General features: G+C 39.5%; 57 protein-coding genes, 1 other RNA gene and 1 pseudogene (1 of these 59 running past the window's edge). 45 read left to right on the forward strand and 14 right to left on the reverse strand.

Features of this window, described 5'->3' with window-relative positions; all coding sequences use genetic code 11:
- Nucleotides 1-177 precede the first annotated feature (177 nt).
- Nucleotides 178-1,542 (reverse strand): flagellar protein export ATPase FliI, encoded by a 1,365-nt coding sequence (gene fliI, locus EBF12_RS04915; RefSeq protein ID WP_121726673.1) that lies wholly within the window; start codon nt 1,540-1,542, stop codon nt 178-180.
- Between the two features lie 72 nt (nt 1,543-1,614).
- Between fliI and tig the strand changes: the two genes are divergently transcribed.
- The 6 genes from tig to EBF12_RS04945 are packed head-to-tail and all read left to right on the forward strand — an operon-like array spanning nt 1,615 to nt 7,044.
- On the forward strand, nt 1,615-2,985 hold the full coding sequence (gene tig, locus EBF12_RS04920) for a trigger factor (RefSeq protein ID WP_121726674.1): 1,371 nt from the start codon (nt 1,615-1,617) through the stop codon (nt 2,983-2,985).
- An 11-nt stretch (nt 2,986-2,996) separates the two neighbouring features.
- Nucleotides 2,997-3,587, forward strand: a complete 591-nt coding sequence (clpP, locus tag EBF12_RS04925; RefSeq protein WP_121726675.1) for an ATP-dependent Clp endopeptidase proteolytic subunit ClpP — start codon at nt 2,997-2,999, stop codon at nt 3,585-3,587.
- 16 nt (nt 3,588-3,603) lie between these two features.
- Nucleotides 3,604-4,761: a GGDEF domain-containing protein gene (locus EBF12_RS04930; RefSeq protein WP_121726676.1), complete on the forward strand. Its 1,158-nt coding sequence runs from the start codon at nt 3,604-3,606 to the stop codon at nt 4,759-4,761.
- A complete protein-coding gene (gene def, locus EBF12_RS04935) occupies nt 4,730-5,248 on the forward strand; it encodes a peptide deformylase (RefSeq protein ID WP_121726771.1) in 519 nt (172 codons plus the stop codon). The genes EBF12_RS04930 and def overlap by 32 nt, the downstream gene beginning before the upstream one ends.
- The gene (locus EBF12_RS04940; protein WP_121726677.1) at nt 5,248-6,762 is read left to right on the forward strand and encodes a YifB family Mg chelatase-like AAA ATPase; all 1,515 of its coding nucleotides are present in this window, start codon (nt 5,248-5,250) and stop codon (nt 6,760-6,762) included. The genes def and EBF12_RS04940 overlap by 1 nt, the downstream gene beginning before the upstream one ends.
- A 9-nt stretch (nt 6,763-6,771) precedes the next feature.
- Nucleotides 6,772-7,044 (forward strand): metal-sensing transcriptional repressor, encoded by a 273-nt coding sequence (locus EBF12_RS04945; protein ID WP_121726678.1) that lies wholly within the window; start codon nt 6,772-6,774, stop codon nt 7,042-7,044.
- A 53-nt stretch (nt 7,045-7,097) separates the two neighbouring features.
- On the opposite strand, the gene EBF12_RS04950 is transcribed toward EBF12_RS04945, so the two are convergent.
- Nucleotides 7,098-7,538, reverse strand: a complete 441-nt coding sequence (locus tag EBF12_RS04950) for a MarR family winged helix-turn-helix transcriptional regulator (protein ID WP_121726679.1) — start codon at nt 7,536-7,538, stop codon at nt 7,098-7,100.
- A 62-nt stretch (nt 7,539-7,600) separates the two neighbouring features.
- Here EBF12_RS04950 and rnpB point away from each other — a divergent pair.
- The 31 genes from rnpB (at nt 7,601) to EBF12_RS05105 (ending at nt 37,952) form a co-directional block, all read left to right on the forward strand.
- Nucleotides 7,601-7,929, forward strand: an RNA gene (rnpB, locus tag EBF12_RS04955) — RNase P RNA component class A.
- 89 nt (nt 7,930-8,018) lie between these two features.
- Nucleotides 8,019-8,603, forward strand: a complete 585-nt coding sequence (locus EBF12_RS04960; RefSeq protein ID WP_244196371.1) for a flagellar FLiS export co-chaperone — start codon at nt 8,019-8,021, stop codon at nt 8,601-8,603.
- A 2-nt stretch (nt 8,604-8,605) separates the two neighbouring features.
- Nucleotides 8,606-9,967 carry a glutamate--tRNA ligase gene (gltX, locus tag EBF12_RS04965; protein WP_121726681.1) on the forward strand — a complete coding sequence of 454 codons (1,362 nt, stop codon included), beginning with the start codon at nt 8,606-8,608 and terminating at the stop codon, nt 9,965-9,967.
- Between the two features lie 9 nt (nt 9,968-9,976).
- The gene (locus tag EBF12_RS04970; RefSeq protein WP_121726682.1) at nt 9,977-10,276 is read left to right on the forward strand and encodes a YggT family protein; all 300 of its coding nucleotides are present in this window, start codon (nt 9,977-9,979) and stop codon (nt 10,274-10,276) included.
- Nucleotides 10,277-10,284: 8 nt separating this feature from the next.
- The gene (locus EBF12_RS04975) at nt 10,285-11,913 is read left to right on the forward strand and encodes a lytic transglycosylase domain-containing protein (protein ID WP_121726683.1); all 1,629 of its coding nucleotides are present in this window, start codon (nt 10,285-10,287) and stop codon (nt 11,911-11,913) included.
- A 9-nt stretch (nt 11,914-11,922) separates the two neighbouring features.
- A complete protein-coding gene (gene galU, locus EBF12_RS04980) occupies nt 11,923-12,747 on the forward strand; it encodes a UTP--glucose-1-phosphate uridylyltransferase GalU (RefSeq protein WP_121726684.1) in 825 nt (274 codons plus the stop codon).
- A 9-nt stretch (nt 12,748-12,756) separates the two neighbouring features.
- Entirely contained in the window at nt 12,757-13,164 is a 408-nt protein-coding gene (locus EBF12_RS04985) for a hypothetical protein (RefSeq protein WP_121726685.1), read from the forward strand.
- Between the two features lie 12 nt (nt 13,165-13,176).
- Complete coding sequence (gene murA, locus EBF12_RS04990) at nt 13,177-14,442, forward strand: UDP-N-acetylglucosamine 1-carboxyvinyltransferase (RefSeq protein WP_121726686.1); 1,266 nt, start codon at nt 13,177-13,179, stop codon at nt 14,440-14,442.
- A 35-nt stretch (nt 14,443-14,477) separates the two neighbouring features.
- Nucleotides 14,478-15,086 (forward strand): toxin-antitoxin system YwqK family antitoxin, encoded by a 609-nt coding sequence (locus tag EBF12_RS04995; RefSeq protein WP_121726687.1) that lies wholly within the window; start codon nt 14,478-14,480, stop codon nt 15,084-15,086.
- An 11-nt stretch (nt 15,087-15,097) separates the two neighbouring features.
- On the forward strand, nt 15,098-15,940 hold the full coding sequence (locus EBF12_RS05000) for a hypothetical protein (protein WP_121726688.1): 843 nt from the start codon (nt 15,098-15,100) through the stop codon (nt 15,938-15,940).
- A gap of 92 nt (nt 15,941-16,032) precedes the next feature.
- Complete coding sequence (gene thrC / locus EBF12_RS05005; RefSeq protein ID WP_121726689.1) at nt 16,033-17,532, forward strand: threonine synthase; 1,500 nt, start codon at nt 16,033-16,035, stop codon at nt 17,530-17,532.
- Nucleotides 17,533-17,600: 68 nt separating this feature from the next.
- Nucleotides 17,601-18,095 (forward strand): 5-(carboxyamino)imidazole ribonucleotide mutase, encoded by a 495-nt coding sequence (gene purE / locus EBF12_RS05010; RefSeq protein ID WP_110581751.1) that lies wholly within the window; start codon nt 17,601-17,603, stop codon nt 18,093-18,095.
- 9 nt (nt 18,096-18,104) lie between these two features.
- Complete coding sequence (locus tag EBF12_RS05015) at nt 18,105-18,590, forward strand: DUF3972 domain-containing protein (protein WP_121726690.1); 486 nt, start codon at nt 18,105-18,107, stop codon at nt 18,588-18,590.
- Nucleotides 18,587-19,540, forward strand: a complete 954-nt coding sequence (locus tag EBF12_RS05020) for a damage-control phosphatase ARMT1 family protein (protein ID WP_121726691.1) — start codon at nt 18,587-18,589, stop codon at nt 19,538-19,540. The genes EBF12_RS05015 and EBF12_RS05020 overlap by 4 nt, the downstream gene beginning before the upstream one ends.
- Nucleotide 19,541: 1 nt before the next feature.
- Nucleotides 19,542-20,429 (forward strand): glycine--tRNA ligase subunit alpha, encoded by an 888-nt coding sequence (glyQ, locus tag EBF12_RS05025; protein ID WP_121726692.1) that lies wholly within the window; start codon nt 19,542-19,544, stop codon nt 20,427-20,429.
- Nucleotides 20,429-22,612, forward strand: coding sequence for a M99 family carboxypeptidase catalytic domain-containing protein (locus EBF12_RS05030; RefSeq protein ID WP_121726693.1), 2,184 nt, complete (start codon nt 20,429-20,431; stop codon nt 22,610-22,612). The genes glyQ and EBF12_RS05030 overlap by 1 nt, the downstream gene beginning before the upstream one ends.
- Before the next feature lie 10 nt (nt 22,613-22,622).
- On the forward strand, nt 22,623-23,309 hold the full coding sequence (locus EBF12_RS05035) for a metallophosphoesterase (protein WP_121726694.1): 687 nt from the start codon (nt 22,623-22,625) through the stop codon (nt 23,307-23,309).
- 24 nt (nt 23,310-23,333) lie between these two features.
- Nucleotides 23,334-25,361 (forward strand): RNB domain-containing ribonuclease, encoded by a 2,028-nt coding sequence (locus tag EBF12_RS05040; RefSeq protein WP_121726695.1) that lies wholly within the window; start codon nt 23,334-23,336, stop codon nt 25,359-25,361.
- Nucleotides 25,358-26,359 carry a DNA polymerase III subunit delta gene (gene holA / locus EBF12_RS05045; protein WP_121726696.1) on the forward strand — a complete coding sequence of 334 codons (1,002 nt, stop codon included), beginning with the start codon at nt 25,358-25,360 and terminating at the stop codon, nt 26,357-26,359. The genes EBF12_RS05040 and holA overlap by 4 nt, the downstream gene beginning before the upstream one ends.
- 66 nt (nt 26,360-26,425) lie before the next feature.
- Complete coding sequence (rpsF, locus tag EBF12_RS05050; RefSeq protein ID WP_121726697.1) at nt 26,426-26,848, forward strand: 30S ribosomal protein S6; 423 nt, start codon at nt 26,426-26,428, stop codon at nt 26,846-26,848.
- 17 nt (nt 26,849-26,865) lie between these two features.
- Nucleotides 26,866-27,399: a single-stranded DNA-binding protein gene (locus EBF12_RS05055; protein WP_121726698.1), complete on the forward strand. Its 534-nt coding sequence runs from the start codon at nt 26,866-26,868 to the stop codon at nt 27,397-27,399.
- Nucleotides 27,400-27,425: 26 nt separating this feature from the next.
- Nucleotides 27,426-27,680: a 30S ribosomal protein S18 gene (gene rpsR, locus EBF12_RS05060; RefSeq protein ID WP_121726699.1), complete on the forward strand. Its 255-nt coding sequence runs from the start codon at nt 27,426-27,428 to the stop codon at nt 27,678-27,680.
- A gap of 205 nt (nt 27,681-27,885) precedes the next feature.
- Complete coding sequence (locus tag EBF12_RS05065) at nt 27,886-28,698, forward strand: hypothetical protein (protein WP_208630947.1); 813 nt, start codon at nt 27,886-27,888, stop codon at nt 28,696-28,698.
- A 1-nt stretch (nt 28,699) separates the two neighbouring features.
- Nucleotides 28,700-29,341 (forward strand): N-6 DNA methylase, encoded by a 642-nt coding sequence (locus EBF12_RS05070; RefSeq protein ID WP_244196372.1) that lies wholly within the window; start codon nt 28,700-28,702, stop codon nt 29,339-29,341.
- Nucleotides 29,334-30,020, forward strand: a complete 687-nt coding sequence (locus EBF12_RS05075) for a restriction endonuclease subunit S (protein ID WP_121726700.1) — start codon at nt 29,334-29,336, stop codon at nt 30,018-30,020. The genes EBF12_RS05070 and EBF12_RS05075 overlap by 8 nt, the downstream gene beginning before the upstream one ends.
- Nucleotides 30,002-31,009 carry a restriction endonuclease subunit S gene (locus EBF12_RS05080; RefSeq protein WP_157979054.1) on the forward strand — a complete coding sequence of 336 codons (1,008 nt, stop codon included), beginning with the start codon at nt 30,002-30,004 and terminating at the stop codon, nt 31,007-31,009. Before EBF12_RS05075 ends, EBF12_RS05080 begins: the two co-directional genes overlap by 19 nt.
- Before the next feature lie 237 nt (nt 31,010-31,246).
- Nucleotides 31,247-33,301 carry a dihydroxy-acid dehydratase gene (gene ilvD, locus EBF12_RS05085; protein ID WP_121726702.1) on the forward strand — a complete coding sequence of 685 codons (2,055 nt, stop codon included), beginning with the start codon at nt 31,247-31,249 and terminating at the stop codon, nt 33,299-33,301.
- Between the two features lie 17 nt (nt 33,302-33,318).
- Nucleotides 33,319-34,371: a DNA cytosine methyltransferase gene (locus EBF12_RS05090; protein WP_121726703.1), complete on the forward strand. Its 1,053-nt coding sequence runs from the start codon at nt 33,319-33,321 to the stop codon at nt 34,369-34,371.
- Nucleotides 34,372-35,115 (forward strand): restriction endonuclease, encoded by a 744-nt coding sequence (locus EBF12_RS05095; protein WP_121726704.1) that lies wholly within the window; start codon nt 34,372-34,374, stop codon nt 35,113-35,115.
- Between the two features lie 37 nt (nt 35,116-35,152).
- Nucleotides 35,153-35,401, forward strand: a complete 249-nt coding sequence (locus EBF12_RS11740; protein ID WP_244196373.1) for a hypothetical protein — start codon at nt 35,153-35,155, stop codon at nt 35,399-35,401.
- Nucleotides 35,402-35,708: 307 nt separating this feature from the next.
- Nucleotides 35,709-37,952 carry a heavy metal translocating P-type ATPase gene (locus tag EBF12_RS05105; RefSeq protein ID WP_121726705.1) on the forward strand — a complete coding sequence of 748 codons (2,244 nt, stop codon included), beginning with the start codon at nt 35,709-35,711 and terminating at the stop codon, nt 37,950-37,952.
- Between the two features lie 225 nt (nt 37,953-38,177).
- Here EBF12_RS05105 and EBF12_RS05115 read toward each other — a convergent pair whose 3' ends face one another.
- From EBF12_RS05115 to EBF12_RS11750, 4 genes are all read right to left on the reverse strand, one after another.
- On the reverse strand, nt 38,178-38,804 hold the full coding sequence (locus tag EBF12_RS05115) for a class I SAM-dependent methyltransferase (protein ID WP_014666388.1): 627 nt from the start codon (nt 38,802-38,804) through the stop codon (nt 38,178-38,180).
- A 92-nt stretch (nt 38,805-38,896) separates the two neighbouring features.
- Complete coding sequence (glnA, locus tag EBF12_RS05120; RefSeq protein ID WP_121726706.1) at nt 38,897-40,336, reverse strand: type I glutamate--ammonia ligase; 1,440 nt, start codon at nt 40,334-40,336, stop codon at nt 38,897-38,899.
- Nucleotides 40,337-40,448: 112 nt separating this feature from the next.
- Nucleotides 40,449-40,901, reverse strand: coding sequence for a PEP-utilizing enzyme (locus tag EBF12_RS11745; protein WP_244196374.1), 453 nt, complete (start codon nt 40,899-40,901; stop codon nt 40,449-40,451).
- On the reverse strand, nt 40,837-41,211 hold the full coding sequence (locus EBF12_RS11750) for a hypothetical protein (RefSeq protein ID WP_244196375.1): 375 nt from the start codon (nt 41,209-41,211) through the stop codon (nt 40,837-40,839). The genes EBF12_RS11745 and EBF12_RS11750 overlap by 65 nt, the downstream gene beginning before the upstream one ends.
- Before the next feature lie 63 nt (nt 41,212-41,274).
- Here EBF12_RS11750 and EBF12_RS12175 point away from each other — a divergent pair, with 63 nt between their 5' ends.
- Nucleotides 41,275-41,397, forward strand: a complete 123-nt coding sequence (locus tag EBF12_RS12175) for a hypothetical protein (protein WP_279629418.1) — start codon at nt 41,275-41,277, stop codon at nt 41,395-41,397.
- Nucleotides 41,398-41,409: 12 nt separating this feature from the next.
- Here EBF12_RS12175 and EBF12_RS11755 read toward each other — a convergent pair whose 3' ends face one another.
- From EBF12_RS11755 to trpS, 3 genes are all read right to left on the reverse strand, one after another.
- Entirely contained in the window at nt 41,410-41,682 is a 273-nt protein-coding gene (locus tag EBF12_RS11755) for a PEP/pyruvate-binding domain-containing protein (protein ID WP_244196376.1), read from the reverse strand.
- A 10-nt stretch (nt 41,683-41,692) separates the two neighbouring features.
- A complete protein-coding gene (locus tag EBF12_RS05130) occupies nt 41,693-41,968 on the reverse strand; it encodes a hypothetical protein (RefSeq protein ID WP_244196377.1) in 276 nt (91 codons plus the stop codon).
- Nucleotides 41,969-42,084: 116 nt separating this feature from the next.
- Nucleotides 42,085-43,086, reverse strand: a complete 1,002-nt coding sequence (trpS, locus tag EBF12_RS05135; RefSeq protein ID WP_121726707.1) for a tryptophan--tRNA ligase — start codon at nt 43,084-43,086, stop codon at nt 42,085-42,087.
- Nucleotides 43,087-43,331: 245 nt separating this feature from the next.
- Between trpS and EBF12_RS05140 the strand changes: the two genes are divergently transcribed.
- The 6 genes from EBF12_RS05140 (at nt 43,332) to rpsO (ending at nt 48,866) form a co-directional block, all read left to right on the forward strand.
- Complete coding sequence (locus EBF12_RS05140) at nt 43,332-43,892, forward strand: pyruvate flavodoxin oxidoreductase subunit gamma (protein WP_121726708.1); 561 nt, start codon at nt 43,332-43,334, stop codon at nt 43,890-43,892.
- Between the two features lie 14 nt (nt 43,893-43,906).
- A complete protein-coding gene (locus tag EBF12_RS05145) occupies nt 43,907-44,311 on the forward strand; it encodes a 4Fe-4S dicluster domain-containing protein (protein WP_002957114.1) in 405 nt (134 codons plus the stop codon).
- A 9-nt stretch (nt 44,312-44,320) separates the two neighbouring features.
- Nucleotides 44,321-45,541, forward strand: coding sequence for a 2-oxoacid:ferredoxin oxidoreductase subunit alpha (locus EBF12_RS05150; protein ID WP_121726709.1), 1,221 nt, complete (start codon nt 44,321-44,323; stop codon nt 45,539-45,541).
- 12 nt (nt 45,542-45,553) lie between these two features.
- The gene (locus tag EBF12_RS05155; RefSeq protein ID WP_121726710.1) at nt 45,554-46,501 is read left to right on the forward strand and encodes a thiamine pyrophosphate-dependent enzyme; all 948 of its coding nucleotides are present in this window, start codon (nt 45,554-45,556) and stop codon (nt 46,499-46,501) included.
- A 117-nt stretch (nt 46,502-46,618) separates the two neighbouring features.
- The gene (gene rpoD / locus EBF12_RS05160; RefSeq protein WP_121726711.1) at nt 46,619-48,490 is read left to right on the forward strand and encodes an RNA polymerase sigma factor RpoD; all 1,872 of its coding nucleotides are present in this window, start codon (nt 46,619-46,621) and stop codon (nt 48,488-48,490) included.
- A 103-nt stretch (nt 48,491-48,593) separates the two neighbouring features.
- Nucleotides 48,594-48,866 (forward strand): 30S ribosomal protein S15, encoded by a 273-nt coding sequence (gene rpsO, locus EBF12_RS05165; RefSeq protein ID WP_034587966.1) that lies wholly within the window; start codon nt 48,594-48,596, stop codon nt 48,864-48,866.
- Nucleotides 48,867-48,900: 34 nt separating this feature from the next.
- On the opposite strand, the gene EBF12_RS05170 is transcribed toward rpsO, so the two are convergent.
- Nucleotides 48,901-49,965, reverse strand: coding sequence for an MMPL family transporter (locus tag EBF12_RS05170; RefSeq protein WP_244196378.1), 1,065 nt, complete (start codon nt 49,963-49,965; stop codon nt 48,901-48,903).
- A 362-nt stretch (nt 49,966-50,327) separates the two neighbouring features.
- Between EBF12_RS05170 and EBF12_RS12385 the strand changes: the two are divergent.
- A pseudogene (locus tag EBF12_RS12385) lies at nt 50,328-51,188 on the forward strand (Eco57I restriction-modification methylase domain-containing protein); the annotation flags it as partial.
- 561 nt (nt 51,189-51,749) lie between these two features.
- On the opposite strand, the gene EBF12_RS12390 reads toward EBF12_RS12385, so the two are convergent.
- The 4 genes in view from EBF12_RS12390 to gatB are tightly spaced (at most 44 nt apart) and all read right to left on the reverse strand, a layout consistent with a single transcriptional unit that may run on beyond the window.
- The gene (locus EBF12_RS12390) at nt 51,750-52,943 is read right to left on the reverse strand and encodes a type IIG restriction enzyme/methyltransferase (protein WP_462923184.1); all 1,194 of its coding nucleotides are present in this window, start codon (nt 52,941-52,943) and stop codon (nt 51,750-51,752) included.
- A gap of 2 nt (nt 52,944-52,945) precedes the next feature.
- On the reverse strand, nt 52,946-53,155 hold the full coding sequence (locus EBF12_RS05180) for a hypothetical protein (RefSeq protein WP_121726713.1): 210 nt from the start codon (nt 53,153-53,155) through the stop codon (nt 52,946-52,948).
- A 44-nt stretch (nt 53,156-53,199) separates the two neighbouring features.
- Complete coding sequence (locus EBF12_RS05185) at nt 53,200-56,418, reverse strand: helicase-related protein (RefSeq protein ID WP_121726714.1); 3,219 nt, start codon at nt 56,416-56,418, stop codon at nt 53,200-53,202.
- A 28-nt stretch (nt 56,419-56,446) separates the two neighbouring features.
- Nucleotides 56,447-57,671 carry the 3' portion of an Asp-tRNA(Asn)/Glu-tRNA(Gln) amidotransferase subunit GatB gene (gene gatB, locus EBF12_RS05190; protein WP_121726715.1) on the reverse strand. Its footprint extends 203 nt past the window's final position, so the window shows 1,225 of its 1,428 coding nt (coding positions 204-1,428); the start codon falls outside the window, past its right edge — the gene reads right to left on this strand; its stop codon occupies nt 56,447-56,449.

Genomic DNA, 57,671 nt, shown 5'->3' on the forward strand with positions numbered 1-57,671 from the left:
TCTAGTGCTGAAATAAGTCAAAGAGTAGATAGAGTAGCTAAAGATATATTAGATGATGTGAATAAGAAGAGGTTTTAGGGGAGAGATTATTAGCAAGAAGCGTTAAAAGTTTATCTTTTTAACGCACACAATATAAAGCTTGTGTATCACTTTAAATCTCATCTGCTATGCTTAAAACTACTCCTGCATAATTCTACAAAGTTCATCAAGGGAGCGTTGAAAGTCCCACTTTTCATCAATCTCTTGTTTTAAAAATGCTTCCATTGCTGTGCGTTTATTTATCGCCTCATCAAGTTCTATATCTGCCCCCCTTTGATACGCTCCAATGCGGATAAGCACTTCATTTTCTTTAATCAATGAATACAACCGCCGAAACTTCCGCACATAGCCTAAATGCTCCGGGCTAATAATATCATTAATAATCCTTGAAGCAGAGTTTAGAATATTTATCGGCGGATAGATTCCCATATCTGTCAAATCACGATTAAGCACAATATGCCCATCTAAGATACTTCTGCTTTGATCAGCAATAGGATCACTCAAATCATCACCTTCAACTAGCACGGTAAAAAATGCCGTGATAGAACCCACGCCATCTTCTTTTCCTGCTCTCTCCATAAGTTGAGGCAAAAGTGTGAGAACTGAAGGCGGATAGCCCTTGCTTGTAGGTGGCTCTCCAAGGGCTAGTCCAATCTCTCGCTGTGCCATTGCAAAACGCGTAACAGAATCCATAATAAACAACACATCATTACCCAAAGATTTAAAATATTCAGCAATAGCCATTGCACTAAAAGCCCCATATTTACGCATAAGCGGAGAATCATCACTTGTAGCCACCACAAGAATGGTATTTGTCAAATCATTATTAAGATTCTTATAGATAAACTCCGGCACTTCCCTGCCCCGCTCCCCAATGAGTGCGATAACCTTAATGTGTGCTTTTGCCCCACGCACTATCATACCCATAAGCGTGGATTTGCCTACGCCACTTCCAGCAAAGATTCCCATTTTTTGCCCTTTGCCACAAGTAAGAATACTATCAATGGATTTTACCCCTACTTCAAAGACTTCATCTATAAGTCCCCGCTTCAATGCACTCAGTGGCGAACGCATAAGCGGTGTGCTAGTATAAGTCTGCAAACTCCCCTTATCATCAATAGGCTCTCCCAAAGGATTAATCACGCGTCCAAGCATAGCCTCGCTCACAGGAATATTTAACCCGTGATTGAGAATCTCCACCCTATCGCCACATTTATGTCCCTCCACAAATGAAAATGGACTAATAAAAAATTTCTCCCCCTCAATGGCAATCACCATACCCAAGCTTTTAGCATCACATAAAGAGCCAAGATTCTGCACTTCATCATCATCGTTTAGATTCTGCCCACTTTGCCCACTTGGTATAATTTTCACAATATCACCAACAGAGGGCTTCACACCATCAGCTACAAACATATTTTGCATAACTTTTATGAGTTGTCCATAGCTTGGAGAGAGATTCATATTGTGTTTTAATTTTTCTTTAATATGAGATAATGGCATTACAAAACCTACTTTTAAGATTTTTTTTTATAGAATACCAAATTATACTTTTTTATTTCATTAAGGAACACTATGAATTTCACAACAAAACGCACAAACAACGCTAATGCTATCGTTAATGGTAGTATCGCTATCTCCAAGCTTGAGGAGAAATTTGACAAAGTCATCAAAAAAATCGCTCAAAGCGTAAAAATTGATGGTTTTAGAAAGGGTAAAGTCCCCGCACAAGTGATTAAGACAAGATACAAAGAACAAGTAGAGCAAGATGCACAGCAAGAGGCTATACAAGATTTACTTGATTTGGCTCTAAAAGAGCTAAATATTGCCCCAAAGTCGCTTATTGGCAACCCGATGATTCTCAAGTTTGATAAGAGTGATGATAAGATTGATTTAGAGATAAAAATCAGCATTGCACCTAGCTTTGAAACCGACAATGTTGAACAATATGTCCCAGAAGTCAAACTTAAAGCCATTGCAAAAGCTCAAATTGATGAGCGACTAGAAGAAATTGCTAAGTCTCGTGCTCCGCTTAGTGAAGTTACCGATGATAAAGCTTTGGCAAAAGATGATACGGCAAATATTGATTTTGAGGGCTTTGTTGATGGTAAGGCATTTGAAGGTGGCAAGGGAGAAAACTTCAACCTTGTCATTGGCTCAAATCAGTTTATCCCCGGCTTTGAAGATGCACTTATCGGTATGAAAAAGGGTGAAAAGCGAAGTATTGATGTTACTTTCCCAGAGAACTATCAAGCTGTACATCTTGCAGGTAAAAGGGTGAAGTTTGATGTAACACTACACAAGATTCTAAAAAAAGATACACTCAAAATTGATGATGAGTTTGCAAAAGGCATTGCGGGAGCTGAATCTAGTCTTGAATCTTTAAAAGATATGATTAGAGAACAGCTTGAAATGGAGCAAAAAACAGAACTTTATAATAAAGAGCTTAAAGAAAAGCTTGTGGAAGCCCTGCTTAAAAACATCTCTTTTGATTTGCCCGAGCTTATTGTGGAGCAAGAAATGGACATTTTATTTAGAAATGCCTTATCCAAGCTCACTCCAGAAGAGATTGAAAAAATCAAAAATAATCAAGAAGAAGCAAAAAAGGTGCGTGAAACGCATCGCGATGAGGCGTGTAAAAGTGTGCAAATTACATTTATTATGGATGCTTTAGCAAAAAAATACAATATTGCTATACAAGATAATGAAGTCTTACAGACAATTTATTATGAAGCAATGATGATGGGGCAAAATCCAAAAGAAGTGTTAGAGTATTATCAGCAAAACAATCTTGTCCCAGCGATTAAAATGACAATGATTGAAGATAGGGTGTTACATTATTTGCTTGATGAAAAGTTTGCAAAAAGCAAAGAAAAAGGCACAACTTCAAAAGCAGAATCTAAGGCGGATTCAGGCAAAATGGAATCTAGCAAAGAAAATAAATAAGGGGATATGTGATGAGTGGTTATATTCCTTTTGTTATAGAACGCACAGGGCGAGGTGAGCGAAGCTATGATATTTACTCGCGTTTGCTTAAAGACCGCATTATTTTGCTAAGTGGCGAGATAAATGACCATATCGCTTCTTCAATCGTAGCCCAACTGCTATTCTTAGAAGCTGAAGACCCGGATAAGGATATTAACTTTTATATCAACTCGCCCGGTGGTGTTATCACAAGTGCATTCAGTATCTATGATACAATGAACTATATCCGCTCTGATATAAGCACCATCTGCATTGGGCAGGCTGCATCTGCTGGAGCGTTTTTGTTAAGCTCAGGGACAAAGGGTAAGCGATTTTCACTGCCAAATTCTCGCATTATGATTCACCAACCACTTGGTGGTACACAAGGACAAGCCACAGACATTGAGATTCAGGCTAAAGAGATTTTGCGTTTGAAAAAAATTCTCAATGAAATTATGGCAGAAAACACAGGGCAGAGTATAGAGAAAATCACACAAGATACGGAACGAGATTTTTTTATGAGCGGAGAAGAAGCTAAAAAATATGGATTGGTTGATAAGATTCTAACAAAAAGTTTGAAATAGGTTTTGGAGGTATTTTATGGATTTAAGCGGATTGGATTTAGATATTGCCAATAATGATTTTTTTGGCAGTTTAGATGTAGTTGAGCTTAAAGATGGAAAGACAAGCTTCCAGCCTTCTGCTCCCATAACCCCAACAGATACAACACAAAAGCTAAATTCTATCTCCAAACAAGCAATGGAAGCCCTTGAAAAAGATGACATTTTGCCTTTACCCGAAAACTTTGAAGCTTATTTTGAAAAAACACTCTCACAAGAACAAGATGAAAATGTAAGAGAAAAGATTAAGGCGATGGTAGAGAGTGCAAATCACGATTCTAGGCTTATTGCCCTTGAAAAAACTTTCAATGACAACTTTATTACCCTTAAATCCGTCTTAGAGCAACTCCTTATCCTTTGCAAACAACTCTCATCAATGGAGAGCAACACAAACAAACGCCTTGCTGAAATTGCAGCTATTACAAACCCCCTTGGTGCACAAAATGCCATTAAGGTATTGCTCAATGAGATTAAAGGATTCCACAAGCAGTTTGTTACACAAGCTGATATTATCTCTCGCTCATACCGCGATATGTATGCAAAATCCTCCACTACCAAATCAAGTGCGATGTACGATACGACACTTGGGATTCACAGCAAAAGCTTTTTTCTTCACTCCTTAGAGTTTGAATGTAAAAATGGCAAAGATTTTCCACGCCATTGTGCGCTTGTGGTATTTTCTCCATCAAAAGAGCTTGGCGCACAGCTTATTGATCAAACTAAACTCATTACGACTTTTAAAAATATCGCCAAAATCGTCTCAAAAAACATTGGCTCAAAAGATTTGGTAAGCTATCTTGGCGGAGGGCGATTTGGAATGCTACTTAAAAATGTTCAAGCTCAATCAGCCATAGACTTATGCGAAGAAGTGATTAAAAAATGCAAGGCTACGAATATTTTTATCGGCGACTTGGATTTGTATTTGCATATTGTGATGGGCGGTATTGTTTTTGATGTCAATAAAACACCTGAATCTATGCTAGAAGAAGCAAAAGCCGCCCTTGATGAAGCATTGAACGAAAACAAAACCCTGCAATTTAAACAGGCTGAAAACAAAAGTGGTGGCGCATTTAGTGCTGATGATCTTGATATACCCGGAGATGACCTTGGCGATTTTGGCGATTTTGAAATATCCTAATTCTATCTTGCGTCAAAAATCTACAAAAGTAGAATCTTTTGATGAGGAACTGCATAGCTTCCTTGATGATATGTATGAGACAATGATAGAAAGCGGGGGCGTAGGACTAGCAGCAATTCAGGTAGGAAAAGCCAAGCAGATTCTTGTCATCAATCTTCCGCGAGATGAGGACAAGCAACAATATAAAGAAGATTTGCTTGAGATTATTAATCCCACATTTTTAACACAAGAAGAAAGCATAGAGTGGGAAGAAGGCTGTCTTTCCGTGCCAGAATTTTATGAGAGTATAAAGCGGTTTAATAAAGTTTGTGTTGCTTACAAAGATAGATTTGGGAATGATAAGATTCTAAAAGCGGAAGGGTTTTTAGCCGTGGCATTACAACACGAGATAGACCACTTGAATGGAATCTTATTTGTGGATAAGCTCCCAATCCTTAGACGCAAAAAATTTGAAAAAGAACTCAAAAAGCTCAAAAAAGAAACCTGATGGTGAATACAATCCTTAGTGCGACAAGCTTTGGCACGAGTGCGAAAGTCATTCAAGTGGAGGCGACATTTATTCGTGGATTGCCAAATTTCAATATCACAGGATTAGCCCATAGCTCTATTCAAGAATCCAAACAACGCGTCCAAGCCGCACTTGTCAATATCGGCGTTACCTTGCCACCTCAAAAAATCAATATTAATCTTTCTCCTGTGGATATTCCCAAAAGTGGCGGACATTTTGACCTGCCAATTGCTTTAGCATTACAAAAGACCAAAACTCAAGATATTTTTGCTTTTGGTGAGCTAGGGCTTGATGGGAGTGTGAAATACACAGATTCTATCTACCCACTTTTGCTTGATGTCGCCCTCTCTCACAAAGATGCAAAAGTCATCGTCCCACTTTGTGCAAAGGAGCTTTTAAGCCCCATTCCACATTTGCAATTCTATTTTGTAGCTCACTTGCAAGAAGCCATAAATATTTTAAACAATATAGAATCTATGCCACACACCGCAGATTCTAAAGCGCATCATTTTGGCTTTGCAAGTCTTGAAGTGCAGGGGGAACAATATTTTTATAATCAAGATTTTGACTTTGATTTTAGCGATGTGCAAGGGCAAGATATTGCCAAAAGAGCTGCACTTATCGCAGCAGCGGGATTTCACAACTTCATTATGGAAGGTTCTCCGGGCAGTGGAAAAAGTATGATTGCCAAACGCCTCCTTTATATTCTCCCGCCTAGCTCACTCCGCGAAATGATGGAGACTATGAAATACCAAGCCCTCAATAAGCAAAGCACAAGCTATACACCACTAAGGGCATTCCGCAACCCTCATCAAAGTGCGAGCAAATCAAGTATCCTAGGCTCTGCCACGCAGTTTGAAGCCAAGCCCGGTGAGGTTGCTTTAGCTCATAATGGCATTTTGTTTTTTGATGAATTGCCGCATTTTAAAAAGGATATTTTAGAATCTTTGCGTGAGCCACTTGAAAACAATAAATTGAGTATCTCGCGTGTGCATTCTAAAATAGAATATGATACAAATTTTATGTTTGTCGCCGCTCTCAATCCCTGCCCGTGCGGGAACTTGCTAAGTAAAAATAAAGAATGCCGCTGTCAAGAGCGAGAGATTAGCACTTATCGTGGGCGACTATCTGAACCATTTTTGGATAGGATTGATCTTTTTGTGCAGATGAATGAATATGAGCAGGATAAAAACTCGCCTCAAGGGCTAGATTCTAAAAAGATGCAAGAGCTTGTGTTTCAGGCATTCAAAATGCAAAAACAACGCGGACAAAAAGTCTTTAATGGCAAACTTGATGAAAGAGAGATTGAGACATATTGTGAGCTAGATTCACATTCACTTGCACTACTAAACCAAGCCAGTGAGCGTTTTTCACTTTCATATCGCAGTGTGAATAAAGTCAAAAAAGTAGCCAGAACAATTGCCGATATTGCACAAGAAGAACAGATTCAAAAGTCCCACATATTAGAAGCTCTAAGCTATCGTAGAATTTAAGGAGACATTATGCACGATAAACAAGCCCTTCATCGCCGTTTGAAAAAAATCATAGGACAGCTTAATGGTATTGACAAGATGATTAGTGAGGACACCCCCTGCCCTGATGTGCTTATCCAGCTTAATGCTGCAAAAAGTGCTATTCACAAAGTTGGACAGATTGTGCTTGAGGGGCATATCAATCATTGTGTGCGTGATAGCATCAAAAATTCACAAAATGACATTGACACAACGCTAAGCGATCTTGCTAAAGCCTTAGAGCATTTTGGTCGTATGAGCTAGGATTCTAAAATATCCCAAGATTCTGTAAATGGATTAAATATAAGACAAAAGCCCTACTCTTTCAAACTCTCTTTAATCATTGTACGCATATCTTCAAGCACACTCAAACAAGTGCTAATCTCATCTTGTGAAAATCGAGATAACAATAATGTCTCTAGTTTTTTGATTTTATCTTTAATAAGATTGAGTGCGTTTTCTCCGCTAGGGGTAAGAGTGAGCAAAATAGTGCGTTTATCACAAGAATCTTGTGTTTTTACAAATAGCCCCTTACTCACAAGGGAATTAACCTCGCGTGAAATAGTCGCCTTATCCTTATGTAACTCCATTGCAATATGGCTAATATGAAGCTTAGGATTCTCTGAGACCATAAAAAGTATCACGCCTTGCTCAAAGCTAAGATGGTGAATCTTAAGCTCTTTAATGAAAAATTCCTGAAAACTCCTCGCCGTCCTACCGATATGATGCCCGATAAGATATTGCGTATCACTATGCAAAATTTAAGCCTTTTTAAAGTTAGATTGCAGGTATTGTAACAAATTTTGCTATAATTTGCGCTTAGGCATAGTAGGTGGTTGCTTTTGTTTGACAAAAGAGGAAAGTCCGAGCTACAAAGACAGGATTCCATTTAACAAATGGCTAAGGTAACTTAAGGGAAAGTGCAACAGAAAACAACCGCTTTTGTTTAACAAAAGCAAGGGTGAAAAGGTGGGGTAAGAGCCTACCGATTTTACAGCAATGTAAAATGTCAATGCAAACCCAATCCGTAGCAAGAAGAGTATGGTTATCGTCTTGCACTTCAAACTCTTCGCTTGAGGTATATTGTGAAATATACCCTAGATAAATAGCCACCCACGACAGAACTCGGCTTATCGCTATGCCTAGTTTAATGACTATACATTTTTTTAAGCTAGAATCCAAACTCACCAAACCACTTAAAACTAAATTATAAAACAACGCATTATATGGAACAAAATATGCTTAAGACTAGCAAAACTCCAAAGATTGAAGAGGTAAATATGCAAGATATAATCGCCACAATGCAAAAGCACATTGACAAGCAGTTTAGCCAAGATTCTATGCCCTATACACTTTGTGAAAACACACAGCAAAGCATACATAAATTCAGCGAAGATATTAAGGGGGCAAATGAGTTTATAGGTGCGTTACAAACGGCAAATGTGGCTTGCAAGAAGATTTTAAAGCAAATTCAAAATGTATCCGCAGACAGCCTTTTTCAAGACATACAAGACATTGTAGAAAACACTGCATTTATGGGGGTAAAGCTCTTTAACACACAGATAAAAGCTACACTCAATGCAACTTCTTATACATTTTGTATTGATAATCCTATGCCTCTTCTTCAACAAAATAAAGATTCAGCCACACAAGAAGCATTTATTGCCTATATAGAGGAAAAATCACAAGAAATCACACAATTACTTTTGGCACTTAGCGATGCCTTGGTAGAATCTAGCACACAACCCAACACACAATCAAATGGCAACTACAACTTCAATGAGTTTAACGCTAAAGCTTTTAGCCAAATGCTTAAAGGATAAAAATGTTGCGTTTTGCCCCCTCTCCAACAGGTGATATGCACATTGGCAACCTGCGAGCTGCGATTTTTAACTATATCATCGCCAAACAAACTAACCAAAAGTTCCTTATTCGCATTGAGGATACAGACTTAGCAAGAAATATTGATGGTAAAGACAAGGAGATTCTCTCTCTTTTAAATCTTTTTGGCTTATTGTGGGACAATCTAGTCTATCAAAGTCATAATTTTGATAAACATCGCCAACTCGCACAATATCTTATAGAGAAAGATTTAGCCTTTTATTGCTACTGCTCTAAAGAGTTTTTAGAATCTAAGCGAGAAGAAGCCAAAGCACAAAAAAAGCCCTTTCGCTACGATATGCAATGGGCGGAGCTTGAAAAAAATGTGAATAAAAATCCCGTTATTCGCATTAAAGGGGCGACTTCCACCATTAGTTTTGAAGATTCTATCAAGGGGCATTTGAGTTTTGAACCAAATGAAATTGATAGCTTTGTCATCATTAAAGAAGATGGAATCCCAACTTACAACTTCGCGTGTGCGGTAGATGATATGCTCTATGATGTGAGCTTTGTGGTGCGTGGAGAAGACCATGTGAGCAATACACCTCGCCAAATTCTTATCCATCGCTCTTTGGGCTATGACAAGATTCTAGGATACGCACACTTGCCTATTATTTTGGGCGAGAATGGCAGCAAAATGAGTAAGCGAGATAGTGCCTCTTCTGTTGCGTGGCTGTTAGAGCAGGGCTTTTTACCACAAGCTATTATCAATTATCTCATCTCAATGGGCAATCACACGCCACAAGAAGTGTTTAAACTGCAAGAAAGTTTTGCGTGGTTTGATATTAAAAATATTGCTAAATCGCCTGTAAAATTTGACATCAAGCGATTAAGATTCTTAAATAGAGAGCATTTGAAAATGCTTAATGAGCAGGAGTTTGCTCTGCTTGTTGATAGTAAAGATTCAAATGTTGGCGCATTGGCAAAGCTACATTTGCAAGAAGCAAGCACGCTTAATGAGATTAGAGAAAAGCTAGATAAGATTTTTGCCCCAAAATGTATAGTGGTTAAAGAAAATAGCGATGAACATTATGAAGAAGAATGCAAGGTGCTTTACAAGATTTTATGTGAAATGATAGAATCTAAAGATTTAGCCCTGCAAGATTATGAAAGCTTAAAAAATACATTAATGCAACGCTCAAATTTGAAGGGTAAAAAATTTTTTAAGCCATTAAGGATTCTGCTAACCGGACAAACGCACGGCTTGGAGTTAAGCGAGATTTACCCATATTTGCAATTTTTCTTAAAAGATATTGTGCGTTTAGATTTAAATGCTTGTGTAGATTCTAAGCCTACAAAAGACTAGGAGGGGATAATGGTAATAGGCACTTTGTTAAATGCGGTTGCTATGATTGTGAGTATGCTTATAAATCTTTATGTTTGGGTTATTGTCATTGCCGCTCTTATAAGCTGGGTAAGACCCGACCCATATAACCCTATCGTGCAAGTGCTAAATCGCCTAACCCAGCCACTTTATGCAAAGCTCCGCTTATTAATACCAACAGCGATTAATGGCATTGATTTTGCACCACTTATTTTGGCTGTGCTGCTTAAATTTATTGATTTATCACTTGTGCAGATTCTAGCCAACTACGCTAAGAGTTTGCAAATTTAAGGATTAAAATGAGAATTTTTGTTTTACTGCTTTTAGCTTTTTGTATCGGTTTTGCCAAAACAGATATTACACTTGAATTTTTAGAATCTAAGCCCAAGGGCTTAGCAAGGGATTTTTACATTTGGCAATTTTTATCAAATGAGCATACTTCATTGCAAGATGCACTCAAAGCCTATGAGCTTATCCACCGCAAAACTTCAAAGCTTGATAGCCTTATGAGTGCTAAAGGAAAGGTAAGCGAACTGCCTAGGAGACTATATTGTCAGCGTCTTAGTTTTGAAAGCCTAAAAAAACAAGATAAGGAGTGTATTAAATCGGGGCTTAATCTTGCTAATGTCCCCACAATGCCACAAAAAAACAAAGATTTTTTATTAAAAACTTTTCAAAATGACCCTGCCTATAAAAAACGCATTGAGATTCTAAGCAAACCAAATATCCTAACAGGTATGCTAAGTAGCGATGCGGCAACCTTTGCAGCCTTATATAACGCACTAAGAGATAACCAACGCTTACAGATTATCAATCAAACCATTAAACCCCAAGCCCTTAAAAAATTTGCTGATGAAAATAATAAATCTTTTAACAATATGCTACAAAAAATCATCGTTACCCACGATAACAGCTATGCAAAGTTTAAAAAATCGCTTATCGGTGCAAAAATTACAGGAGCAGATTCTTACACACTTTTTTTGCTAGGGCTTAATGAGATTTTACATCAAAAGCCCAAAGCGGCGTTAGAATATTTTAGGCTTGCAAGTAAAAATGCCCCAACAGCTATGCAAAAAAATCGTGCTTTGTTTTGGGAATACTCCCTAAGCCACGATAACAAAGTCTTAGAGAATCTTGCTTCAAGCACAAATGTGGATCTCTATACTATTTATGCTAATCAAAAGTTAGGCGTAAAACCAAGCTACGAAGTAGTAACAGATTTAGGCAAACTCTCACCCAAAAAACCTGATTTTGATATGAAAGACCCATTCCAATGGCAACTTTTAAAAGATAATCTCTCGCAAGTTAAGAGTGATAAAGACTTAGAAGAGTTAAGCAAACATTTCACCTATGAAGATACAAGCGCACATCTTGCGTATGTTTTAAATCAGCTCAATAAATTTAAAATTCACTATTTTATTACGCCTTTTAGCGATAAGCTTAAATGGAAAAGTGATCACGAGAAAGCCTTTACCTACGCTATTGCAAAGCAGGAAAGCACGCTTTTGCCCGCCCTTGTTTCAACCTCTTATGCACTAGGTATGATGCAGATTATGCCCTTTAATGTAGAACCTTTTGCTAAAAGTCTAAAACGCGATAACATCACGCTTGAAGATATGTTTAATCCCATAACCGCCCTAGAATTTGGGACATTCTATCTCAATGATTTAGGCAGGGAGTTTAAACATCCGCTTTTTGTATCTTATGCTTACAATGGCGGACCGGGCTTTTTACGCCGCACATTAAAAACAAAAAAATTCTTTTTGAAAAATCGCAACTACGAGCCGTGGCTCTCTATGGAGCTTATCCCTTATAAAGAATCTCGTGATTATGGCTTTAGAGTTTTGGCAAATTATATTGTTTATCAAGAGAGTTTTGGCAATACTATCAACCTTGAAGCATATCTCAAACAAACACTCATTAACTAAGGAGATTCTATGATACACAAATGCTTATTTCCCGCTGCTGGATATGGCACACGATTTTTACCCGCTACAAAAGCTATGCCAAAGGAAATGCTCCCCATTCTTACAAAACCTCTTATTCAATATGGTGTAGAAGAAGCATTAGAATCTGGCTGCTATGAGATAGGTATTGTTACAGGGCGGGGCAAAAGGAGCATTGAAGATCATTTTGATATAAATTATGAGCTAGAACATCAAATCTCTGGCACAGACAAAGAAGAGTTACTCTCAAGTATTAGAAAGCTTACAAGCTCCTGCACCTTTTCCTACACAAGACAAAATGAAATGAAAGGCTTAGGACACGCTATACTCACAGGTGAAACGCTCATTGGCAATGAAGCATTTGCTGTGATACTTGCTGATGACTTATGTCATAATGCAAATGGTGCAGGGGTGCTTAGCCAAATGGTAGCTTTGTATAAAAAATATCGCTGCTCCATTGTGGCTATTGAAGAAGTGGATAAAAATGAAGTGGATAAATATGGCATTATCCAAGGTGAAGAGATAGAATCTGGCGTATATCGTGTGAATGATATGATAGAAAAACCAAGCATTGATAAAGCCCCTAGCAATCTTGCCATCATTGGACGCTATATTTTAACGCCTGATATTTTTGATATTTTACGCGTTACAAAGCCGGGCAAAAAGGGGGAGATTCAAATCACTGATGCCCTTTTAGAACAAGCCAAACAAGGTAGAGTATTAGCCTATAAGTTTCAAGGCAAACGCTATGACTGCGGAAGCATTGATGGCTATGTGAAAGCAACAATTGATTTTTATGAGAATTTTAAGCATTAAGTGCCATAAATGTTTAATATTAGCTTTTATGTTGTTTGTTGGTTGGTATTTTTTCTGCTATGCTTACCTATTATCTTTGCTGGGCTATTAGCTGTTGCTCTTGAAAATGATAAGATAGAGGTAAAAGAAAGTCGCTTAAGCACTCTTTCAAAAGAAGTTAATGAGTTTGCAAACGACAAAGCCAAGCTTCAACCACTGCTTGATGAGTTTTTACGCTCCTTTAAGACTTACCCAAAAAGTGGAGAAGAGTATGGCTTGTGGATTGAGCTTATCTCTACCTTTGCTGTAAATATGAATCTTATGGAGGTTGATGAGGTGGTGAATTTTCAAGATAGCCTTGAGAGTGCCAACCCCGAAAGCAAAGCAAATATCAAAGAGGTAATCGGTAAAGCTTTACAAAAACGCGAAAGCAAATAAAAGGATTTGACAATGGATTATTTACAAATACACAAAACCCCAAAGATTCAAGGAAGCATTAGTATTTCTGGTGCGAAAAACTCTGCCCTGCCCATACTCGCAGCTACACTACTTAGCAAAAATGAAGTAACTATTAGCAATCTCCCTGATGTGGCTGATGTAAAAACACTAGCCAAGCTTTTAGAGCATTTGGGCGTGAATCTTGAATGGCTTAATCCCAACACACTCAAAGCTCAAGCTCAAAATATCGTGCATACTAAAGCTATTTATGATATTGTGCGAAAAATGCGTGCCTCTATTCTTGTGCTTGGACCACTTTTAGCACGATTTAGACATTGCGAAGTGAGTTTGCCCGGTGGCTGTGCTATTGGTGCGCGTCCTGTGGATTTACATATTAAAGCTATGGAAAAAATGGGAGCGGGGATTCAAATCAAAGGAGGATACATCACTGCTGAAGCTAAAGGTGGGCTTAAGGGAGCAGATATTTTATTTGATAAAATCACGGTTACCGGAAGTGAAAATGTCATTATGGCAGCAGCCTTAGCTCAAGGCACAACGCATATTATTAACGCTGCTAAAGAGCCTGAAGTCGTGCAGCTATGCGAGATTCTAGTTCAAAGTGGCATTAAGATTGAAGGTATTGGGACAAATGAGCTAAGTATTGAGGGAAGTGGTGGAGAGCTACTTGATTTTAATCCTATTGAAGTTATACCTGATAGAATCGAAGCTGGGACTTATCTATGTGCTGCAGCAATCACAAATTCTTCCATTACGCTTGAAAGGGTGCAGAATACCCACCTTGGAGCTATTACAGATAAGCTAGAAGAAATTGGCTTTAGCTTTAATAAACACGATACATCTCTTACTATACTTCCGGCAGAAAAGTTAAAGCCCTTTGAGATTATCACCACAGAATATCCGGGCTTCCCCACTGATATGCAAGCACAATTTATGGCTCTAGCAACACAATGTGAAGGCACAAGTGTGATTGAAGAGCGATTGTTTGAAAATCGCTTTATGCATGTAAGCGAATTACAACGCTTAGGTGCAGATATTTCACTCAAAGGCAATCACGCTACGGTTAAAGGTATCAGCCCTCTTGTTGGAGCTGATGTAATGGCAACAGATTTGAGGGCGAGTTCCGCTCTTATTGTTGCCGCCCTTGTGAGTGAAGGGGTAACAAATATCCATAGAATCTACCACCTTGATAGAGGCTATGAGCAAATTGAAAAAAAGCTTCTTGGTCTTGGAGTTAATATCACACGCCTAAAGAGCTAGATTCTAAGTCTATGGGGAAAATCTAAGGGGGACAAGTGATAAAAAATGTGATAAAAAGAATCTTTTTAGTCTTAAGCGTAGTCTTTGCTTTCACAGCACTTGCAACACAGAGTGAAGTAAATGAGCTAGAATTAAGAATCTCCTACACAGGAAGCAAAGATTCACCTATCACCATAAAGACACAATACTGCAAAGGCACAACGCTCAAATGTGGCAAACAAATTAAAATCGCACCAAATGGCGTTGTGATTTTCCGTGCAAATTATATTAATGACAAATATGATGGGCTTGTTCGCTCATATTATACTAATGGCAATATAAAAGAATCACGAGAATATATTGAAGGCAAAGAGACAAATACCCGCACACTTTATTATGAAAATGGCAAGATTGAAAGCTCACAAATGTATGTGGATAATAAACGCGAGGGCGAGGGCAAAAAATATTATGAATCTGGCAAATTAAAAGAGCAGTTTTTTTACAAAAATGATATGCGTGAGGGCATAAGGCAGGAATTTGACAAGTATGAAAAGCTCACTTTTGAGACAATGTATAAACAAGGCAAGAAGCAATGGATTAAGCAATACGACACAAAAGGTAATGTCATTAATGAAACAAGCTGCCGCTGGAATCCGTGCTACTAAAAGGAGGGAAAATGACAAAGGGCAAAACAATAACAAAAGCTTGTAGCTTTCTTATCTTTTGCTATGTGTTAGGGTTTTTGACCGCCTGCCAACAAGATCCAACACCGCAAGAAACCACAATTTCAACCCCCGCAAAAACACCCACACACAAACAAAACGAAAATACAAAGCCTAAGCAAAAGCCCACTCAAAAACCTACTCAAACTTCTGCTAAAAATGCTATCAAAGATTCTATCTCAAACCCTGCCCAAAGCCCCATAAATGAGCCAAACACAAGCACTCCAAGCAGTCAAAAAGAGCAAGATTTTGTAGCTTCCACAGAGCCTTTATCTCCACAAGAAAGCCAAACTCACAAAAAAACCTACACGCAAGAAATGCTTGAAAACATCACAGGAGAGGAAAAAAACGAGCAAATACAAGAAGATGGACGCACATATAACGCCCAAATCACTTACAAAAATGGCACAAAAATCAAGCACGGCAAAGAGATTTTATATTATCTTGATGGTGGAGTGGCACAGAGGGCATTTTATGTTGATGGCAAAAAAGAAGGATTGTTTCAAATGTTTAGCCAAAAGGGTGTGCTGATATATGAAGCCCATTATCGTAATGGGCTACTTCACGGACCTTGCAGACTTTTTGATGTAACAAGTGGCAAGATTAAAAGTGAGATGAACTTTGCCTATGGTTTGCAAGAAGGACAGATGAATATTTATGACATAAAAAATGGCAAACTTTGGCATCAGCTCCACTACAAACAAGGCAAAAAAGAAGGCAAGGCAGTAGGGTTTGATGAATCCGGCAAGATTGTGCGTGAAGTGTTTTACAACCAAGATATGGAAATAAAGCGTTAAAACAAAATATGCTAGAATGCGGGGATTGCTACAAGAATTTTCACAAGTAAAGATTTTTACAAAAATTATCACAACATATAAAGGATTCTACAATGAGTATGTTTATTTCTACGCGAGATGATAATAAGGATTTAAGTGTTACTTTTAAACACGCAATGCTTAATCCAAATCCCCCACAAGGCGGACTTTATACATTTTCTAAACTTCCTTTGTTTAGTCAAGAAATGCTACAAAGTTTTCAAAATCTCTCATATAAACAATTATGCGAAAGACTCTTTTCTTCTTTGAATCTCAATCTTAACCCAAATCTTTTGCAACAAGCCCTGCAAAGCTATAATAGCTTTGATAATCCTACAAATCCTGCCCCGCTCCACACTTTAAGCAAAAATCTCTTTATGCTCAATCTCCATTCTGGTCCTACACGAGCTTTTAAGGATATGGCTTTGCAACCCTTTGGTGTTTTACTCTCTTCCTTTGCCAAAACAAATAAAACACCTTTTATGATTCTTGCTGCTACAAGTGGCGATACAGGTCCTGCGACGCTACAAAGCTTTGCGAATAAAGACTATATTAAAGTCGTATGCCTCTATCCAGATGGAGGCACAAGTGATGTGCAAAGACTGCAAATGACAACACAAGAATCTAAAAATTGCAAGGTTATTGGCATTAAGGGGGATTTTGATGATGCTCAAAGTGCGTTAAAACATCTCCTTGCCAACAAAGATTTTATCCATAAGCTTAACAATCTTGGAATCTCGCTATCCGCTGCTAATTCTGTGAATATAGGACGCATTGTTTTTCAAATTGTGTATCATTTTTGGGCGTATATGAGTGCGGTAAAAAATGGCAATATCACCTTTGGAGAGAAGCTATCCATTGTCGTACCTAGTGGGAATTTTGGCAATATTTTAGGGGCATTTTTTGCTAAAAAAATGGGCTTACCCATACACAAGCTTGTGGTTGCCTCTAATGTCAATACTATTTTAAGCGATTTTATAAATACGGGTGTATATGATATTTCTTTTCGTCATCTTATCAAGTCAAAATCCCCAGCAATGGATATTCTAAAAAGCTCAAATGTAGAGCGAATGCTGTATTTTTTCTTTGGTGCTAAACGCACAAAAGAGCTAATGGAGAATCTTGCAACGCAAGGAAAATATAGCCTTTTAGATTCTGAACTTGCTCTTGTGAGAGAAGATTTTAGTGCGATGAGTTGCGATGATACACAATGTCTGCAAAGTATCGCAGAATGCTTTAAAAATGGCTATGTGCTTGACCCACACACGGCGATTGGATATTTTGTAGCAAAAAATTTACAACAAAAAGGCGTGATAGGCAAAAGCATTTTTCTTGCCACAGCTGAATGGAGTAAATTCGCCCCAAGTGTGAATACCGCTCTAGCACAAGGGCAGATTCTAGAATCTTCCCAAAATATTTGTGATGAAGAAGCTATTAAAACAATCTGTGCCAAAGCCAACTGCACAATCTCAAAACAAATCACAGATCTTTTTAGCAAAGATGAAGTGCAAAAAGATGTGCTTGATGTGGCAAAGCTAGAATCTTGCATTATAGAGTGGCTAAAGACATTCTAAAGGCACACAAGGAATTAATACAAATATGCTAGAATCCGCACATTTTAAAAGAGCCAAAAGGAGTGAAAATGGACTTTGTTAGCGTGATTATGGGGAGCAAGAGCGATTGGAGTGTAATGAGTGAATGTATAGAAATATTTAAAAAATTTGATGTGGCTTATGAGGTGATTATAAGCTCGGCTCATCGCTCACCGGAACGCACAAAAGAATATGTCAAAGACGCACAATCTCGTGGCGCACAAGTTTTTATCGGTGCAGCGGGAATGGCAGCACATCTAGCCGGGGCAATTGCCTCTCAAACTTGTAGGCCTGTGATTGGTGTGCCTTTAAGTGGTGGGGCAATGGACGGACTTGATGCCTTGCTTTCAACGGTGCAAATGCCTAGCTCTATGCCTGTGGCAACGGTGAGTATCGGTAAGGCTGGGGCAATTAATGCGGCGTATTTAGCTATGCAGATTCTAAGTCTTAAAAATGATGAGCTTGCTGGAAAACTCATTGAAGATCGCGTGATGAAAGCCAAAAAGGTAGAGCTAGATTCGGCAGAGATTGAAGTGAGAATCTAAGGGGGATTTATGGAAAATACGACAACTTGGCTAGAACTCCACGAGTTTATTAAGCTCTCTGGGCTTGATGAAACAAAGATTATGGATTTGATTAATGATGGGAGCATAAAAAGCAAGGAGGAAGAAAATAAGATTTTTGTTGATGCGACTTCTGGGACTTCCGCTCTTGTGAAAAAAGTAGAATCTGGGCTCGTGTCGGCTGATATGAATGGCAAGGAGCTTGATCCTGTCTTTGTAGAAAAGACAATCTCTACTATTCTTGGGCTACACGACAAGGTAATTGCGGCAAAAGATGAAACAATCAGTGCATTTAAAAATGAAAACTCATTTTTAAAAGATGCCCTTATTTCTATGCAAGAAGTCTATGATGATGATAAAAAGACAATGGAGACTTTGCGTTTGGAATTAGAGCATTCAAGGGAAGAAATTGAATTTATGAAACGCAAATACCGCCTAATGTGGGGCAAAGTCTCCAATATGACAGAGACAAAATGATAGCACAAGAGATGTGTTTTGACTGCTTACAAAGGCAGATTAAAAACTTTTCAAAAATGCTTCCAACGCATAATTTACAACCCTTGCAAGAATGCGTTGAAAAAAAACTTTCATCTCTTAAACAAAGCTATATCACACCAAATAAGCAAGATAATCTTCTCACACCCCCACAAATTGCTATTGATATTTATAAAGATTTATCCACCACGCTACAAAATGATGACCCATACGCACACATCAAGCAAGAGAGCATACAAAAAGCCTTTCATATCTGCCAAGAGCTTATCTCACGCTACCCTGCCCCAAAGCTTGAGCCAACAATACATAATGAAAAAATAGTATGGGGTGAAGATTCTATCTTTGCTCGGCTAGATTGGGCAGTTAGAATGGCTATTTTAGGCAATGTTATTGACTATGGCTCACAGCATAACTTTAGCTTTGCTAAGGCAGATTTTGACTTTGAATCTTTGAGCTTTGGCGTGTATGATATGCAGCCTTTTATCTCAAAGCTAGAGCGTGCTAAAAGTCTTTTATATATTGCGGATAATGCGGGGGAAAATATCTTTGATACTCTGCTTATTGCCACGCTTAAAGCTATTTATCCACATCTTAGCATAAGCTATGCGGTGCGTGGCAGGGCGATTATCAATGATTTGACACTACAGGATATGCTCCACCCTCTAGCACAGCCTTTGGCAGAATCTTGTGAAGTTTTAAGCTCTGGTGTGAGAAGTCCGGGCTTTGTCTATGCTGATGCGAATAGCCAAACTCAACAGCTCTATGACCGCACAGATATGATTCTAGCCAAAGGTATGGGGAATTTTGAATGTTTAGAATCTTATAAAGATAAACGACTTTTTTTGCTTTTTAAGATTAAATGCGATGTTGTGGCAAAGTTTTGCAACAAAGCCAAAGGCACAATGATGTTTTTACATAACACAAAGGAGTAATATGCTTAGTTTTTCAGATATTTTATTACAATTGCAGGAGTTTTGGAAAAATCAAGGTTGCCTTATCGTGCAGCCCTATGATATTCCAGCAGGTGCGGGGACTTTTCACCCTGCTACTTTGCTAAGAAGTTTGGATTCAAAGCCTTGGAGCGTAGCTTATGTCGCACCCTCTCGCCGTCCTACAGATGGACGATACGGAGAGAATCCAAACCGCTTAGGAAGCTACTATCAATTTCAAGTACTCATTAAACCAAGTCCAGATAATATACAAGAGCTATATTTGCGTAGTCTTGAATCTTTGGGGCTAGATATTAAATCTCACGATGTGCGTTTTGTAGAAGACAATTGGGAATCCCCAACACTTGGAGCGTGGGGGTTAGGCTGGGAAGTATGGCTTGATGGTATGGAAGTAACGCAATTTACATATTTTCAGCAAGTAGGCGGTATCCCCTGTCGCCCAGTGGCGGTGGAGATTACCTATGGTGTGGAAAGACTAGCGATGTATATTCAAGGTAAGGAAAATATTTTTGACATTGTGTGGAACAATAATCCGCCAATGCTCTATGCCGATGTGCATTTGCAAGGGGAATATGAGTTTTCAAAATATCACTTTGAAGTGGCAGATACGCAAATGCTTTGTAGCATTTTTAATCAATACGCTAATGAAGTCAAAAACTGCTTGGAGCAGAAAATCCCCCTTGTGGCTTATGACTACACAATGCTTGCAAGCCATTGCTTTAATGTGCTTGATGCGAGAAAGGCTATCTCTGTGGCTCAAAGACAAAACTACATTTTGCAAATCCGCGAACTCGCTAAATCCTGTGCCTTACTTTACAAAGAAATGGAAAATGAGAGAGAGCATAGAATCACAAAGGCAAAAGGGCTATAATGCGTTTTATCATTGCTTTTTTTCTTACTTTTAGCACCTTTACACATCTGCTTTATGCGGAAAATCTCGTGCGGGATTTTGAGCTTTACAAGCTTAATTATGGCGATAAAAACGCACCGACTTTATTGCTTATGGGCGGGATTCACGGCGATGAACCCGGGGCGTATTATTCCACAGATTTATTTTTGCGACATTATAAGATAACAAAGGGGAGCGTGTGGGTTGTACCTGTGGTGAATCCGCACGGAATGTTTGCCAATATGCGTGGCGTGTATGGCGATATGAATCGCAAGTTTGCTGCTTTGAGCCACAATGACCCAGATTATGAGAGTATCCAAAAAATTAAAAAGCTCCTTGCCAACCCGGAAATTGACATCTCTATGCACTTGCACGATGGGAGTGGATATTGGCGTCCAAAGTATGAAAGCAATCTTTTAAATCCACGCAAATGGGGAAACTGCTCCGTTGTAGATCAAATACGCATTGATACAAAATATGGAGAACTTGAATCTTATGTCGCACAAATGGTGGCTGATATTAATCTGCGGATTTTAAATCCCATTCATCGCTTCCACGTGCATAATACCCAAACAAAAGCCAAAAATGATGTTGGGCAACTCAAAGCTCTCACTTTCTTTTCACTCTCCTTAAATAAACCCGCCCTTACAAATGAGACAAGCAAAGAGCTTGATGTGCCAACGCGTGTGTTTTATCATCTTTTAGCTATTGAATCTTTACTAGGACAGCTAGGCATTGTGTTTGAACGGGATTTTGAGCTTAATGTCGCCAATGTCAAAGCACTGCTTAGTACGCAGAATCTATATGCAAAAATTGAAGATTCTATTTTTTTACCACTAGATTCTTTAAGAGCAAATCTTACATACTTTCCATTGCCAAAGCAAAATAGTCTCAAACAGCTAAAGATTGAAAGCCCAACCTATCTGCTCGGCATAGTCCCTAGCAAAAATGGCAATGTAAATTTACAATATGGCTCACGCAAACTCAGCACACTCACTCCACAATGGTATGACTTTGAACATTCGCTTCAAAATGTGAATCTTAAAGTTGATGGAAAGCTAAAATCTGTACCAATAGGCTCAATCATCTATGCAGAGCAAGATGTAGAATTTGAGCCTATGAAACATCATAGAGTAAATGCCATTGGCTATGTCAAACCCAACGATAACAATCCATTGCCCGATGAAAGCGGTATAAAAATCTCCAAAAAAGACTTTAAACCCCAATATAGCCTTGATACAACATCATTACATTTTCGTGCGGAGTTCTATCGCGATAATGCCTTTAGCGGTATGATTATCATCTCTTTTGCTAAGCCCAAAGAGGTTAAAGCCCCATCTTATCATCAAGTGCATTACACTCCAGCACCCACATCAAAAACCTTGCAAAAAGATAAAAATACGCAACTTGCCACAGCACAATCCAAACAAGCAGATTCACACAAAGAGCCACAGCAAACAGCTCCTGCCAAAGCACCCACACCAAACTCCATACCAACAGATACAAACAAGCATAAAGATAAGTCAAAAACTCCGCTAGAGTCAAAAGATACTAAAATAGAATCTTTAGCGACAACCCCTACAATCCTTGCTGTTAAATCAAATCTCGGGCTAAATTTAAGAGCAAAGCCTAGCACAGATTCTGCCATTGTTGCCAAATTGCCAAAATACACGCAAGTAAAAGTTTTGCAAAAGCAAGGCAAGTGGAGCAAGGTTAGCATAGATTCACTTCCATATATGGCACTTCCACAAACACTTCAAGGCTATGTGATAAGCCAAGCCCTAAGCAACACGCTTTTGCCCCCACAAAAGCAAACTCAACCCAAAATACAAAAAGAGTTACAACCCCAAAAGCAAGAAGTGCAAGACACCACCCCAAAACAAACACACAATCAAACATTAGATTCTATACAAAACCTATCGCACACAAAAAGAGAATCTTATGCAAAGGTCATTGTCAATACTGCTATGATAAGAAGTGAGCCAAATACAAATGCAGCCATTGTTGCCAAAGCACCGATGGGGCGAGAAATGCAGATTCTAGCTTTTGTGGAGGATAAAGATAAAAAAGAGTGGGCGAAGATTTATTATATATTTGAAGGACAAAGTGGCAAGAGGGAGATTCAAGGCTATGTGGCAAAACGACTTATAAAGCCTATTCCATAAGGATAAAAGTATGGATTTTATCATTAATGAAGATACTTTTTTGATTTCTGATAGTCATTTTGGACATAAAGCAGTGCTACAAAGAGAGCCTTCGCGTCTAAAAAGTGCTAGAGCAAATGGCTATGATGATTTTTATGCTTTTCATAAAGACTTGTGGAATAAAGCCGTTGGCAAAAAGGATAGAATCTTGCATTTGGGGGATTTGTATTATCCGGGTGGGTTTGATTACCTAAAAGGACTGCGTGGCAAAAAGCAGCTTATCATCGGCAATAATGATGTGAAGCGATTTACCAAACTCAAAACGCTTAAAAATTGGCAAGTGCAAAAAGGCTTAAACTTGCAGATTCCACAAGAGAAGGCAATACGCAAAAAACTCTATGAAAAATTTGGCAAAATGATGATAAAAGATGATATTTATCTTAATGCCATTATTGTTGATTGTAACAAGGAGCGGATTATGTTTTCACACTTTCCTGTTTTTCACCGCAAGGCTCACGATAGATTTGCCAAAAGTAGAGAAATCCTAGATACGCTTTTTGCCTTAGCAGATTGTAGCTTAAATATCCACGGACACATTCATTCACGCGATACCAACCATTCCTTTTGCTTTAATGTTAGCTGTGAGCGTTTGGGTTATGAGCCAAAGACCTTGGGCGAGATTCTAAGATTGTGGCGTGAGAGAAATAGAATTGAGTGAAAAATAGAATCTAAAAGGTAGGTAATGGTTTATTTTTACGCACTTATCGCCAATGGCACAAAGCAGATTCCAAAGTCATTTCACAATGCTTTTGTCAAATTACAAGAATACAATGTCCTTAAAACACAAGGGCATATCCACAAGCTTAAGAGTGATTTTATCATAGGCAGTGTGGATATTTCACAAAGTGGCAAGGTTTTTTTAAAAAGTTTCAAAGACACGGATTGCACGGATTTTATACTTGAAAAAGGCAAATTTTATAAACTCAAAAAGGGTGATATTATCCTTGCCAAAAGGGGTAAATCAAAAAACAAAGGGCAAAAGGGCAAAATAAAACAAAAAGCAAATCTTATCACACTCCTATACGCTACAAAGCCCTATGCTATTGCTGTGCTTGTAATGAAAAAGGGACAGATTCTAGCCCTAGAGCTAGAATCTAGAGGAAAAAAGGGGCGTTACCTTGAGTTAAAACTCTCACAAAAATCACTCAAAGCCCTGCCTAAGCATTGTGTAGTCAAGGTGGAAGTGGCAAGTGGCAATATTGTAGAGGTTTTTGGTGTGCTAGAAGATGCAAGCATTGATGAAAAAATCGCCCTAAGCACCTATAATCGCCTCTATGATTTTAGCCATAGCTCTAATGAATTTGCCCTATCTTTTGGCAATGAAGTGCATAAGGATATGTATCCCAATCGTGTAGATTTAAGCCATCTGCCCTTTTGTGTGATAGACCCCATTGATGCAAAAGATCACGATGATGCGATTTATTTTGATGCAAACTCACGCACACTCTATGTGGCAATAGCCGATGTAAGCGAGTATGTGAGCTTTCAAAGTGAGCTTGATAAGGAGGCTAAAAAAAGGGGCTTTAGCTTGTATTTTCCACATAAGGTTTTGCCAATGCTACCTTTTGCCCTAAGCAGTGGAATCTGCTCTTTAAAGCAAAATGCTCTGCGTTTGGCAATGGTGTGGGAGATAAGCTTAAGCACAAAAGCGGAAGTCAAAAAGAGCAGACTTTTTGAAGCCCTTATCCGCTCACACGCTAATGTAAGCTATGAAGACATAGAATCTTTTTTATACAATAAGCCCACATCGCTGCCAGATTCTATCACGCAATGGCTCAAGGCTTATGTGCCATTTGTGAAAAAATGTAGAAAAAATCGCTTAAACTTGGGCTTTGATTTTACAAGCAATGAAATAAAGCTAGAGCTTAATGAATCTGCGGAAATTGTCTCGTGGCATAGAAGTAGCCAAACCCTAGCTCATAGCATTATTGAAGAATCTATGCTTTTGGCGAATGTGGAGAGTGCCAAAATGCTAGATTCAGGTATTTTTAGAATCCACCCTCCGCCAAAACTAGAGCGGATAGATGAGCTAATGTGGAAGCTAGAATCTATGGGTTATGAAGTGCCAAAAACACAAGATATACATACGCTCATCACGCAGATTCAAGCCCAAGCAGAGAAACAAGATAAAGCCAAAATATCTCACAATGAAAATCAAAGAGAAATTGTAGATGCTCAAATTATCAAATCTCTAAGCAAGGCTACTTATAGCTCAAAGCCTTTGGCTCATTTTGGCTTAGGCTTTGAATCTTACACACATTTTACTTCGCCTATCCGCCGATATAGCGACCTTTTTGTTCATAGAATCTTAAAAGCAATTTTGCATAAAGATAAGCATTTACCCTTTTTACTTGAATCTTGCAACGCCATCGCACAAGAGCTTAATCTCAAAGAAAAGCAAATAAGCCAAATTGAGCTATATTTTTATCATCTCAAAATGCTACGATATGCTAAAAAACTTTTAGATAAACAACCTTTGATATGTAAGATTCTTGTCAATAGCAGTGAAGAAGAGGGCATAGCACTTGATGTCATTCCACAGGCAAAAATCACGCTTGATAGATTTCTGCCTCGCTTTAGTATAGCTGAAGTGGAGGTAGAAGAAGTGGATTTACTCTCTATGAGTATTTATGCAAAGGTGCTAGATTCACAAACGCAAGACTTTATATCACATAAATGCACTAAAAAATCGCACAAAGGAAAAAAATGAATAAAGCTCAGCTTGATATGCTATTAAGACAGAATCCGCCCCGTGCGAGTTTTTTATATGGGGATAGCTTTATGGTAGGCTATTATAGTAGAAAGATTGCCAATGCTCTGCAAAGTGAAGAGAAAAATACCTTTTACTTTGATGAATATAATAGTGTCAATATTAACACACTCCTTTCACAAGGCTCACTTTTTGGCACAAGCTCCCTTGTAGTGCTAAAGCTCAATCACAAGCTACCCAAAGCCGACATTGAGCTATTCTTACACTCACTATGTGCAAATACTCACAATGCGTTGATTGTAGAATACCATCAGGCACAAAATAAATCTAGTGGCGATTATATGCGTGATTGCAAGAGTATTGTGGGGTATTTTCATCAACCCAAAATGCCAAAAGATAGCATTGTTGAAGTGCGATTTTTTGAGCCAAATATGAAAGAGCGTATGGGCTTTTTGCAAGAGAGAAGTAAGGAGCTTGGACTAAAAATAGAATATAGAATCTTAAATCAGATTCTAAGTATGCAAAATAATGACATTACATTGGCATTAAATGAGCTAGAGAAATTCACCATTTATGTGGGAAAAAGCATTGATATAAGTGATGTTAATCTGCTGTGTGATGGTGTAGGAAGCTTCAGCACAGAAGAGTTGTGCTGTGCGGTTATGGACAAAAAGCCCTTTATCCACATACTTCAAAATATTTATGAAGAGGGGATAAATGAGATTATGATGATTGGGGAGATTCAGCGATTTTTCTACCAACTCTTTTTGTTTTTTGCTTATGCAAAGAGCTACGGCTCAATCAATGCCAAAGAGATTCTAGGCTACAATCCCCCAACCCATATCATTGAGCGTTTATCGCGGTATTGCATACGCTTCAAAGAAGCAGAATATATTCAAATTTTTGAGCTACTTTCACTCTGGCGATATGAAGTCAGCAAGGGTAAATCTAAGCAATCTATGAGTGCTTTAATCAAAATTCAAGAAATGATACGCTAGAATCCGACCCCTATACCTTGCTCTTTTGTGCTACAAAAGGGCGGTTACACCAAAAGGAGAGAAAAAATGAAATTCTACGAGACGATGTTTATCCTCAAGCCAACGCTTGTTGAAGAAGAGATTAAAACAAGAATTGAGTTCTTTAAAGAGGTTATTACAAAAAATAGTGGCGAGATTGAAACCTGTCTTGATATGGGTATGCGAAATCTTGCTTATGAAATCAAGAAAAATAAACGCGGATACTATTTTGTTATCTACTTCAAAGCACAGCCGAGCTTGATTTTAGAGCTTGAGCGAAATTATCGCATTAATGAAGAGGTTTTGCGATTTATTGTGATTAAATATGAAAGCAAAAAAGAGCAAAATGCGTGGCAATCACTTGTCAATAAGGCAAATAACAAACCTGAAGCAAAAGCGACAAAGCCTAAAAAAGCCCAAGCAAAAGAGGAAGCCGCAAAGGCAGATAATGAGGAAACTCCAAAAGCCTGATAACAAAAGGATGCTAGATGTATAACAAGGTAATTATGATGGGAAATCTCACGCGAGATGTGGAACTACGATACTTGCCTAGCGGAAGTGCTCTAGCAACTATTGGATTAGCAAGTAATAGAAGATTTAAAAAGCAAGATGGCTCACCGGGTGAAGAAGTGTGCTTTGTTGATGTCAGGCTTTTTGGACGCACTGCAGAGATAGCCAATCAATACCTAAGAAAAGGGAGCAAGATTCTCGTTGAAGGGCGATTGAGCTTTGAATCTTGGACCGACCAAAGCGGAGCCAAAAAAAGCAAACATACCATCACGGCTGAAAGTATGCAAATGCTAGATTCTAAATCTTCAGGTGAAAATGGTGCTTATAGTGAGAATGGTGGCTACAACAATGCCTACACTCAAAATAGTGGATATGAGAATCCAAATGCAGGATACAATAACTCACAAAACTATACTCAACCACAAACTTATGGCGGTGGGAGAGAGGCAGCGGGAGGCTACTCTCAAAATATCCCTGAAATCAATATTGATGATGAAGACCTCCCATTTTAAGCGTAATTTTTAGCAAGGAGACCCAAATGGAAAAGAAAAAATACTCAAAACGATACTGCCGATATACTGAAGCCAAGCTTGAGTTCATTGATTACAAAGATGTGGAGATGCTCAAACACTCACTTTCAGAACGATACAAAATTATGCCAAGACGCCTTACAGGTAATACAAAAAAATGGCAAGAGCGTGTAGAAGTAGCTATCAAACGCGCAAGACATATGGCACTTATCCCATACATTGTAGATAGAAAAAAGGTTGTTGAGAATCCTTTTAAAATCTAATCTTATGTCGCTTTTTTGCGACATACTCCATAGCCTCTATAAATTTAGCTTTCTCTTATCCCATTAGGCTTATAATACCTGCTTTTATTCCCTTAGATTCTAGGTTTAGCAATGAATAAATTTATCTCGCTACATCTTTTATTTTTTACCTGCATTTGTGGTGTTTTTTTTGTGGATTGTAGATTCTTCTAGGATAAGCCAAGGAGTGCTTGATTTGTTCCCAGATAATGACAATAGAGCCTTGATTGAAGCCCACAGGCATTTTACAAATTCAAAATATGTTCCCTTAGCTTTACGCGGATTTGATGAATCTTCAAAAAAGCGATTTGACACGCTCCTTGAGCATGTTAAGCAACTTAGCAATGTAGCCTCAATCCTGCCATACCACCCATCACAGCAACAGCAACTTTATGATTTTTTGACACATAGTACCTCATATTTCCTTGCTCCAGATTCTAGCCTAGAAATAGATTTGCAGACTTTTGCTCAAATTCTTATGCCCATTTTGCAGACATTGCCACCTTTGCAAGATTCGCACTCGCCCCTTGTCGCTAAAGATTATGGATTTTATGCACTCATAGAACTACATAGCCTTGAAGATACACAGCTGCAAGATACGCTTAAAAGCTTCAAGGAGCTAGAATCTAGCTATCCTGATATGCGATATTTTTCCCCTGATTTTATGCGTGTGGAGAATTTGGGCTTAATTCTACAAGAAGTAAATTTACTTTTAGGCTTTGCTTCACTTGTGTTTATTGTGCTATATTTTGTGATTCTCCGCATACCACTTTTGACCTTTCATACTATTTGCACACTCATTCTTGCCAATATGATTGCTATTTTGCTTGTGCTATGTGTGTATTCAAAGGTTACAATTATGGCATTAAGCTTTGGTATGGGGATCTCAAATATTGCCATAGATTATATGATGCACCATCACTTTTTTGGGCTTTACGCACAGAAAAAGGCAGCATTTATTTATAAACCGCTGCCTAGATTTGCTAAAGCCCGGTGGTAGAATGGGAATCGTTTTGCCAGAAGGTATGTTTAATACGCCAAATGCAGAATATGTGCGAGAGTTTGTAGAAGGCAGGGCATTTTTACGCGCTGTGATTTCACTTCCGCAAGAGACTTTTATAAGCAGTAAGGCGAGTGTGAAAAGCTCTATTTTATTCCTACAAAAATTTAGCCAAAATGAGCAAAATGAGTTTAACTCTATCGTAGAAAAACACACAAAAGAGCTAAAGCAAAAGCACAAAGAGACACAAGACAAACTAGAATCCATTATCAACTATCGCAAGCCAAAAGGCGAGAAGAGTGCCAAATACACCGCCAAAGATAAAGCTAGAGCCAAAAAAGAGCTAAAAGAGCTAGAATCTAATATTAAAAAGCAAGCATTCAAACGCACCAAAATAGACTTTGACTACCCTATATTTATGGCAGAGCCGGAGTTTGTGGGTATCACTAGCACAGGGGAGATGGGCGAAAATGCCAAAAACGAGCTAATAGATAGCTATGAAGTGCATAAAGATGAGAATGGCAAAGTGCTTGAAAAGTCCCTAAAGCAAAAGGGGATTCTAAGCTATTTTAGGGAGTTTTTAAGCGAGCAGAATCTAGCTTGGGGCGATACGCACAAAAAAATTGGAGGAAGCGATGAGTAAAGTGCAGATTGTGTGGTTTAGGGATTTGGTGCGATGGGATACCGAGTATTTTACAGGAAATCATCGCCTAGAAAGCAAATTTAAGCTTGTGTATTTAAGTGAGATTCTAAACCCAAGAAAAGAGCGTATTAAACCAAACGAATACGATAGAATAACGCCAATTGTTTCTAAAATCCCCTTTTCAAATCCAAGCATTGAGTTAAGAAAAGAACCAAAAACTAAAATGGATATGTATGCGGTTTATAAAAATGATTTACTTGTTTCAAATATAAATTTTCATCAAGGGGCAATCGCTATATGCAGAGAAAACAAGGTATTTGCTTCTACACATTATCAGCCCTATATTGTTAATACCGATAATATAGACTTAGAATTTTTAGTGTTGGTTTTAAGGCAAAATAGTTATCAGGAATATATTAGTGCAAAAAAGATAAGAGGCATAAAAACAGAATCTAATTTTAACTTTATAAAAACATTGCAAATCCCCCTGCCGCCCCTTGAAGTCCAAAAACAAATAGTCGCACAAATACAATCTTTAAAAGCGCAGATTAAAGCCTTACAAGTTGAAGAAAAACGACTAAAAGATGAAATAGAGGCATATATATACATAGCACTTGGACTGGAAAAAAGCAAGAAGCAAAAAGACAAAAGGTCTTTATCGTGCGTTTTAAAGATTTAGAGCGATGGGACACAAGGCATAATCAAAGCTTTGCTATAAACCTTTGCTACACTAAACACACCGACTATAATACTAGTTTCACTTGCCATACTGATTCCACTTCCACTTGTCATACCTTGCCCCCACATTGTCATACTGACTTTCCCACTTGTCATTCTTCGGCGATAGCCGAAGAATCTAAAAATAAAGAATCCTTAACCATCCCTTGTCATACTAAGCTTTGCGAAGTATCTACAAACACAAAATCTAATGAAATACACAACAAAAAATCAAGTAATACAAAATCTACCACTTATCAGGCTTTAGCCAAAGAATCCCAAGAGTCCCAAAAAAGATATTTCGCTACCGCTCAATATGACAATAACGACCTAAAAGCTCTCTTAGATTCTATCCCTACCCCACCACCACAAGGCTGGGAAGTCAAAACACTCGGCGAGATTTGTGAGATTAACCCCAAAATTGACTTCAAAGAATTAACAAAACTTGATAAAGAAGTGAGCTTTTTACCTATGGAAGCAGTCAAAACAGATGGGAAAACATTTGAAAAACTACAAAGAAAAGCAAAAGAAGCACAAAGCTTTACAAAATTTACAGATAATGACTTGCTATGGGCGAAAATCACACCTTGTATGCAAAATAAAAAATCCCTTGTTGTAAATGGGCTAAAAAATGGTTTTGGTTTTGGTTCTACGGAGTTTTTTGTTTTACGCTCAAAAGATAGTAAGCAAATAAATATCCATTTTATTTTGCAATTTTTGCGACTTGATTTAATCTTGCAAAATGCAAGTGAAACATTTAAAGGAAGTGCTGGGCAACAAAGAGTGCCAAAGGAGTTTTTACAAAATCTAAAAATCACCCTACCACCCCTAGCCGTGCAAGAAAAAATAGTAACTCATATACAAAAGATAGAATCTAGCATTGCCACCACACAAGAGAAAACAAAAGCCCTAGAGCTAGAGCTTGAACGCTATATAGAATCCACTTTATAGATTCTAGCTTGTCATACTGAGCCTTTAAGGGCGAAGTATCTACAAAAGCCAAGCTAACCCCTTGTCATACTGAGCGTGAGCTAGTATCTAACAACACAGAATCCAAAAGAGATATTTCAGGGCTAAAGCCCTTCAATATGACAAACACAACAGATTTTCGCTACCACTCAAAATGACAATATTCTAGATTCTAAGAATCTTAAAGTATAATTATTTACTACAAAATAAGGAGATTCTATGCGAAGTGATATTGTAAAAAAAGGACATCAAAGAGCCCCACACAGAAGTTTGCTAAGAGCTACAGGGTTAAAAGATGAGGATTTTAGCAAACCCTTTATTGGCGTGGCAAATAGCTATATTGACATTATTCCGGGGCATTTTTTCTTAAACAAATATGCTGAAATTGTCAAAGATGAGATACGAAAGGCAGGTGGTGTGCCTTTTGAATTTAACACCATTGGTGTAGATGATGGCATCGCAATGGGGCATAGCGGTATGCTCTACTCTCTGCCAAGCCGCGAACTAATCGCTGATTGTATAGAATCTGTGATGAACGCCCACGCCTTAGATGCGATGATTTGTCTGCCAAACTGCGATAAGATTGTGCCCGGAATGCTTATGGGGGCGTTGCGTGTGAATGTGCCGACAATATTTGTGAGTGGCGGTCCTATGAAAGCGGGGCAACTGAAAGATGGCACAATACTAGATTTAAACTCCGCATTTGAAGCAGTAGGGGCTTTTGAGAGCGGTAAGATTGATGAGAAAAGATTGCACGAGATAGAGTGCCAAGCCTGTCCTAGCGGGGGGAGCTGTAGCGGAATGTTTACGGCAAACTCTATGAATACACTCTGTGAAGCTATGGGCGTGGCGTTGCCTGGCAATGGCACGATCCCAGCTCTTACACCTGAAAGGGAAGAGCTACTAAGGCAGGGGGCTAGACGCATTGTAGAGATTGCGCTTGATTCTAGTTTAAGTGAAAAGTTTAGATTCCGCAATATTTTAAATGCAAAAGCCGTGCATAACGCCTTTGTCGTGGATATGGCAATGGGGGGAAGCACAAATACGATTTTGCATATGTTAGCCATCGCCAAAGAAGCGGAAGTGGATTTTAACCTAGAATCTATCAATAATATCGCTGCAAATGTCGCCCATATTGCCAAAATCGCCCCAGCATTAAGTAGTGTGCATATGGAGGATATTAACAAAGCAGGGGGAGTGTCAGCAGTGATGCACGAAGTCTCTAAGCGTGGCAATTCATCTTTGGGTAATCATTGCACCGATTTCACAAATTTTGAGAGAACCGCAGACCTTGTGTCTAGCTCCCCCTCAAAATTTGTGAAAAACAGCACAAGCACCACCGCAAATACTAGAATTGTGGATTCTATAAGCCTAGAATCTCAAGCAGATTCCACAACCGCCAAAGTGGCAAAGCACGACTTTGCCACAAATACAATCAATGAAAGTGCGAAGCACAACCTTAAAAGCGTTGTAGGGGTGGGGGATACACAAGGGGGAGGGAGCGACTTCGCATTTTTGCGGAGCAATAATCCACACTTGCAAATTCAAGCCCCTCCCCCTTGTGAAAAAGAAAATAAAGATTCTAGCTTTGTAAATTCTATTTTACATTTAGACGCTCTCACAATTACAGGCGAAACTCTAGGGCAACGCATAGCAAATGCAAACATCATAGACTCCGAAATTATCCGCCATAATGACAACGCCTACTCACAAGTGGGCGGACTAAAAATCCTTTTTGGTAACCTTTGCGAACAAGGTGCAGTGCTAAAAGTCGCGGCAGTAGCAGAATCTATGAAAGAATTTAGCGGCAAGGCGATTTGCTTTAACTCCCAAGATGAAGCGATTAAAGGTATTGCAGGGGGCAAGGTAAAAGCTGGAAGCGTGGTGGTTATCCGCTATGAGGGTCCAAAGGGGGGACCGGGAATGCAAGAAATGCTAAGCCCTACTAGTCTTATTATGGGAATGGGCTTAGGGGAAAGTGTAGCACTCATTACCGATGGGCGATTTAGCGGGGCGACAAGGGGGGCTTGTATCGGGCATATAAGCCCTGAAGCTGCTGAAGGGGGGCTTATCGCACTTATTGAAGATGGCGATGAAATAGAGATTTCTGTAAGCCGTGGAAGCTTGGAATTGAAAGTGGATTCTAAGATTCTAGAAGCACGCAAAGCTAAATGGAAGCCATTCAAAAAAGAGATAACAAGCAAATGGCTCAAACGCTATTCGCTGCTTGTAAGCAACGCCGCAAATGGCGCGGTGCTAAAGACGGAGTTGTAAGGGTGGGTAGCAATAGTATGAAAGTGTGTGATATTTTTTGTGGGGCTGGTGGGCTTAGCTATGGCTTTACAAAAGATGAGTATTTTGAGCTTGTTTTAGCTTGTGATATTGATAAAAATGCGACCCTGAGCTATCAAGCAAATCACCCTTATACTAAAACAATTTGCAAAGATATAAGTAAGCTTAATAATGCTGAATTAAAAGAGTTTAACAACATAGATATTTTGCTTGGTGGTCCCCCTTGTCAAAGCTATTCCACACTTGGAAAAAGGCAAATGGATAAAAGGGCGAATTTATTTAAAGAATATTTGCGAGTGTTAGAATCTCTCACACCAAAAGCCTTTATTTTTGAAAATGTAGTGGGACTTTTATCTATGCAAAAGGGAGAGCTTTTTTCTTATATCTGTGAAAATTTTGAAAAGTTGGGTTATAAAATTTATTACAAAATACTCAATGCAGCAGATTTTGGTGTGCCTCAAATAAGACAAAGGGTTATTGTAGTTGGGATAAGGCGGGAGTTTGATAAAGATTTTACATTCCCGCAAGCCACACATAAAGATTTTGTTTCGTTAGAACAAGCCATTGATGACTTACCACCTATTAAAAGCGGAGAGAATGGGAATCATTTAGGATACAGATATGAAGCGTGTAATGATTTTTTACGCTTTGTGAGAAAAAGTAAAATCTTAAGCGAACACGAAAGCCCTAAAAATAACGCAAATCTCATACAAATTATGCAGTTGTTACAAGATGGGCAGTGTAAAGATGATTTACCTTTAAGTGTGCGACCAAAATCAGGCTATACAAATACCTATGCAAAAATGTGGTGGAAAAAACCAGCCCCTACAATCACAAGAAACTTTGCCACTCCAAGTAGCTCAAGATGTATCCACCCGCGAGATTCTAGAGCTTTAAGCATTAGAGAGGGAGCAAGGCTGCAAAGTTTCCCAGATGATTATATATTTTGCGGCAATTCAAGTGATAAGAAACTCCAAATAGGAAATGCCGTGCCACCGCTTGTAAGTATAGCATTAGCTAAAGCGATAAGAGATTATTTTAAAGGATTTTAAATGTTTAACGCAAATGACTTTAAACAATACCGCCATAGTTTAGGATTCAGCTCCCAGCAACATTTTAAAGAATTTTTAAGTGCAAAGGATATAAAGCCTTGTATTGATTTTGCTTATATAGATTCTTTAAACAACAGACTTTGTGAGATTTTTAAACGCATAAATGAAATTTACTACAAGCCTTGCGATATAGAATCTTTTTTGCAAAATAATCTTTTTAATACTTTTAATTTAATGAAAAGCAATGATATTTTAGAAAAATTAAATAATCAAGGCAGACGCAAAGAGGAAGTATATTTTAGCTATTTGCGTGGATTTTTAATTTGCGAATATTTTAAAGAAGCGATGTGTGATATTTTTGATACTGATATATCACAGATTTTACATATTGGTGAAGATGATTTTTCTTCATTAGAAACATTTAGAAGAACGCCTAAAGCCGATTTGCAAATACAAAATATAAGAATAGAAATGCAAAGTGGATTTCAAGGGATTAACGACATTAAAGAACATAAAGTGCGTGAAGCAAAAAGAAATTTTATAGAAGAAAAATTGCAAACCCTTGTCATACATTTTGATATTTTTAATGGACAGGTTGCCTTTGTGGATATTTCAAATATCCCTAACGATGATTTAAATTGGATTACAAGACAGCAAATGGAGGGACAAAGTGTGTTTAACATAGAACAAAATTATTTTAAGTGGCTATTAAAAGAAAAACCACCTTGCTTGGCATTGCTATAAAATACTTGCAAAAGTGGCAGGACAAAGAAAATGATTTATGGTGGGTATGGCAGGGATTGTGCGTATTTACAGAGGGCTTATTATGCTTTTTGGAGATAATCTTTGTTTTACTATGTTTGGGCTAATGGTCTTTATTCTTTATGTCGCTGCAATGTGTGTGTATTTTAAGATATTTGATTGTCTTAATTTTGAAAAGATAATGCTGTTTGTTACGAAGCTGAAAAATCCATTGCTTTATGTCAGCCGACACAGAGCGCAAACAACACGCTTACAATTTCTCATATAAAGGTTATTTCTTCACTTGGAGAGTATATACTCTTTGAATGCAGCAGCACAGAAGGTCGCCACAAAGTCCCAATGCGATTTTTGGTAGGGGAGATATTATCATCAAATGCAGACAAAGATAAAAAGTAGATTGAATAAAAAAATCAATAATGGGCTTATGACTATTAATAAGCTGACTTGATTGCTGTGTTTGGATAGGGCAACAATGATTCTAGAATCCTTAATACATATACCCCCTATATGTATATTTACAAATATGTGGAATAATGCCTGAAAATTGATACCACGATATAAAAAAGGCATTGCAAATGGATAGGCAAACAATACCAGGACAACATACAACTCAAGCATTTTTAGCGGACAATGAAACTTTAACACAGGATAGCACTTTAGCAAACCCCACATATAAAGATTATACGCTTTCAATTTCTGGGCTTGATTGCCCAAGTTGTGCTTCACGCATAGAAGATTCCCTAAATGCCTTGCCGCAAGTTAGCCGTGCAAATGTTGATTTTAGCACCAACACACTCTATCTCTCAACAAGTGATTTAAATCTTGCTACATCTACAATTCACACCATTGAGCCACAGGCTAGGCTCACTTCGCCCCAAGATTCTACATTTGTAATTTCCACGCAAATGCCACAAACACAAAAGGGCTTTATATTTTTAGAATCTGTATTTATCCTTACACTCATAGGGATTTTTGGCTTGTGTATGGGGGTGTTGCACTTGACAACTTTGGGAGAGCAGAATGCCCCCTATGTGTATGGAGTTTTAGCTCTTTTGTATCTCATCGCTGGTAAGCCTATTTTTTTAAATACGCTGAGTAATCTTAAAAACAAAGTCATTTTTGATGAAAATTTTCTTATGCTTTTTGCGACAATCGCTGCGTTTTGCTTAGGTGAGATAAGTGAAGCGGTGGCGGTTATGCTTTTTTTTCGGCTAGGGGAATTTTTAGAATCTAGGGCAGTGCAAAAATCTAAAGATTCTATAAAAGCCCTTTTGCAGGTAATCCCTACAATCGCACATAGAAAGATTAAAAAAGATGGTGAAGACAATGAGATTTTGCAGGACTTGCACCCAAGTGAGCTAAAAGTGGGGGATTGCATACTTGTCAAAGTTGGAGAGAAGATTCCAACTGATGGTGTTATCTTGCGGGGGAAAAGCTATCTTGATATGCGTTCTATTAATGGCGAGAGTGTGCCAATCAGTGTAGAATCTGGGCAAAATGTCATCGCAGGAGCGATAAATACAAGTGCGGTTTTAGAAGTGCGTGTGGAAAAGGTGTTTGAAGATTCTCATATTGCTAAAATTGCCAAACTCACACAAGAAGCAAGTGCCAATAAGGCAAAAACGCAAAAAGCCATTACAAGCTTTGCTAGAATCTACACGCCCATCATTTTTGGCATAGCTTTGCTTATTGCTCTCGTGCCTCCGCTTGTGCTTGGGGATTGGCAGGATTCTAGCTTGTGGCGTGAGTGGATATATCGTGCGTTAGTGGTGCTGATGATAAGCTGTCCGTGTGCGTTAGTGATTGCTGTGCCTTTGGGGTATTTTGCCTCTATTGGTTATGCAAGTAAGCTTGGCGTGTTGTTTAAAGGCTCAATTCATCTTGAATCTTTATCGCAGGTGAAAAACATTATCTTTGATAAAACAGGCACATTGACTTTGGGAAATTTTGAGGTGTTGGAGATTGTGCCAAGTGGGGAGTTTGACAAGGATTTTCTCATCTCTCTTGCTATGTGTGCGGAAAGTGGCTCAACTCACCCCATTGCCCAAAGTATTTTGAGACTTCAGCCAAAGCCAAAGCATTCTTGGCAGGTAGAATCTTATGAGGAGATAAGCGGGAGAGGTGTGCTTGTGCGGTGTGAAAGGGGCGAGATTCTAGCGGGGAATGAAAGGCTAATGAGGGATAAACGCATTAGTTTTCAGCCGCAGAATAATGGGCTTACAATGGTGTATGTAGCGTATAATGGCGTGTATGCTGGGTATTTGAGTGTTGGTGATAGGCTTAAAAATGATAGTGTGGAATCTTTACAAGCCCTTAAGCAATGTGGTGTGGAGCATTTTGCGATTCTAAGTGGGGATAATCAAGCTCAAGTGGATAAAGTAGCAAAGGAGCTTGGCATTACTCACGCGTATGGGGATTTGCTACCACAAGAGAAGAGTGAAAAGCTTGTGGAGCTTATGGGGCGTTGGAGTGGCAAAACTGCCTTTGTGGGTGATGGGATTAATGATTCTATCGTGCTAAGGCGGAGTGATGTGGGTATAAGTATCAACACAGGGGAGGGTGGGAATGATATAAGTAAGGAGAGTGCGGATATTATTTTGCAGCAAAATTCCTTGCAGAGCTTAGTGAGTGCTTTGAAAATCGCCCAACACACACGCAAAATCACTTGGCAGAATATCAGCTTTGCCCTTGCGAGTAAGCTTTTTTTGATTGTGCTAGGGATTGTGGGTGTGGCAAATATGTGGTTAGCTGTTTTTGGTGATGTGGGCGTGGCACTCCTAGCCTTGCTTAATGCTAAACGCCCTATGGGTAATAAATAAATTCAGTCTTATTATTGTTTGCGTCTAAAATATAGTCCGCTTCAGCATAAAGCTGATATATCTCTATGAAAAGGTATGTTTGAGCCATCAAATGGGTCTTTCCACTCATCATATAATTCATAACCTAGCTCATTGAAGAATCCGATAAATTCATCACGATTAAAAATATAAAGTGGCGTATAAAACTGATTGAGTGCGTTTTGAAGTGTTACATAGGTTGGGGTTTTATCTTGTAAGGGTAGGCGTGTGAGTAGTATATGTTCTATCCCCCCCCCCCGTTAAATATTCTCTTAATGTTGTATAAACATTTTCCAGATAGAATAATGCACCTGATGAAAGAAAAATATTGCAATTTTGCTCTTGTGGGGTTAGAGACATAATCTTTTCATCTAGCTTTGATATAAAGTGTAGATTCTTAGCTCCTAGCTCTGCTGTAATGGCTCTGCCAAGCTTAACATTGTGCTCTAGCTCACATACACGCCATAGTGGCTTGTGATGAGTGTGGCTTACATAGGCAAAATAATGCCGTCCTTCCCCGCCACCAAAGTCGCATATATTAGGTGTGATACCATTTTTGATTTGTGAAGAGATAATTCTATCAAGCCAAAAGAATACGGGATATTCTGTATCCACCATAGGTGTAGGTTTTGAGTAGAACTTGATAAATGCTTGAGTACCTTGAGATTTTACATCATTGTAGCCTAAGCCCCTTTTTTTGCTATGTTTTGGTATAGCTTTTGTGGCAGATTTAAAGCCATCATACACACCACGAAACGCAATAAAAGCATAAGGAAAATATATGTAGCGATATATATCCTTAACAAAATTGAGTATGTTCCTAATTATACTCATAGAAAACTCCTTGTGTTTAAATTTTGCAACATAAAGTTGCGTGGTAAATTATAGCACAAAAAGCATTGTTGAAAATGTGGGGCTAGGATTCTCTAGCAACTATAAGTCGTTAAAAATTCAAATGGGTGTGGGCGTGCCTCCCAAGGCCAGATTTCTGTCTCAAACTTATAGGCTTTGTAAGTTTGGATAAACTCTTCGCTAAACACTCCGCCCTCTTTTAAATATGCTCTATCTGCCAACATCTCTTCAATAGCGTGGCGAAGTGTGTGTGGGAGCTGCTTAATCCCCTTTTCTCTAATCTCATCTAATGTTAGTTCAAAGAGATTGATTTCCATAGGCTCACCGGGTTCAATTTTATTTTTAATCCCATCAATCCCTGCGAGCAGCAAACTTGCAAAGGCAAGATAAGGATTTGCCGAGCTATCAGGGAATCTAAACTCCATTCTTTTGGCTTTCTCGCCGCTGTTATAAGGGATTCTAATACTTGCAGAGCGGTTTTGTGCGGAATAAGTTAAAATACTTGGAGCTTCAAAGCCCGGAATAAGGCGTTTATAAGAGTTTGTGCTAGGATTTGTGAAAGCTGCTAATGCTCTTGCGTGTTTTAGCACACCGCCTAGAAAATGCAACGCCATTTGGCTTAAGCCGTGATAAGAATCTCCGGCAAAGAGGTTCTTGCCATCTTTCCAAATGCTTATATGCACGTGCATTCCGCTGCCATTATCGCCATACAAAGGTTTTGGCATAAAAGTCGCGGTTTTACCATTTAAATGTGCAACCATTTTAACGACATATTTAAGCTTTTGGACATTATCGGCAGCTTCAAGTATATCGCCAAACTTCACGCCAATCTCCCCTTGCCCTTGTGCCACTTCGTGATGAACGACAAAGGTCTCTAGCCCCACTTGATTGAGCACCTTTACCATCTCTGCACGCAAATCCACCATTGTATCCACGGGAGCTACGGGAAAATATCCACCCTTTGTGCCGGGGCGATGTCCCATATTTACACCACCTTCAAATTCTCTTGAGCGATTCCACTCGCCCTCTTCGGAATCTATCTCATAGTATTGGCAATTCACCGCATCTTTTATTTTGATAGAATCAAAGACAAAAAATTCATTTTCCGGTCCATAATATGCCACATCGCCAATGCCACTCTCTTGTAAAAATTTCATCGCCCTTTTTACAATGCTTCTAGGGCATTTTTCATAAGGCTCGTTTTTATAAATATCCCAAATATCGCAAAACACCACCACCGTTGTATCCGCAGTAAAAGGATCGATAAAATATCGCACCGGATCGGGTATAAGAATCATATCCGATTTATCCACACTCTGCCACGCTGGGATTGAGCTACCATCAAAGGGCACACCATCAAAACTACTCTCATCAATGGCACTTCGTGAAAAGCTCACATGGTGCCATATACCCTTAATATCGCTAAATCTAAAGTCTATGAACTCCACTTCATTTTCATCACAGAATCTAAAAAATTCTGCTACCTTAACCTTATCTACGCTTACTCTACTCATATTTGCTCCTCCATATTTGCTCTTTTTATACAAGATGCGTGGATTATAGCACAAGTAAGTAAAATGACTTTGTGCTACTTTTTAGATTTTGCTTTTTAGTGAGTGAAACACCCTAGCGAGTGAGAATCTCTACCTTACCATTATTACCATTGACACGGATTCTATCACCATTTTTGAGAATCTGCAGAACATTTGGCACAGCCATAACAGCGGGGATTTTCATCTCTCTAGCCGTAACTGCTCCGTGTGAGAGTGAGCCTCCACTTTGGGTTACCACCGCTTTGGCATTGTAAAAAAGTGGTGTCCAAGCGGGATTTGTGCTTTGGGCTATAAGAATACTTTGTGGGATAAATTTGCCAAAGTCTTCGCTCCCACGCACGATAAATACTTCCCCTTCTACCACCCCCGCACTTGCTGGCACACCTTGCAAAATATCGCTAGATTCTATGTGTGAAAGATTTTCTTTCTCCCAAGTAGAATCTAGCTCCCATTTTGGCGTTTTAGCGGCATTTTCTAATACGCACGATAGGAGTAAGTCGCGTTGTTTGATAATGCTCTTCATCATCTAAAATCGTATAAGTTTCAACAAGCTCTAAAAACTCATACAAAAACATTTCAAGCTCCACGCTTTTCCCCCACAAGAGAGAGAATCTGCTTTTTGGCTTGATATTTTTTAGCCACGATGTTACTCGCTCTTGGAGATAGGTGGCTAAATCGCGATACCATAGCTTTGGTAAGGCTTTTATAGATTCTAGCTTATTTGTGAGTGAGGGCAGGGCTTTTGTGAGTGAATCTAAGTCATTGAATGGAAGTGTATTTTGCCCCATATACAAGCTTACCGCATTTTGATTGCCATAAATATAATTATCAAACATAGCAAACCACTTACCCTGCATTGGCGGGAGACCTAAGAGTTTAAAGGAATAATCAAGCGAGATGTGAAACGCTCTATCCACATCTCTAGTCCAACGCAGTTTAAGAATGTGTCTTGTGCTCCGGCATTTAAGTCTTCAAGTGTTGAATATGAGCGAACGCTAAAGGCTTGTTGTGGGCTAAAATGAGTGAGGGCAGATTCAAGCTCTTTTGAGACAAGAGGACGGAAGAGGGAGAGTAAGCAAATGCTCTTTATATTGCCGAGCTTGATATTCTAAAAGGGCTAAATTATCACTTGAAAAAGATGGAATCTTATCAGCATAAGAGAGAAACTCCCCATACGCCTTTGTTGTGATGATAAAGCCCTGTGGCACAGCAAATCCTGCTTGAGAGACTCTAGCTAGACTAGCACCCTTGCCTCCGGTAAGTGAAAGCTGCAAAGCGTCCTTGTCGCTAAAATGTAAAATATTCATTTTTTCCCCTTTATGTTGAGATAAAAAGGCATAGCGGATTAATAAGCGGTGAAATATCCCTAAGACTTACAAAAAGCACATTCATTAGCACGATGTAGAATCCAAATCGCACGACAAAGGCTGTTATGCGTGTGTTGAGCAGCACAAGAAGCATAAGGGCAAGTATGAAAGATAGGCTTGTGCCTATGTGGTTAGAATACACAAGCCTTATAGCGATAATGTCAAGTAGGATAAACCATAAATATTCGTGGAGTAGCATTCTTTTGGGTTGAGCGAGTTTTGACATTTTATCCCCTTATGGCGTGCTTGTTGATGGCTTTTAATGCAAGTAAATGCAAGGCAATATTTTGCAAAACACATAGACAAATCTTGTTCTTAATCTCTAGTTTTTACATTCCCATACTACACCAGCCCGATGAGTTCTTTGGCTTTGTCATAAGTTGCTTTAGCAATGGGGCGGATAGAATCTGCACTGCTATCAAGCACACTTTGGATATAGGCTTTATCTTGGCTGATTTTGGTATAAGATTCTTGGATAGGACGCAAAGATTCTACTAATACTTCGGCAATGGCGGATTTAAGATGTCCATAGCCCTTGCCTATAAATTCAGATTCTATATTGTGGCGACTTTTTTGCGTGAAAATCTCATAAATGCACAAAAGATTATAAAGCCCTGAGCGACTTTCATCAAAGACAATTTCAGTTTGTGAATCTGTAATGGCTTTTTTGATTTTTCGTGTGATTATATCTGGGCTATCAAGCAGGAAAATCGCGTGATTTTCGCCTTTGGCGGATTTACTCATTTTAGAATGTGGGTCATCTAGCCCCATAATCCTAGCACCAATTTTAGGGATTATAGGCTCTGGAATCCTAAAGCACTCGCCATACTCGCGGTTAAAGCGGATAGCGACATTACGCGTTAGCTCTAGGTGCTGTTTTTGATCTTCGCCCACAGGCACATTGTGAGCTTGATAGAGCAGAATATCTGCTGCCATAAGGGCTGGATAGTTAAACAAACCGACATTAATATTTTTTGAATTCTTGTTTGATTTATCTTTAAACTGCGTCATACGACTCATATCGCCCATAGGAATATGGCAGTCTAGAATCCACGCTAATGCCGGGTGCTCATCAATTTGACTTTGGATAAAAAGGCTTGATTTACTTGTATCAATCCCACAAGCGAGCAAGATTCCGGCGAGTTCAAAGGTCTTTTGTCTAAGTTCAGCAGGGTTTTGACGCGTGGTGATAGCGTGAGAATTAACAATACAAAAGATGTTTTCATACTCATCTTGAGAGCTTACCCACTGCCTGATTGCTCCTAGGTAGTTGCCAAGGTGGATATTGCCCGTAGGCTGAATGCCTGAAAAAACGCGTTTTTTAGATTCTGTGTGTTTGGTCATTATGTTCCTTTTGTGGATAGTTTTGGATTCAAAAAGTGGTATTATAGCTTAAAATCTTGGCTTGAAAAGTTGCATTTAGGGCAAAAAGATTTCATATATTTTGGTAAAGTTTTTCTTTACAAAATTGTGTAGAATCTCTACTTTATTTCTTTGCTTAAAATTAAAATGTTTCAAAATGATACGCTTATTAAGAATTGCTATGCTAGAATCCCCGCACAAAATCCAACAAAGGAAGGAGATAGAAAATGCTTGAGATACGATGGCATTCTCGTGCTGGACAAGGTGCTGTAACGGGTGCAAAGGGTCTAGCCGATGTAATTGCAGGGACAGGCAAGGAAGTGCAAGCATTTGCATTTTATGGTTCAGCTAAACGCGGTGCGTCAATGACAGCTTATAATAGAATAGATTCTGAGCTAATTTTAAATCACGAAAAATTTATGAATCCAGATTATATTTTGGTAATTGATCCGGGCTTGGTGTTTATCACAAATATTTGTCTTTATGATAAGCCTTCTACAAAATACATTATTACCACGCGTTTAAGTAAAGAAGAGCTTATAGAAAAAAAGCCAGAGCTTGCTACAAAGGAGCTTTATACGCTTGATTGTATTCAAATCTCCATTGATGCGATTGGCAAGTCTGTGCCAAATGCACCTATGCTTGGGGCATTGATGAAGGTTTCAGGTATGCTTGAGATTGACTACTTTTTAGAATCTTTTTCAAAAGTGCTTGGTAAGAAGCTCCCTCCAAAGGTGATTGAGGCGAATAAAGTGGCAATTAGACGAGCTTATGAGGAAGTCAAATAACATAAGGAGATTTTATGGAAAAGTTAAAAGATTGGGATCAATTTGAAATCGGCTCTGTGCTTTTTCCTTTTAAAAAAGGTGTAGATGGAGCAATGGAGCTGTATAAATGTGAGAGAACTTATAGTGGTGATAGCTCATTTACCGATAGTGTGGCACATTGGCGTGTAGAAAAGCCTGTGCATAATAGCGAGATTTGCATTAATTGCTTTAATTGCTGGGTATTTTGCCCTGATGCGGCGATTTTGACAAGCAACGATAAGCTTGCAGGGGTGGATTATGTGCATTGCAAGGGCTGCGGTGTTTGCGTAGATGTGTGTCCTACAAATCCTAAATCATTGCTTATGTTTAATGACCACAAGGACAATGATGAGGCATTAAGAGAGTGGCCTCAAAAACAGCCCAAAAAGACAGAAGCGTAGGAGGAGAATATGGCAAAAGTTATGGAAGTAAGGGATATTGAGGTATGGGATGGCAATATGGCTGCTTCCCAAGCGTTGCGTCAAGCTCAAATTGATGTTGTGGCAGCCTATCCTATCACGCCTTCAACGCCTATTGTACAAAACTATGGTGGCTTTGTAAGTAATGGCTATATTGATGGTGAGTTTGTAATGGTAGAATCTGAACACGCTGCAATGAGTGCGTGTGTAGGGGCTGCGGCAGCAGGTGGGCGTGTAGCCACAGCGACAAGTTCGCAAGGTTTTGCCCTTATGGTAGAGGTGCTTTATCAAGCTTCAGGTATGCGTCTGCCTATTGTGCTGAATCTTGTCAATCGTGCTTTGGCTGCTCCGCTCAATGTAAATGGCGATCATTCTGATATGTATCTTAGCCGAGATACGGGCTGGATAAATCTCTGCACATACAATCCCCAAGAGGCTTATGACTTCAATCTTATGGCGTTTAAAATTGCTGAAGATATGCGTGTGAGAGTGCCTGTGATTGTCAATCAAGATGGTTTTATTTGCTCTCACACAGCTCAATCTGTGCGACCTTTTAGCGATGAGGTGGCATATAAGTTTATTGGCGAGTATGTTTCACACAATCCTATGCTGAATTTTTCTAATCCTATCACTTATGGTGCTCAAACTGAAGAAGATTGGCATTTTGAGCATAAAGCACAACTGCATAAGGGCATTATGGATTCACATATTGTGATTAATGAGGTGTTTGAAGCGTTTGAAAAACTAAGTGGGCGTAAGTATAGCCTTGTTGAGAGTTATTTTCTTGAAGATGCGGAAGTGGCGATTGTCGCACTTGGCACAAGTGTAGAATCTGCTCGTGTAGCAGCTAAAAAAGTGCGTGAGCAAAAGGGTATAAAAGCTGGTGTGTTGTCCATTCGTTCTTTGCGTCCTTTTCCATTTAAGGAAGTTGGCGAAGCAATGAAGAATCTTAAGGCGGTGGCGTGCTTGGATAGAAGCTTACCTGCTGGAACAATGGGTATGTTGTTTAATGAGTTTTCAGCAGCAGCTCTTTGTGCTGGATCGCACCCTGTGATGTCAAATTATATTTATGGGCTTGGCGGACGCGATTTGACACAAGCACATTTAGAGGGCATTTTTGTTGAGCTTGATGCAAATGCAAAGGCTGGTAAGCTTACTCATCCACTTCAACAAATGCTAGGTTTGCGCGGACCTAAGATGAGCTTTTTTTAGAAGGAGAATGCAATGGTAAAAGAAGTCAAAAATTTAAAAGAATTTCAAAAATCATCAAAAAAATTTGAAGGTGCGCATTTACTTTGTCCGGGTTGTGCGCACGGAATGATTGTCCGTGAAGTGCTAAGTGCCGTTGATGGACCTATTATTTTGGGAAACTCAACAGGGTGCTTGGAAGTTTCAAGTGCGGTATATCCACATACAAGCTGGGATGTGCCGTGGATTCATATAGGGTTTGAGAATGGCTCTACTGCTGTGGCTGGAGCTGAGGCTATGTATAAGGCTCTTGCACGCAAGGGGCGCTACATGGGCGAAAAGCCAAAATTTGTTGCTTTTGGTGGTGATGGAGCGACTTATGATATTGGGTTTCAATGGATTAGCGGTTGCTTTGAGAGAGGGCACGATATGACTTATATTTGTCTTGATAATGAAGTGTATGCAAATACCGGTGGGCAAAGGAGTGGCTCTACTCCTCTTGGCTCAAGCACTTCAACAACACCTGCTGGAAGCTCAAGCTTTGGTAAGAAAGAAAAGAAAAAAGATTTGCTTTTTATTATGGCAGCTCACGGCTCTCCTTATGTTGCTCAAGTCGCACCTAATAAGTGGAAAGATATGAATAAGAAGATTAAACGAGCCATTGACACAGAAGGTCCTACTTTTATTAACGCAATGAGTGCTTGCACCACAGAGTGGAGATTTGAATCTAACAAGACGGTTGAAGTGAGTGATTTGGCAGTAGATTCTCTTGTTTTTCCTCTTTTTGAAATTATCAATGGTGTGGAGCTTCACATTACATATCGTCCAAGAAATGTTATTCCTGTGCGTGATTATCTTGGCGCACAAGGGCGTTTTAAGCACCTTTTCAAACCTGAAAATGAGCATATTATCACGCAATTTCAAAAAGATGTAGAAGCGCGTTGGGAATATCTCCAAAGACGCGAAGAGATCAACCCAAAATAATCTTAAATCCCTAGTCTTAGGATTAGGGAGGATTTTTAACCTTAATCAAATATTTATGCAATTTTCAATACAATTGCCGATTTTATCTTCCACTATTTCACTGCAAGGATACAATAAATGTCAGAAAAATCCGAAAAAATAGGCAAAAAATCAAAAGAAGTTAATGCGGAGTTAGAAAATCTTTTTAAAGAAGAGGATAGCGATTATATAACTTATGAGAAAATCGCACAGATTATGCTTAAAGCTCCCACAGCAGCACAAGTAAAAAAAATAAAAGATTTAAGTAAAAAATATAACAAGCAGCTTTTAAGCTCATCTGAAGTGGCAAAAATGCTTAACACTAAAGAGCAGATTCAACGCCAAGCTGATAGAAAAAAGCTTCTCAATGAAGAGCTTGAAGATGAATTTGATTTTATGAAAGACAAGGAGCTATTAGAATGGAGTAGAAGCGATAGCCCTGTAAGAATGTATTTGCGTGAGATGGGGCAGATTCCATTGCTGACTAAAGAAGAGGAAGTGAGCTTAAGCAAAAATATAGAATTAGGTGAAAATACTATACTTGATGCGATTTGCTCTGTGCCATATTTAATTGATTTTATCTATGATTATAAAGATGCGTTGATTAACAGAGAGAGGCGCGTAAAAGAGTTATTTAAAAGCTTTGATGATGAGGAAGAGGATAGTGAGGAGGAGGAAGAGGAGTTTGATGCCGTTGGTGAAGAGGAGAGCTCACGCAAGGCAAACTCTAAAAAAGATCAAAAAAGAATAGAAAAAGTAATGGAGAGTTTCAAAGCACTTGATAAGGCAAAAAAGGATTGGCTTAAAGTGCTTGAGACGCCTATAAGTGAAAGTGAAGATGAATTAGGGCATATTTTGTTGCTTTCTCACAAGAAACATATTTTAAAAATGAAACTTTTAGATTTGGGACCTACGAGCAAGTTAATTAACGAGCTTGTAAGAGCTATGGAAAATAGCCTTAAAAGCGGTGATGGCTTTGAGCGTGAATTAAAGCGTTTGGAATATAAATTGCCGTTATTTAACGACACGCTTGTGGAAAATCATCAAAAGATTCTTGCTAATATTACCGCGATGAGTCGCGATGAGATTGCCGCGATGGTGCCAGAAACGACTATGGTTAGCGTGTATATGGAGCTTAAGAAACTTTTTCAAACAAAAGAGGCAAGTGAGGGTGGATTTAACCTAGAGCCAGAGAAGTTAAAAGAGATTTTAGAGCAAATCAAACGCGGAAAGTCCATTTCGGATAAAGCAAAGGCAAAAATGGCAAAGTCAAATCTCCGCCTTGTTGTGAGTATTGCTAAGCGTTACACAAACCGCGGATTGCCTTTTTTAGATTTGATTCAGGAGGGGAATATTGGGCTGATGAAAGCTGTGGATAAGTTTGAGTATAAAAAGGGCTTTAAATTCTCTACTTACGCTACTTGGTGGATTCGCCAAGCTATCTCTCGTGCCATAGCCGATCAGGCACGCACCATTAGAATCCCTATCCATATGATAGAGACGATTAATAGAATCCACAAAATTATGCGTAAGCATATACAGGAAACGGGTAAAGAGCCGGATATTGAGTATATTGCTAAAGAGGTGGGATTGCCGATTGATAAGGTAAAAAATGTGATTAAGATTACAAAAGAGCCAGTAAGCCTTGATGCACCTATTGGTAGCGATGATGATGGAAAATTTGGGGATTTTGTAGAGGATAAAAGCTCGGTTGGTCCTATGGACTATATCCTTAAAGAGGATTTGAAGGTGCAGATTGATGATGTGCTAGAGCAGCTCAATGATAGGGAAAAAGCGGTTATCCGTATGCGTTTTGGACTGCTTGATGATGAGAGTGATCGCACACTTGAGGAGATTGGCAAGGAGTTAAATGTAACGCGTGAGCGTGTGCGACAAATAGAATCTAGTGCGATTAAAAAGCTTAAACACCCAAAAGTGGGCAGAAAACTGAAAAATTATATTGAAGAATAGAGCCAAGCTAGGTAAAAAAGCGTTTTAGACTTATTGTAAAAGCTTAGATTTAGTTTATTGCGATACAATTCGCACTTTATTTATACCAATCAAGGAGGTCATTATGGCTTTAGATACGGCGAAAAAAAAGGAAATCATTGCAAAATTTGCAAGAGATGGCAAGGATACAGGCTCAAGTGAGGTGCAAATCGCACTGCTTTCACAGAGAATTGCGGATTTAACAGAGCATTTAAAAGCAAATCCAAAAGATCATTCAAGCAGACTAGGGCTTTTGAAGCTTGTAGGACAGAGAAAATCACTTCTAGCCTACCTTAAGAAAACACAATATACTCGCTATGCCAAGCTTATCGGTGAGCTAAAACTCAAAGATAGATAACATAGCCTTAAGATTCTAGCTTTATTCTATTAGGCTAGAATCTTTGCCCAAATCTCCCAAACACAAGCAAAATTATCATACAACACATACCGCTGAAAATCACTTCTCCAAAGGAATTAAGTGCCTTGATTTGTGATAGGATTAGAATCCCAAAACTTGCCCCGGTAGTCAAAGCTGAAAAAATAATAGCGTGATTTGTGCGTGGATTTTCCCCCTCTTTTATCGCATAGATTCCATAATCAACGCTCACCACCACAAGAATAAGCAATGCAAAAAGATGCATCATATTAAATTCACTTGCAATGACACAAAGTGCCACGCTCAAGGGGAAAAGCACAAAACTTGCTGCGTGGAAGAAATCTTTTTTTAAACTCACTGCCAAAGAGGGAAGCATAAGCCCTAGGGCAAGACACAAAACAATCAGCATTGGCTGATAAATAGAATCTGCAAGAGAATCCATAATCTTTTGCAAAGGGCGTGTTTCAAGGGTAAGCTTAGATTCCAAAATCTGCTTTTGCTCTTCTACACTCCATAGTTTAAGGTTTGTGCTAGAATCTGCTTTAAGGTCATTAAGGAGCGAAGTGGCGTGCTGAATCTGCTCGTGTGTCATATTTGCTAAAAGGTAAAAATATCCATCTTGTGTGCTTCCTTGCTTTTTATTAAAGGTGATGTTTGAAACATTGGCAAGAAGCCCTCGCACAAAAAGCATAAGCCCGTGAGCCTCTTTAGCTTGGAATAAAACCTGTGGCACATCATTTTGAATTCTCTCAAAAAATGCCCTTTGTTCAAGCATTTGTGTGTTGTGATAATCAAGTTTGGATAAGTCAAAATCAAGCTTTGTGTGCCAAGTGGCGTAAATAAAGACAAAAAGAGCTAGGAGCAAGAATACTAAAGAGGGTATGCGTGGGTTTCTTATGCGGCTCATAAAAGCAAAAAGTTTAGGGGGCTTCAAGCCCAAATGTGGATAGATAAAAGCAAAACTGACATAAGCAATGCTTAGAGAAATCGTCGCATACAAGGCAAACTGAGCTAGAAGCGGAAAGGGAATAAATAAACACGCCCCAAAGCCTAGCATCGTAGTGATGTAGCCATAAAACACAGCACGATTAAAGCCTCTCTAAAATAAAATTGCGGATTTCTTACCACAGGCATACCGCTACCTGTTTTCCCAGAGTTTGTCTTCAAATAGGCGACCCCAATATTGAAAACAACACCAATATCCGCAAAGCCACAGGCTCATTTTACACGCCACGACCTATCGTATCTTTTATGTGTCAAAGAGCCTTAAGCAAAGCCCTATCCCTAAAGCTCCCGCACATCAGCCAAGACTCTCTCCAAGCTCTCCTAGAGACCAAAGACGCTAATGAAGCCAAGCTAGACCAAAAAGCCAAGCCCCAAATCCTATCCGCCCTAAATAGCCTTAAAATCCTAGATATGTTTTGCGGAAGTGGAGCATTCCCTATGGGGATTTTACAAGAGATTCTAGCTACACAATCCGCCTTGCAAGATTCACGCTCCATTTATGAGCGTAAGCTCTCTATTATTCAAAACCAAATCTATGGCATAGACATTCAGCCAATCGCCACAGAAACCGCTAGGCTTCGCTGCTTTTTATCTCTCATCATAGAATCTCCCATTGATACATCTAGCCCCAATTTCGGCATAGCCCCCCTGCCCAATCTAGACTTCAAATTCGCCTCTGCCAATAGCTTCCTAAAGCTCCAAAAAGACGAGTTCCTAGAGTCCCCTGACTACTTCGCTTGCAAAAAAGATATGCAAAACTTACGCGACCAATACTTTCAGCCCCAAGCTGACAAAGAGTCCCTAAAACAGCAGTTCCTAAAAGTGCGAGCAAAATTCTTTGACTCTTTTGTGATGCAGCTAGGAGAAGCCCACCCATTAGCAAGCTACAATCCATTTGATGAAATGAGTGTGGCGGGATTTTTTGATAGTGAGTTTATCTTTGGAGTAAGCGACTTTGATATACTTATAAGCAACCCCCCTTACATCTCCACCAAAGGTAGCCATAAATCCTACAAAAAAGAGCTTGAAAAGCAGTATGGATTCTTTGATGATACTTATAACCACGCCTTTTTTATCTGCTATGAGAATCTAGCCCCAAATGGCGTGCTATCACTCATCACGCCCAAGACCTTTTTCACCATACAGAGCAAAGACAATTTACGCAATCTACTCTTACACAAAGCCAACTTAGATTTTATCTGCGATAGTGCCAATCCTTTTGAAGCAGCGATGGTAGATACCGCTATCACTCAAATCTCACGCAAAGAGCCAAGCCAAAGCCACAAGATAGACTTCATAGATATGACTACCACCCCTACTGCCACTTATACTCTCCCCATTGATTTGTATAAATCCACCGCTAGAAATGTCATCTTTAAGCCCACGCCATACAATCTAGCCCTACACGAGCTAAACAAAAAGGCAAAGCTCCTGCTAGAGCAATGGTGGAGCAAGATAGATACTTCTAAAAATATCGCCAAAAACGCCAAATCCCTAGAATCCTACCGCTCTAGCCTAAAGCCCGGAGATATAACACTACTAGGGCTTATCACCGATGGCGGTCAAGGACTAGCCACAGCAAACAATGGCAAATACATAGCACTAAAACAGGGGAGCAAAGAAGCCCTAAGGGCTAAAGAGCAAAGAGCCATAAAGCTTTATGAAGCTAGACAGACTTGGGAAGCCATAGGGCAGGAGTTTGATAACGCTAGAGAAGCAAGAGCCTTTCTAGACCCTAAAAGTGAGCAAGAAGTGCGAGAGCTATTTGATAGCTTGAAAGAAAAGTATGGTAGAGATGTCTTTGGGCAAGGCTTTTTATACCGCATAGTAAGCGATGATGAAATAGCAGATGTAGAATCTTTAAGCCAATCGCAAAAGGCAAATGGCATAGATTCTACCCGCTGCTTTGTCCCCTATGACAAAGGCGACAAAGATGGCAACAGATGGTATCTCCCCACGCCTTACTACATAGCTTGGAGCAAAGAAAATGTCGATTTCTGCTAGGAGGTTTTCAAACATTTTGCCCAGCATTTCTGGGTCTAGCCCTACTTCTTGGTCTAGTGGGCTGCTCTCATCTATGGTGAAGTGGTAGCGATTAAATATCTCAAAGAGATTGGTGAAAATCTCATTAGGAATCGTGATGGTAGAGAATCCAAACTCGTCTGCTTTATAGCTATCCATAGCACTTGGGGCGAAAAGCCCGCCATTAAGATAAGGAATGTTGGAAAAAATCGCATTGCTTGTTATGTGTGAGTATCTTGTCTCTTGCGGAGTATTTAGCACTTCAAAAAAGAGCGGGACTAAAATATCTTGGTAGTAGCTTTGGGTGGTATCAACACGGGCTTGGGTGAAGATTTCTTTGGGGATTAGGGTAAGCTCGGCTAAAAATCGCACGAATACTACCCTACCTAGCAGCTTTGTGGCAAACTCTTTTATGCCTTGCTTGTTTAGATGCGTGGCTTTAATCTTGGCACAAAGGGTGTCAAAAATCTTTTTAATCTCTTTGTAAAACTCTTTGGTAACCGCCTGCAAGGAAAAGGCTTCTTCTAGGGTGGCTTTGCTTTTGGCTTTGGAGTCTATGAGATCTTGGAGCTGCTTTTGCGCGGTGTGGGTGGGGATAGAATCTCCTAGCACGAAGCTTTGGCGTTTGGGATTTGAGAAGGTCTGCTTGTTTGCTGCTAGGTCATAGCTCTTGCCTACTAGGCTTAGGCGGAATACTTCCGGGGAGCTCTCATCGTAGAAGACTGCTAAAATCGCTGAGAGATACTCGCCATCTACTTGGGATTTTAGCAGCTTGGCTAGCTCGTTATGTAGGGTAACTTTGGCATTAGTAGAAGTAGTGTCAAATGCAAAAACCCCTATGGTGTAGGAGTCTGCAAGGGTGATAGGCTCACAGATCTTGGTGTAATGGCGGATTATATGTCCATCTTTGTAGGGGGTGGGCTTGTCTTGGTAGAAGTCTATGTCATCATTATGGGCAAAGCTCTCTTTGATGAAGTCCCTAAAATGTGCAAACTTGTATGGGGCTTTTGTGAATCTCTCTAGGCTGTTCATTGCTACTCCTTGTGTGATTTAATAAAGGTGGAGAGACTTAGCTCTATGTCTAGATTCTTTATGTCTCTACTAGGCTTTGTGCTGCTAGGTCTTTGCGTGATGTGTGCGTCTGTGGCGATTGCTAGGATCTCATCTTTGTCCTTGGCATTGATGATCTTTTGGCTCAAGTTGGCGTGGCTACCTTGCTTGATGGCGTGTAGGAGTGCTTGCAAGGAGGCTGCTTCTTGGGGGTCTTTGGCTGGTTGTGCGATATAGGCTAGGCTTGTAGCTTGCCTATGGCTTTAGAAGCGTGCTTGTCGCTGCTTGATGACTCTGCAAGTGGGGCTTGACTCGGTGTGGTGAAAGCTTCTATGGCTTTGTTGATTTGCCTATAATGCACGCTTAGCTGGGATTTGCTAGCGGGGTGCTTGGGGTAGTCTATGTGCTTTTGTAAAAAATCTAGCATATCAAACACGGAGCATTCTCTAGCTTTCTCTTCTCGCAAGAGGTTGTCGCTAGTTTCTTGTATGCAGTAAGGAGCGAAGATATTGCTGCCTTTGTGGGTGGATTTTAGGTAGGCATAGCTTAGGGCTTGGTCTTGTGTCTGGATAAAGCAGCGGGACTTGTTGGGCAGTGATTGTATCTTTTGGAAAGCTTGCTTGTCGCTATGGTAGAGATCTTTTAGGGCTTTTTTGTGTAAGGTCTCTTTGCTTAGGTCTTCTTTCTGGGTTTTTATGCTCTCATCAAAGAGCTTTTTGCTATCAAACTCTTCACTCTCATCATAAATCGCAGAATCTTCCCCCAAAGTATAGTGGAAGCTCTGGATCTTTTGGCTCGCTATGGCGCGGATATGTATGATAGAATCTGTGAAATAATCTGGCTTGAAGTTGCAGATATGGATTTGTTTATGCGGTGTGCCTATGCGGTTTATCCGCCCTATTCGCTGCATAAGGCGCGTTGAGTTATAGGGGGTATCGTAATTTATGATGATATTGGCTCTATGGAGATTTATGCCTTCAGCCAAGACATCGGTGGTGATGATTATGCGTTTGTCATTTTGCTGCTTGTCTTTGGGGTAGTTAGCATCAAAGTTTTCTCTAATGCTAGATTCTAGCTCATCGCGGTTGCCGCCGTGGATATGGAGGATCGCACCGCTTAGGCTTGGGGTGGCTTCTAGCTTTGTGGTGAGATACTCGCTGCTTGATTTTGCCTCTGTGAAGATCACAACCTTTTGCCCTGTTTCTAGGGAGGCTAGAAACTTCTGCAACGCTTCTAGCTTGGGGTCTTGCGTGATTGCTTCCCAGCGTTGAAGCAGATTGCTTAGGGCTTGTTTGTCTGCTTGGAGTGCTTGTGCGTATTCTTTGTCAAAATCGCTTACTTCTAGGGAGAATATCTTGCCTTTTTCTTCAAGCTTGTGTAGAGACTCAAGAGAGTCATCGCTATCGCTTTCAATCAGCTCATAGAATCTATCGAGATTGTGGTATTCCTTGGGGATTTTGACTTTGCCATTTTCATCTTGTAGCATTTGTAGCATTATGTCGTGGGCTTTAATGATCTTTTGCAAGGTGGATTTAAACGCGGCGATACTAGAATCAAAGCGTTTGAATAAGAGCTTTTGTATAAAGCCTTGGAGCTGCTTGGCACTAGTGTCATAGTAGGATTTATCGTGCTTCTTGCCATAGGCTTGCATATATTTTTCTTGTCCTTGTTCGGTGAGATTGGGGAAGAGTAGGTAGCGTTTGTATTGATAGCTGCCTAAGCTACTCTGCTCGCTTTGGTCTAGGAATTTGATCGTATCGCTTGCTAGATTGTGTGAGATCTCATCAAGATTGTAGGTCAAGTCTTTTGGCGGGGTGATCTCTGGGAAGCTTAGATTCTGCTTGGTTTTGTCATCTTGGTAAAATGCCTCTATATCACTCCTAGTGCGGCGGATCATAATGCGTAGTAGCAGGGTATCGCGTAGCTTATCGCCTAGCTCTTTTAGCTTAGTCCTATTCTCTTGTAAGGCTTGACTAGAATCTAGTTTGTCATCTGGGGTGGTGTCATAAATCTCTTTGCGCTTTTGCTGTAGGCTTTTAAAGTCTTTGGAGATGTTTGTCAAAAAGCTTTCAAGCACTTTGCCATCTAGGAGTTGCGTATCTTTTCTATCGCGGAAGAGATAGATTTGGTTGGCTAGCTCTTGGGGGTGGTTGTTTTGCGGGGTGGCAGATAGGAGGATAAGTTTTTTGGGCTTGTGTGTGGAGCTAGATTTGATGATGTTTTGTAGATTTTCGTATTTCTTAGTATCGCTTGTGCGGAATCTATGGCTCTCATCGACTGCCACTAGCTCGATTTGATCAATGTCGTCTTTGGAGATGTTGTGTAGATCATCTGGTGTTTTGATTATGTAGTTTGCTATGGCGATGTCATCAATATGTCTTTGCCAGCTTGTTTTGACCTGTCGTGGAGAGATGAAAAGGATCTTGCCTGTGATTTTGCTATCTATTTGGAGCTTTTTGGCAATCACGCAAACGATCAAGGTTTTGCCAAGTCCTACGACATCGCTTAGAAAAAAGCCATTATATTTTTGTAGTTTTTCTATGCCCTCTTGCACGGCATCGATTTGGTATTGGTAGGTGGTGTAGCCCTTAAACAACGCCTCTATGCTTGCATCTTGGTGCAAGAAGCCATCGCCAAAGTAGCATAGCAGGAGCTTGTAGTAAAGCTCTCTTGGCGAGATAGTTTGTAAATAGGTGTCTTTCGTGGCTTGGGCTATGTCTAAAGCACTTAAGGGTAAGGCATTTTCCCATAATCGCTCAAACTCCCACTTTGCAAAGTCCAAATCCCTAGAATCTGTGGTTTTTAGATTAAACTCGTAGTTTTGCTCTAAGCCATTATGGCTTAAATTGGAGCTGCCTACGATGAGTGAGCCTACACACTCATCGCGTCCTTTGCTGCTAGAGTGCTGCTGCTTGTAGAAGAGATAGAATTTGGCGTGGGCGTTTTTCTCCCGCACGATGCGGATTTGGATTTGTCCAGATTTGATCACGCTGCTTAGTGTGGATATGGAGTCATCTACTGCCATAGTGTAGGACCCTTCGGTATTGATAATACTTTTTTGGGTTTGATAGAAAAGCTCTTTAAAGGGCTTTTCTTGCATATTTGGGTCGAGATTGGCAGCTTGGAGATCATAGATAAGCTTATCAACATTAAGCCCTACAAGCAGGCGGATAGAAGTAAGCTTGGTGTAGCCTTTGCTTTTAAGAATATCGTGCAAACGGAGAAAGCCACTTATGCGGAAATACCCCATAAGAAAGGCTAGATGCTCAATATCGCTATTTAGCGAGTCTTTGAATTGGTTTAGTAGGGTGTTTGAAGATTGATTGGTGGTGCAGTTAGAATCATATGGGTTTTTAGGGTGGGGATTTTCTTTAGATTCTTGGGTTTTTAAAGGAGAGTTATTATCCCCCCCCCCTAATTGATTTTTATTAGTTGTTAGCTTTGCATAATCTTGCATAATTCTCCCCTGTGATTTATGTGTGGTGTTATTGTAACTTCTCTTTTAATAGCTCATTGACGCGGGCGGGATTTACGCCTTTTGCATTTTTCATCACTTGCCCTACAAAAAAGCCAAAAAGCTTGTCTTTGCCGCTTTTAAACTCTGCGACTTTATCAGGGTTGGCACTTAGCACAGAATCTATGGCAGCAAGGATTGCTCCATCGTCATTAACCTGTGCTAATCCCATAGAATCTATGAGAGAATCCACATCGCCACCCTTTTGCTCCACAAGCACATCTAGGATTTCTTTGCCACTTTTGCCACTGATTTTGCTTTCATCTATGCGTTTGACAAGTGTGGCAAGCGTTGTAGAATCTATCCCGCAAGTTTGCAGGGTATTCTCGCCCTTTAATCGCCCTAGAAGCTCCGTGGTAAGCCAAGTAAGAGAGCCTTTAGCACTTGCACCAAAATCTAGCATAGATTCAAAGTATTTTGTGAGCTCTAGGCTTGAAGTCAGCACTCCGGCATCATAGGGCTTAATGCCAAAGTCCTTGACATATCGTGCCGCTTTTTCATCTGGCATTTCTGGGATTTGTCTGCCCTCTTGCATTAGCTTTTCATCAATAAACACAGGCAGTAAATCCGGGTCTGGGAAGTAGCGATAATCTGCTGCTTCTTCCTTGCCACGCATTGAGCGAGTTACGCCTTTTGCGGTGTCAAAAAGCCTTGTTTCTTGCACGACTTGCTCTGCATATTTGCCATCTTCCCACGCTTCAATTTGCCGCTCCACTTCGTATTCTATTGCTTTTTGGATAAATTTAAAGGAGTTTAGATTCTTAATCTCAACGCGTGTGTAAAGCTTAGAATCCCCTTTTTCACGGATAGAGACATTGGCATCGCATCTAAAACTGCCCTCTTGCATATTGGCATCACTTATGCCTAAAAAACGCACGATAGAATGCAGCTTTTTAAGATAAGCTATCGCTTCATCACTACTTCGCATATCTGGTTCGCTTACAATTTCCAAAAGCGGCGTGCAAGCACGATTTAAATCCACTTTAGAAAACTGCCCTTCGTGGATATTTTTGCCCGCATCTTCTTCTAGGTGAGCGCGTGTAACGCCGATAGTCTTTTTCTCTCCATTTGCTTCAATCTCAATCTCCCCACGCCCGACAATGGGAATCTCAAATTGGCTGATTTGATAGGCTTTGGGTAAATCGGGGTAGAAGTAGTTTTTTCGTGCAAAAATGGAGTTTTGGTTGATTGTGGCA

Origin of the sequence: Helicobacter labetoulli (assembly GCF_003670275.1) — a bacterium.
In the GTDB taxonomy this organism is placed as follows: Bacteria; Campylobacterota; Campylobacteria; order Campylobacterales; family Helicobacteraceae; genus Helicobacter_C; species Helicobacter_C labetoulli.

Coding starts and splice junctions, on each gene's coding strand:
- fliI (WP_121726673.1), bottom strand. CDS start 1,542: ATGCCATTATCTCATATTAAAGAAAAATTAAAACACAATATGAATCTC.
- tig (WP_121726674.1), top strand. CDS start 1,615: ATGAATTTCACAACAAAACGCACAAACAACGCTAATGCTATCGTTAAT.
- clpP (WP_121726675.1), top strand. CDS start 2,997: ATGAGTGGTTATATTCCTTTTGTTATAGAACGCACAGGGCGAGGTGAG.
- EBF12_RS04930 (WP_121726676.1), top strand. CDS start 3,604: ATGGATTTAAGCGGATTGGATTTAGATATTGCCAATAATGATTTTTTT.
- EBF12_RS04940 (WP_121726677.1), top strand. CDS start 5,248: ATGGTGAATACAATCCTTAGTGCGACAAGCTTTGGCACGAGTGCGAAA.
- EBF12_RS04945 (WP_121726678.1), top strand. CDS start 6,772: ATGCACGATAAACAAGCCCTTCATCGCCGTTTGAAAAAAATCATAGGA.
- EBF12_RS04960 (WP_244196371.1), top strand. CDS start 8,019: ATGCTTAAGACTAGCAAAACTCCAAAGATTGAAGAGGTAAATATGCAA.
- gltX (WP_121726681.1), top strand. CDS start 8,606: ATGTTGCGTTTTGCCCCCTCTCCAACAGGTGATATGCACATTGGCAAC.
- EBF12_RS04970 (WP_121726682.1), top strand. CDS start 9,977: ATGGTAATAGGCACTTTGTTAAATGCGGTTGCTATGATTGTGAGTATG.
- EBF12_RS04975 (WP_121726683.1), top strand. CDS start 10,285: ATGAGAATTTTTGTTTTACTGCTTTTAGCTTTTTGTATCGGTTTTGCC.
- galU (WP_121726684.1), top strand. CDS start 11,923: ATGATACACAAATGCTTATTTCCCGCTGCTGGATATGGCACACGATTT.
- EBF12_RS04985 (WP_121726685.1), top strand. CDS start 12,757: ATGTTTAATATTAGCTTTTATGTTGTTTGTTGGTTGGTATTTTTTCTG.
- murA (WP_121726686.1), top strand. CDS start 13,177: ATGGATTATTTACAAATACACAAAACCCCAAAGATTCAAGGAAGCATT.
- EBF12_RS05000 (WP_121726688.1), top strand. CDS start 15,098: ATGACAAAGGGCAAAACAATAACAAAAGCTTGTAGCTTTCTTATCTTT.
- thrC (WP_121726689.1), top strand. CDS start 16,033: ATGAGTATGTTTATTTCTACGCGAGATGATAATAAGGATTTAAGTGTT.
- purE (WP_110581751.1), top strand. CDS start 17,601: ATGGACTTTGTTAGCGTGATTATGGGGAGCAAGAGCGATTGGAGTGTA.
- EBF12_RS05015 (WP_121726690.1), top strand. CDS start 18,105: ATGGAAAATACGACAACTTGGCTAGAACTCCACGAGTTTATTAAGCTC.
- EBF12_RS05020 (WP_121726691.1), top strand. CDS start 18,587: ATGATAGCACAAGAGATGTGTTTTGACTGCTTACAAAGGCAGATTAAA.
- glyQ (WP_121726692.1), top strand. CDS start 19,542: ATGCTTAGTTTTTCAGATATTTTATTACAATTGCAGGAGTTTTGGAAA.
- EBF12_RS05030 (WP_121726693.1), top strand. CDS start 20,429: ATGCGTTTTATCATTGCTTTTTTTCTTACTTTTAGCACCTTTACACAT.
- EBF12_RS05035 (WP_121726694.1), top strand. CDS start 22,623: ATGGATTTTATCATTAATGAAGATACTTTTTTGATTTCTGATAGTCAT.
- EBF12_RS05040 (WP_121726695.1), top strand. CDS start 23,334: ATGGTTTATTTTTACGCACTTATCGCCAATGGCACAAAGCAGATTCCA.
- holA (WP_121726696.1), top strand. CDS start 25,358: ATGAATAAAGCTCAGCTTGATATGCTATTAAGACAGAATCCGCCCCGT.
- rpsF (WP_121726697.1), top strand. CDS start 26,426: ATGAAATTCTACGAGACGATGTTTATCCTCAAGCCAACGCTTGTTGAA.
- EBF12_RS05055 (WP_121726698.1), top strand. CDS start 26,866: ATGTATAACAAGGTAATTATGATGGGAAATCTCACGCGAGATGTGGAA.
- rpsR (WP_121726699.1), top strand. CDS start 27,426: ATGGAAAAGAAAAAATACTCAAAACGATACTGCCGATATACTGAAGCC.
- EBF12_RS05070 (WP_244196372.1), top strand. CDS start 28,700: ATGGGAATCGTTTTGCCAGAAGGTATGTTTAATACGCCAAATGCAGAA.
- EBF12_RS05075 (WP_121726700.1), top strand. CDS start 29,334: ATGAGTAAAGTGCAGATTGTGTGGTTTAGGGATTTGGTGCGATGGGAT.
- ilvD (WP_121726702.1), top strand. CDS start 31,247: ATGCGAAGTGATATTGTAAAAAAAGGACATCAAAGAGCCCCACACAGA.
- EBF12_RS05090 (WP_121726703.1), top strand. CDS start 33,319: ATGAAAGTGTGTGATATTTTTTGTGGGGCTGGTGGGCTTAGCTATGGC.
- EBF12_RS05095 (WP_121726704.1), top strand. CDS start 34,372: ATGTTTAACGCAAATGACTTTAAACAATACCGCCATAGTTTAGGATTC.
- EBF12_RS11740 (WP_244196373.1), top strand. CDS start 35,153: ATGGTGGGTATGGCAGGGATTGTGCGTATTTACAGAGGGCTTATTATG.
- EBF12_RS05105 (WP_121726705.1), top strand. CDS start 35,709: ATGGATAGGCAAACAATACCAGGACAACATACAACTCAAGCATTTTTA.
- EBF12_RS05115 (WP_014666388.1), bottom strand. CDS start 38,804: ATGAGTATAATTAGGAACATACTCAATTTTGTTAAGGATATATATCGC.
- glnA (WP_121726706.1), bottom strand. CDS start 40,336: ATGAGTAGAGTAAGCGTAGATAAGGTTAAGGTAGCAGAATTTTTTAGA.
- EBF12_RS11745 (WP_244196374.1), bottom strand. CDS start 40,901: ATGATGAAGAGCATTATCAAACAACGCGACTTACTCCTATCGTGCGTA.
- EBF12_RS11750 (WP_244196375.1), bottom strand. CDS start 41,211: ATGTTTGATAATTATATTTATGGCAATCAAAATGCGGTAAGCTTGTAT.
- EBF12_RS11755 (WP_244196376.1), bottom strand. CDS start 41,682: ATGAATATTTTACATTTTAGCGACAAGGACGCTTTGCAGCTTTCACTT.
- EBF12_RS05130 (WP_244196377.1), bottom strand. CDS start 41,968: ATGTCAAAACTCGCTCAACCCAAAAGAATGCTACTCCACGAATATTTA.
- trpS (WP_121726707.1), bottom strand. CDS start 43,086: ATGACCAAACACACAGAATCTAAAAAACGCGTTTTTTCAGGCATTCAG.
- EBF12_RS05140 (WP_121726708.1), top strand. CDS start 43,332: ATGCTTGAGATACGATGGCATTCTCGTGCTGGACAAGGTGCTGTAACG.
- EBF12_RS05145 (WP_002957114.1), top strand. CDS start 43,907: ATGGAAAAGTTAAAAGATTGGGATCAATTTGAAATCGGCTCTGTGCTT.
- EBF12_RS05150 (WP_121726709.1), top strand. CDS start 44,321: ATGGCAAAAGTTATGGAAGTAAGGGATATTGAGGTATGGGATGGCAAT.
- EBF12_RS05155 (WP_121726710.1), top strand. CDS start 45,554: ATGGTAAAAGAAGTCAAAAATTTAAAAGAATTTCAAAAATCATCAAAA.
- rpoD (WP_121726711.1), top strand. CDS start 46,619: ATGTCAGAAAAATCCGAAAAAATAGGCAAAAAATCAAAAGAAGTTAAT.
- rpsO (WP_034587966.1), top strand. CDS start 48,594: ATGGCTTTAGATACGGCGAAAAAAAAGGAAATCATTGCAAAATTTGCA.
- EBF12_RS12390 (WP_462923184.1), bottom strand. CDS start 52,943: ATGAACAGCCTAGAGAGATTCACAAAAGCCCCATACAAGTTTGCACAT.
- EBF12_RS05185 (WP_121726714.1), bottom strand. CDS start 56,418: ATGCAAGATTATGCAAAGCTAACAACTAATAAAAATCAATTAGGGGGG.